This window comes from Streptomyces sp. NPDC101165 (genome assembly GCF_044768135.1).
In the GTDB taxonomy this organism is placed as follows: domain Bacteria; phylum Actinomycetota; class Actinomycetes; order Streptomycetales; family Streptomycetaceae; genus Streptomyces.
Map to the genome: position 1 here is coordinate 1 of NZ_JBIWPG010000010.1, position 57,671 is coordinate 57,671.

At 73.3% G+C, this 57,671-nt stretch carries 36 protein-coding genes and 1 pseudogene (1 of these 37 running past the window's edge); 12 read left to right on the top strand and 25 right to left on the bottom strand.

The features are described 5' to 3' along the window. Nucleotides 1-167: 167 nt before the first annotated feature. The 3 genes from ACIRVH_RS21900 to ACIRVH_RS21910 form a co-directional block, all read right to left on the bottom strand. The gene (locus ACIRVH_RS21900) at nucleotides 168-1,199 is read right to left on the bottom strand and encodes a lactonase family protein (RefSeq protein WP_403955780.1); all 1,032 of its coding nucleotides are present in this window, start codon (nucleotides 1,197-1,199) and stop codon (nucleotides 168-170) included. Nucleotides 1,200-1,532: 333 nt separating this feature from the next. After that, entirely contained in the window at nucleotides 1,533-1,700 is a 168-nt protein-coding gene (locus ACIRVH_RS21905) for a hypothetical protein (protein ID WP_403955782.1), read from the bottom strand. Nucleotides 1,701-2,246: 546 nt separating this feature from the next. Beyond that, on the bottom strand, nucleotides 2,247-3,737 hold the full coding sequence (locus tag ACIRVH_RS21910) for an FUSC family protein (RefSeq protein WP_403955783.1): 1,491 nt from the start codon (nucleotides 3,735-3,737) through the stop codon (nucleotides 2,247-2,249). Nucleotides 3,738-3,986: 249 nt separating this feature from the next. Between ACIRVH_RS21910 and ACIRVH_RS21915 the strand changes: the two genes are divergently transcribed. The 4 genes and pseudogenes from ACIRVH_RS21915 to ACIRVH_RS21930 all read left to right on the top strand — a co-directional run. Further along, entirely contained in the window at nucleotides 3,987-4,463 is a 477-nt protein-coding gene (locus tag ACIRVH_RS21915; protein WP_179851790.1) for an Lrp/AsnC family transcriptional regulator, read from the top strand. 20 nt (nucleotides 4,464-4,483) lie between these two features. Continuing rightward, nucleotides 4,484-5,179: an HAD family hydrolase gene (locus tag ACIRVH_RS21920; protein WP_403955785.1), complete on the top strand. Its 696-nt coding sequence runs from the start codon at nucleotides 4,484-4,486 to the stop codon at nucleotides 5,177-5,179. A 110-nt stretch (nucleotides 5,180-5,289) separates the two neighbouring features. Beyond that, complete coding sequence (locus ACIRVH_RS21925; RefSeq protein ID WP_403955786.1) at nucleotides 5,290-8,109, top strand: beta-L-arabinofuranosidase domain-containing protein; 2,820 nt, start codon at nucleotides 5,290-5,292, stop codon at nucleotides 8,107-8,109. A 93-nt stretch (nucleotides 8,110-8,202) separates the two neighbouring features. Further along, nucleotides 8,203-9,720: pseudogene (locus ACIRVH_RS21930) on the top strand (MFS transporter); the annotation flags it as partial. Nucleotides 9,721-9,737: 17 nt separating this feature from the next. On the opposite strand, the gene ACIRVH_RS21935 reads toward ACIRVH_RS21930, so the two are convergent. Further along, nucleotides 9,738-10,526, bottom strand: coding sequence for a LysR family substrate-binding domain-containing protein (locus tag ACIRVH_RS21935; protein ID WP_403955788.1), 789 nt, complete (start codon nucleotides 10,524-10,526; stop codon nucleotides 9,738-9,740). A gap of 58 nt (nucleotides 10,527-10,584) precedes the next feature. On the opposite strand from ACIRVH_RS21935, the gene ACIRVH_RS21940 reads away from it, so the two are divergent. Beyond that, the gene (locus ACIRVH_RS21940) at nucleotides 10,585-10,986 is read left to right on the top strand and encodes a DUF5997 family protein (RefSeq protein WP_403955790.1); all 402 of its coding nucleotides are present in this window, start codon (nucleotides 10,585-10,587) and stop codon (nucleotides 10,984-10,986) included. Between the two features lie 15 nt (nucleotides 10,987-11,001). On the opposite strand, the gene ACIRVH_RS21945 is transcribed toward ACIRVH_RS21940, so the two are convergent. From ACIRVH_RS21945 to ACIRVH_RS22040, 20 genes are read right to left on the bottom strand one after another with little or no spacing between them, the layout of a single operon-like run. Beyond that, the gene (locus ACIRVH_RS21945; RefSeq protein ID WP_403955791.1) at nucleotides 11,002-11,889 is read right to left on the bottom strand and encodes a peptidoglycan-binding protein; all 888 of its coding nucleotides are present in this window, start codon (nucleotides 11,887-11,889) and stop codon (nucleotides 11,002-11,004) included. Further along, on the bottom strand, nucleotides 11,889-13,448 hold the full coding sequence (locus ACIRVH_RS21950) for a DUF6519 domain-containing protein (protein ID WP_403955792.1): 1,560 nt from the start codon (nucleotides 13,446-13,448) through the stop codon (nucleotides 11,889-11,891). Before ACIRVH_RS21950 ends, ACIRVH_RS21945 begins: the two co-directional genes overlap by 1 nt. A gap of 54 nt (nucleotides 13,449-13,502) precedes the next feature. Beyond that, nucleotides 13,503-15,680: a hypothetical protein gene (locus ACIRVH_RS21955; protein ID WP_403955794.1), complete on the bottom strand. Its 2,178-nt coding sequence runs from the start codon at nucleotides 15,678-15,680 to the stop codon at nucleotides 13,503-13,505. Then, nucleotides 15,680-19,459 (bottom strand): putative baseplate assembly protein, encoded by a 3,780-nt coding sequence (locus tag ACIRVH_RS21960; RefSeq protein ID WP_403955796.1) that lies wholly within the window; start codon nucleotides 19,457-19,459, stop codon nucleotides 15,680-15,682. The genes ACIRVH_RS21955 and ACIRVH_RS21960 overlap by 1 nt, the downstream gene beginning before the upstream one ends. Further along, nucleotides 19,456-22,596 carry a putative baseplate assembly protein gene (locus ACIRVH_RS21965; protein WP_403955798.1) on the bottom strand — a complete coding sequence of 1,047 codons (3,141 nt, stop codon included), beginning with the start codon at nucleotides 22,594-22,596 and terminating at the stop codon, nucleotides 19,456-19,458. The genes ACIRVH_RS21960 and ACIRVH_RS21965 overlap by 4 nt, the downstream gene beginning before the upstream one ends. Further along, on the bottom strand, nucleotides 22,593-22,979 hold the full coding sequence (locus tag ACIRVH_RS21970; RefSeq protein ID WP_403955800.1) for a GPW/gp25 family protein: 387 nt from the start codon (nucleotides 22,977-22,979) through the stop codon (nucleotides 22,593-22,595). Before ACIRVH_RS21970 ends, ACIRVH_RS21965 begins: the two co-directional genes overlap by 4 nt. Beyond that, a complete protein-coding gene (locus ACIRVH_RS21975; protein ID WP_403955802.1) occupies nucleotides 22,976-23,311 on the bottom strand; it encodes a hypothetical protein in 336 nt (111 codons plus the stop codon). Before ACIRVH_RS21975 ends, ACIRVH_RS21970 begins: the two co-directional genes overlap by 4 nt. A 17-nt stretch (nucleotides 23,312-23,328) precedes the next feature. Further along, on the bottom strand, nucleotides 23,329-23,865 hold the full coding sequence (locus tag ACIRVH_RS21980) for a phage baseplate assembly protein V (protein ID WP_403955804.1): 537 nt from the start codon (nucleotides 23,863-23,865) through the stop codon (nucleotides 23,329-23,331). 33 nt (nucleotides 23,866-23,898) lie between these two features. Further along, on the bottom strand, nucleotides 23,899-25,038 hold the full coding sequence (locus tag ACIRVH_RS21985; RefSeq protein WP_403955806.1) for a hypothetical protein: 1,140 nt from the start codon (nucleotides 25,036-25,038) through the stop codon (nucleotides 23,899-23,901). Continuing rightward, nucleotides 25,031-25,393: a hypothetical protein gene (locus ACIRVH_RS21990; RefSeq protein WP_403955808.1), complete on the bottom strand. Its 363-nt coding sequence runs from the start codon at nucleotides 25,391-25,393 to the stop codon at nucleotides 25,031-25,033. The genes ACIRVH_RS21985 and ACIRVH_RS21990 overlap by 8 nt, the downstream gene beginning before the upstream one ends. Before the next feature lie 10 nt (nucleotides 25,394-25,403). Then, the gene (locus ACIRVH_RS21995) at nucleotides 25,404-26,090 is read right to left on the bottom strand and encodes a hypothetical protein (RefSeq protein ID WP_403955810.1); all 687 of its coding nucleotides are present in this window, start codon (nucleotides 26,088-26,090) and stop codon (nucleotides 25,404-25,406) included. Continuing rightward, nucleotides 26,087-26,794, bottom strand: a complete 708-nt coding sequence (locus tag ACIRVH_RS22000; protein ID WP_403955812.1) for a hypothetical protein — start codon at nucleotides 26,792-26,794, stop codon at nucleotides 26,087-26,089. Before ACIRVH_RS22000 ends, ACIRVH_RS21995 begins: the two co-directional genes overlap by 4 nt. Before the next feature lie 41 nt (nucleotides 26,795-26,835). Beyond that, nucleotides 26,836-33,381 (bottom strand): DUF4157 domain-containing protein, encoded by a 6,546-nt coding sequence (locus ACIRVH_RS22005; protein ID WP_403955814.1) that lies wholly within the window; start codon nucleotides 33,379-33,381, stop codon nucleotides 26,836-26,838. Continuing rightward, complete coding sequence (locus tag ACIRVH_RS22010; RefSeq protein ID WP_403955816.1) at nucleotides 33,378-33,662, bottom strand: hypothetical protein; 285 nt, start codon at nucleotides 33,660-33,662, stop codon at nucleotides 33,378-33,380. The genes ACIRVH_RS22005 and ACIRVH_RS22010 overlap by 4 nt, the downstream gene beginning before the upstream one ends. After that, nucleotides 33,653-35,623 carry an ATP-binding protein gene (locus tag ACIRVH_RS22015; RefSeq protein WP_403955818.1) on the bottom strand — a complete coding sequence of 657 codons (1,971 nt, stop codon included), beginning with the start codon at nucleotides 35,621-35,623 and terminating at the stop codon, nucleotides 33,653-33,655. The genes ACIRVH_RS22010 and ACIRVH_RS22015 overlap by 10 nt, the downstream gene beginning before the upstream one ends. A gap of 36 nt (nucleotides 35,624-35,659) precedes the next feature. Beyond that, nucleotides 35,660-36,559 carry a DUF4255 domain-containing protein gene (locus ACIRVH_RS22020; RefSeq protein ID WP_403955819.1) on the bottom strand — a complete coding sequence of 300 codons (900 nt, stop codon included), beginning with the start codon at nucleotides 36,557-36,559 and terminating at the stop codon, nucleotides 35,660-35,662. A 60-nt stretch (nucleotides 36,560-36,619) separates the two neighbouring features. Further along, nucleotides 36,620-37,363 carry a hypothetical protein gene (locus ACIRVH_RS22025; RefSeq protein WP_403955821.1) on the bottom strand — a complete coding sequence of 248 codons (744 nt, stop codon included), beginning with the start codon at nucleotides 37,361-37,363 and terminating at the stop codon, nucleotides 36,620-36,622. Then, nucleotides 37,356-38,084: a hypothetical protein gene (locus ACIRVH_RS22030; RefSeq protein WP_403955823.1), complete on the bottom strand. Its 729-nt coding sequence runs from the start codon at nucleotides 38,082-38,084 to the stop codon at nucleotides 37,356-37,358. The genes ACIRVH_RS22025 and ACIRVH_RS22030 overlap by 8 nt, the downstream gene beginning before the upstream one ends. Before the next feature lie 33 nt (nucleotides 38,085-38,117). Further along, the gene (locus ACIRVH_RS22035) at nucleotides 38,118-38,642 is read right to left on the bottom strand and encodes a phage tail protein (protein WP_004003113.1); all 525 of its coding nucleotides are present in this window, start codon (nucleotides 38,640-38,642) and stop codon (nucleotides 38,118-38,120) included. A gap of 34 nt (nucleotides 38,643-38,676) precedes the next feature. Continuing rightward, nucleotides 38,677-40,536, bottom strand: coding sequence for a phage tail sheath family protein (locus ACIRVH_RS22040; protein WP_403955825.1), 1,860 nt, complete (start codon nucleotides 40,534-40,536; stop codon nucleotides 38,677-38,679). Nucleotides 40,537-41,120: 584 nt separating this feature from the next. Here ACIRVH_RS22040 and ACIRVH_RS22045 point away from each other — a divergent pair. The 7 genes from ACIRVH_RS22045 (at nucleotide 41,121) to ACIRVH_RS22075 (ending at nucleotide 56,448) form a co-directional block, all read left to right on the top strand. Then, the gene (locus tag ACIRVH_RS22045) at nucleotides 41,121-41,975 is read left to right on the top strand and encodes a DUF4132 domain-containing protein (protein WP_403955827.1); all 855 of its coding nucleotides are present in this window, start codon (nucleotides 41,121-41,123) and stop codon (nucleotides 41,973-41,975) included. Continuing rightward, nucleotides 41,972-46,972: a hypothetical protein gene (locus ACIRVH_RS22050; protein ID WP_403955829.1), complete on the top strand. Its 5,001-nt coding sequence runs from the start codon at nucleotides 41,972-41,974 to the stop codon at nucleotides 46,970-46,972. The genes ACIRVH_RS22045 and ACIRVH_RS22050 overlap by 4 nt, the downstream gene beginning before the upstream one ends. A gap of 49 nt (nucleotides 46,973-47,021) precedes the next feature. Further along, the gene (locus tag ACIRVH_RS22055; protein ID WP_403955831.1) at nucleotides 47,022-48,191 is read left to right on the top strand and encodes an AAA family ATPase; all 1,170 of its coding nucleotides are present in this window, start codon (nucleotides 47,022-47,024) and stop codon (nucleotides 48,189-48,191) included. Between the two features lie 5 nt (nucleotides 48,192-48,196). Then, the gene (locus tag ACIRVH_RS22060; RefSeq protein ID WP_403955833.1) at nucleotides 48,197-51,709 is read left to right on the top strand and encodes a DUF5682 family protein; all 3,513 of its coding nucleotides are present in this window, start codon (nucleotides 48,197-48,199) and stop codon (nucleotides 51,707-51,709) included. Beyond that, nucleotides 51,706-53,526 (top strand): hypothetical protein, encoded by a 1,821-nt coding sequence (locus tag ACIRVH_RS22065; protein ID WP_403955835.1) that lies wholly within the window; start codon nucleotides 51,706-51,708, stop codon nucleotides 53,524-53,526. Before ACIRVH_RS22060 ends, ACIRVH_RS22065 begins: the two co-directional genes overlap by 4 nt. Before the next feature lie 205 nt (nucleotides 53,527-53,731). Beyond that, on the top strand, nucleotides 53,732-54,550 hold the full coding sequence (locus ACIRVH_RS22070; RefSeq protein WP_403955837.1) for a LuxR C-terminal-related transcriptional regulator: 819 nt from the start codon (nucleotides 53,732-53,734) through the stop codon (nucleotides 54,548-54,550). A 179-nt stretch (nucleotides 54,551-54,729) separates the two neighbouring features. Further along, nucleotides 54,730-56,448, top strand: a complete 1,719-nt coding sequence (locus ACIRVH_RS22075) for a hypothetical protein (protein ID WP_403955838.1) — start codon at nucleotides 54,730-54,732, stop codon at nucleotides 56,446-56,448. Here the strand turns inward: ACIRVH_RS22075 and ACIRVH_RS22080 are convergent. After that, nucleotides 56,441-57,671, bottom strand: partial view of an NB-ARC domain-containing protein gene (locus ACIRVH_RS22080; protein ID WP_403955840.1) — the 3' portion only. The gene runs 1,187 nt beyond the window's last position; only the last 1,231 of its 2,418 coding nucleotides appear in the window; its start codon lies off the right edge, out of view — the gene reads right to left on this strand; its stop codon occupies nucleotides 56,441-56,443. The two genes, ACIRVH_RS22075 and ACIRVH_RS22080, sit on opposite strands and share 8 nt — an antisense overlap.

Consider the following 57,671-nt stretch of genomic DNA (forward strand, 5'->3'; position numbering starts at 1 on the left):
CTTCCTGGCTCCCTGCGGCTTCCGGTCTCCTCGGACCTCGAAGTCCATCGCACCCCTTGAACTGGGATGTTGCGACGACCGCTAGAACTCAAGGATCACTGGAGCGGGCCCTGTCCGTTGCCGCCGGGCCGCGCAGCTTCCGCTCGGCCGCTCAGCCGCTCAGCCGCTCAGCCGAAGACGATGCAGGAGGCCGCGGCGACCTCGACGGAGCCGTCGTAGCAGGGCAGCCCGGTCCGCTCGTCGACGGCGAACCAGGACACGTCTCCGGATCGTTCGTTGGCCGCGTAGAGGAAGCCGTCGCGCTCGGCCAGCGCGCGCGGCCAGTGTCCGCCGCACGGCACCGTGCCGATCAGGCGGAGTCCGTCTCCCTGGACGGCGAGTACGGACAGGACGTCCTCGCCGCGGGTCGCTGTCCACACGAAGCGGCCGTCGGGCGAGACCACGATGCCCGAGGCGTGGGCGTCGCCGGCCGGGGCGCCCGGCAGGACCGGGACCTCGGTCAGCGGCTTCAGGGAGCCGGCGTCGGCGTCCCAGAGGCAGACCGTGACGGTGGGGGTGAGTTCGTTGACCACGTAGGCGTGCTCGCCGTCCGGGTGGAAGGCCAGGTGGCGGGGGCCCGATCCGGGGCGCAGCGCGATCTCGCGGTGCAGGGCCGGGATGCCGTCGTCCAGAGTGCACACCCGGACCGAGTCCGTGCCGAGGTCGACGCTGACCGCCCACCGGCCGCTGGGGTCCGGCTGCACCTGGTGGGCGTGCGGGCCGCGCTGCCGCCGGTCGTGCGGGCCGGAGCCGGTGTGCTGGAGCACCCCCGAGGGCGCGGGCGCCAGGCTGCCGTCCGAGCGCACCGGTACGGCCGTGACACTGCCGGAGCCGTAGTTGGCGGTCAGGACGTGCCCGGCGTACAGGCTGAGGTGCGTGGGTCCGCTGCCGTCCACCGGCACGGGCGGCCCCGCCGGCTCCGGCTTGTCACGGCCGACACGGAATGCGGCGACGGCGCCGTCGGCGGTCTCGCTGACCGCGTAGAGCATGGTCCCGTCCGGCGACAGGGCCAGGTAGGAGGGGTCGGGTACGGCGCCGAGACGGCCGGTGACGGTCAGCGCCCCGCTGCCCGGGCGTACGTCCGCGGTGACCAGCCCGGGCCCGCCCGCAGCCGTGAACGACCCGATGAACGCCCTGTACCGCCTGCCGCCCTCTGCCACCGCTGTCCCCTCTCGGTCCGAGCCAGTGCCGACGGTAGCAGTCGATCAGCTCAGGTCTAGACCAAATGGGTGACGAGGGAGTGTTCCGCCGATGCCACCCGAGCCCCGACCAGCGCCGATCCCGACGGAGCCCGCAGGGACCGTTCCGGGCCGCACAGGTGGGCCAGGGCCGACTCACCAGGAGTCCCCACGGACCGACCCGTGCCGGAGCAGCCTCGACCGGGCCCTCGGGGCCCCGGTGGACGCCCTCGGAGCCACCGGCGGTGAATTCCCCGACCACGACCTCTGACCAGCCGCAGAGCCGCCCCAGAGGCGCCTCACCGACCCCGCCTCTCAGGGCCCCACCAGCAGCGATCCGGACGGAGCCAGCCGGGGCGCGCCCCAGCCCGAGCAGGTGGGCCAGGGCCGACGCGCCAGGAGCCCCGACGGACCGGCGCGTACCGGAGCGGGCTCGACCGGGACCTCGGAGGCCCGGTGGACGCTCTCGGAGTCACCGGCCATGAACACCTCGACCGCGACCTCGGAGCAGCCGTAGGGCCGCCCGCCTCGCCGACCCCGCCCCTCAGGCCCCCACCAGCAGCGACGCCGACGGAGCCCGCAGCGGCTCGGCAGGGACACGCTCCGTGCTCTATAGGCGGGCCGGGATCGGCTCGACGGCAGCCCCGGCGGGTCGGCGCGCTCCAGAGGGGGCTCGACCGGGGGCCTCGTGGGACCCGTGGACACCTCCGGAGTGGCCCTGAGCGCGTCGACCGCGACCTCGGAGCAGCCGTAAGCGCGCCGCAGACGCGCCTCGCCGGCCCCGCCCCTCAGGCCCCCACCGGCAGCGATACCGACGGAGCCCGCAGCGGCTCGGCGCGGGCGCTCTCCAGGTGGGCCGGGATCTGCTCGACAGCAGCCCCGGCGGGCCGGTTCACCCCAGAGCGGGCTCGACCGGGAGCCTCGTGGGGCCCGTGGACGCCTTCGGAGCCGCCGGCCATGAACCACCCTCGACCGCGACCTGGGGCCAGCCGTAAGCGCGCCGCAGAGGGCGCCGCGCCGACCCCTCCCTCAGGCCCCCACCAGCGGCGATCCCGACGGAGTCCGTAGGGGCTCGGCCAGGTCGGCCAGGGCTCGTTCCAGGCCGTGCAGGTGGGCCAGGGCCGGCTCGGCCGGGGCGTCGGAGGGGCGGTGGACGCGGTCGGAGCCGCCGGTGGTGAGTGCCTCGACCGCGGACTCCACGCGCCAGCAGGCGGTGGCCAGGCGGGCGTCGTGGGAGGCCTCGGGGTCGGCGGCGACGGCGACCAGGCCGCGGATCTCCCGGGCACAGTCGTCCAGGAGGGCGAGGACCCGGCGGGCGCGCCGCTTGCGGCCGAGCATCGGGTTCAGCGGGTGCACCAGCGGCGCGACCGAGAGCCGGACCCGGCCGAGCAGATGCTCCAGCTCGGCCACGCGCGGCGCCGGGTCGGCCGTGGCAGAGCCCGCGAGGCGCGCGGCGGCCTCCGCGGTGCAGGCGTGGACGCAGCGCAGGGCGCGCTGGATCCACGCGTCGGTGGTGGCGTGGGTGGTGACGGGCAGCACGAACAGCACGGCAAGCACCGCGCCGAGGGCGCCGACGCCGGTCTCGGCGAGACGCAGCGCGAGCAGACCGGGGCCGAGGACACCGAGCAGGCCGTAGAGCAGCTCGGCGAGCAGGGTCACCCAGAGCATCATCCAGGTGTACGAGACGGCGGCCGTGTAGAAGATGCCGAAGACGGCGACCGCGACGAGGACGGCCGTCGGGACCGGCGCGCCGGCCACGGGTACGGCGACGAGGAAGCCCAGACCGATGCCGATGACCGTGCCGAGGACCCGCCGGAAGCCGCGTACCAGCGTCTCCCCGCGCGAGGCGGTGTTGACGAAGACCCACCAGGTGGCGCCCACGGCCCAGTACCAGCGCTGCCCGGACACCAGCTGCCCCACGACCAGCGCGAACCCGGCGCCGGCGACCGCCTGGACCGCCTGCCGGGTGGTCACGCGGGCCAGCCCGGACCCGGCGGGCGGCGCGGGTACGACGGCCGGGGGCAGCCGGCGCTCGTAGCACCACAGGCCGAAGCGCACCGCGGCCACGCTGAGCACGGACAGCAGGACGGCCGCGTACAGCTCGGGCAGCCGGCCGGGCGTGGCGTGCAGGAACTGGGCCACGAAGAAGGTCATGAAGGCGAACACGCCGAGGCTGTGACCACGCGGGCCCCAGCGGCGGGCGTACACGCCGGCACCGACGACGGCGAGGAAGGTCAGGTCCCGCGCCACCGGGTGATCGTGCAGCTCGGCCGCGGCGGCGAGCACGGGCACGCCGACGACGGGCAGCAGCGCGGTGGTGACGGCCTGCCCGCGCACGGTGGCGTCGGTGACGGTGAACAGGGCGAGCAGCGCGGCGAGACCGCCGGTGACCGCGCCGACGAGCGAGTGCCCGGCCAGGCCGCACACGACGACGGCCAGCCCGATGCCGAGGACGGCCCGCGCGGCGAAACGCAACCGCGTCCGCCCCGGGTCCGGAGCCACGAACACCCTCTTCAGCACTGACGTCCTCCCCTGGGAAACACCGGGAACACCGGGAACACCGGCATACAAAAGGCGCCGCGGGGATCCGCAGCGCCATCGACGTGTCCATGAGAGCATCACACAGGTCGATGGCTCAAGTGACGCCTGAATCACTGGGCCATTGGTCCAGCACCGCACGCGCACGATCGTCCGGCTGAATACCAACGGACCAGGTCGGGCGGCCTACCGGGGCGCCCGCCCGCTGAGCCATTGGTACAGTCGTAGATCATGACCGTGGACGCACTCGACACCCGCATCCTGCGGCTGCTCCTGGAGCAGCCGCGCACCAGCGTGCGCGAGTACGCCCGCATCCTCGGCGTCGCCCGCGGCACGCTCCAGGCCCGCCTGGACCGCATGGAACGGGACGGCGTGATCACCGGTACGGGCCCCTCGCTCTCCCCCGCCGCCCTCGGCCACCCGGTGCTGGCGTTTGTGCACATCGAGGTCACCCAGGGGCATCTGGACGACGTCGGGGACGCGCTGGCCGCCGTGCCGGAGATCGTCGAGGCGTTCTCGATCACGGGCGGCGGGGATCTGCTGGCCCGGGTGGTGGGGCGGGACAACGCCCATCTGGAGGACGTGATCCAGAAGCTGATCAGCCTGCCGGGCGTGGTGCGCACCCGCACCGAGGTGGCCCTGCGCGAACGCGTGCCGTACCGGCTGCTGCCCCTGGTGGAGTCGGTCGGGCGAGCGGCCCGCGCCTGACGCTTGGCATGCTGGACCGCATGAGCAAGCTCGGCACGCTTTCGGTCATCTTCGATCTCGATGGAACGCTGGTGGACAGCGAGCCGAACTACTACGAGGCGAGCCGGCAGACCCTGGAAGAGCACGGCGTCCCGGGCTTCACCTGGGCGGAGCACGAGAGCTACGTCGGGATCAGCACCCTGGAGACGGTCGCGATCCTGCGGGAGCGCTACAGCCTGGACGCCACGGTGGACGAGCTGTTCCACGCGACGAACCGGCGCTATCTGGAGCTCGCCCGGGCCGGCACGCACGCCTACCCCGAGATGCGGAAGTTCGTGGAGCTGCTGGCGGCCGAGGCCGTTCCGATGGCGGTGGCCTCCGGCTCCTCCCCCGAGGCCATCGAGGCCATCCTCGCGGGGACCGGTCTGGACACCTTCCTGCACATCGTGGTCTCGGCCGACGAGGTGGCCCACGGCAAGCCCGCCCCCGACGTCTTCCTGGAGGCGGCCCGGCGGCTCGGGGCGGACCCGGCCGACTGCGTGGTCCTGGAGGACGCGGCACCGGGTGCGGCCGCCGCGCACGCGGCCGGGATGCGCTGCGTCGCCGTCCCCTACGTGGCCGCCCAGGCCGACGCTCCCGAGTTCGCCACGGCCGCACTGCTGCTGCGGGGCGGCCAGACGGAGTTCACGGCGCAGTCGGCGTACACCTGGCTGACGGATTCGGCCGCCTCCGACTGAACAACTCCCTTACCCGTCAGTACCGTTGACGCTCCTCCACCCCTTCTCTATCTTCTGGGCGACTTGTCGAACGACGTTCGACATTACGGACAATGGGAATCGAGGAGCACATGACCCCGCCCCTCTCGCGACGCACTCTCCTGCAGGCGACCGCACTCACCGCCGCGGCGACCGGTCTGACCGCGGACCCCGCCGGTGCGGCAGCGGCCGCCGCACCGGCGGGGTCCGCTGCCGCCCAGCCCTCCTGGAAGGTAAGACCGTTCGGGCTGGGTGACGTGACGCTCGGCCGCGGTCCGTTCGCCGACAAACGCGCCCTGATGCTCGACCACGCCCGCGGCTACGACGTGAACCGGCTGCTCCAGGTCTTCCGCGCCAACGCGGGCCTGTCGACGGGCGGTGCGATCGCGCCCGGCGGCTGGGAGGGGCTGGACGGCGAGGCCAACGGCAACCTGCGGGGGCACTACACCGGACACTTCCTCACCATGCTGGCGCAGGCGTACGCGAGCACCGGCGAGGAGGTGTTCGCGCAGAAGATCCGCACCATGGTCGGCGCACTCATCGAGGTACGGGACGCGCTGCGCCACGATCCCGCCGTCCTGACCGGTCAGGGCCGCTTCGGCTCGGCCGTCGACCAGGTGCGCGGCTCCTACCGGTACGTCGACCTGCCCTCCGGGGTGCTCGGGAACGGCACCGCGGTCACGCTGTCCGCCTGGGTGAAGCCCACCCACGACGCGAACTGGGCCCGCGTCCTCGACTTCGGCGACAACTCCACCCGGTACCTGTATCTCGTCGTCCGCAACGCCTCCGGCATGCCCCGGTTCGCCGTCACCACCTCGGGCCCCGGCGGCGAGCAGGGCCTGAACGGGACCGCTCCGCTGCCGCTGAACGAGTGGAGCCACCTGGCCGTGACCCTCGGCGCCGGCACCGGCACGCTGTACGTCAACGGCACGGCCGTCGCCCGGAACACCGCCATGACGCTCACCCCGGCGGCCCTGGGCGACCTCGCCGACCACTGGCTGGGCCGCTCGCACTACTCCGCCGACCCGGTGTTCGCGGGCGCCGTCGACGATTTCGCCATCTGGTCGCGCGCGCTGAGCGCCGCCGAGATCGGCGAACTCCAGGGCGCACGCGCGGCCGACACCTCCGCCGGGCCCGGCGACCTGGTGTCGTACCGCTTCGACGAGACCTCCGGCGCGCGCTTCGCGGACTCCTCCGGACGCGGCCTGGACGCCACCCTGCGCCGCACCTGGGGCGGCCCCAGCCATCCCGGCTTCCTCGCGGCCTACCCGGAGACGCAGTTCATCCTGCTGGAGTCGATGACCGGCAGCGACTACACGAAGGTGTGGGCGCCGTACTACACCGCGCACAAGATCCTCCGGGGCCTGCTGGACGCCCACCTGGCCACCGGCGACGAGCGGGCGCTGGACCTCGCCTCGGGGCTGGGCGACTGGATGCACTCCCGGCTGTCCCGGCTGCCCGCGGCCACCCTGCAGCGCATGTGGGGGATCTTCTCCAGCGGCGAGTACGGAGGGATCGTCGAGGCGATCTGCGACCTGCACGAGCGCACCGGCAAGGCCGAACACCTCGCGCTGGCCCGCCTGTTCGACCTGGACCGGCTGATCGACGCGTGCGCGGCGGACACCGACGTCCTCGACGGGCTCCACGCCAACCAGCACATACCGATCTTCACCGGTCTGGTCCGGCTGTACGACGCGACGGGCGAGCAGCGTTATCTCACCGCCGCGAAGAACTTCTGGCGGATGGTCGTACCCCCTCGCATGTACGGCATCGGCGGCACCAGTACCGGCGAGTTCTGGAAGGCGCGGGACGTCGTCGCGGGGACGATCGGCGCGACGACGGCGGAGACGTGCTGTGCGTACAACATGCTGAAACTGAGCCGGTCGCTGTTCTTCCACGAGCAGGATCCGGCCTACATGGACTACTACGAACGGGCGTTGTACAACCAGGTGCTCGGCAGCAAGCAGGACAAGGCCGACGCGGAGAAGCCGCTCGTCACGTACTTCATCGGGCTGACGCCCGGTCATGTCCGGGACTACACACCGAAGCAGGGCACGACCTGCTGCGAGGGCACCGGCATGGAGAGCGCCACCAAGTACCAGGACTCGGTGTACTTCGCGGCGGCCGACGGCAGCGCCCTGTACGTCAACCTGTACAGCCCGTCCACCCTGACCTGGACCGAGAAGGGCGTCACGATCACGCAGACCACCGCCTACCCGCGGGAGCAGGGCAGCACGCTCACCGTCGGCGGCAGCGGCCGTGCCTCGTTCGCGCTGCGGCTGCGGGTGCCCGGGTGGGCGACCGCCGGGTTCCGGGTGACGGTCAACGGGCGTGCGGCGGAGGGCACTCCGACGCCCGGCAGCTACTTCAGCGTCTCGCGGACCTGGCGGCCGGGCGACACGGTACGGGTGAGCATGCCGTTCCGGCTCCGGGTGGAGCAGGCCCTCGACGACCCGTCCCTGCAGGCCCTGTTCTACGGCCCGGTCAACCTGGTGGCCCGCAACTCCGCGACGGAATACCTGAAGTTGGGCCTGTACCGGAACGCGGCGCTCTCCGGCGACCTGCTGCCCTCCCTGACCCCGGTCTCCGGTTCTCCGCTGCACTACACCCAGGACGGCATCGAGTTCGCCCCGTTCCTCGAGGGGACCGAGGACCCGACCCACGCCTACTTCCGGCGATCCGAACCCGAGGTGGTCTTCGGCGGCCTCGACGCCGGCGTGGCGAACCCCGCCGGGTCCGACGGGACCACCCTGCTGGACGAGATCTGGGCGGGAGCGCCCTTCCGGAACAAGGGCGCGCTGGTCACGCGCGTACAGGACGTCGTGACGGAGTGGGTGGCGGCGGGGCTGCTCGGACAGGAGGAGGGGGAGGCGGTCGTGCGTACGGCACGGAAGGCGTCGTACACGCCCTGACGGCTCCGACACGCGTGCGGGGGGGGACGGTGCCGACGCGCGCGGAAGTGCTCCTTCCGTGCGTTGGGCGGGGTGGCTGCTTAGCGTGACCCCATGACCACAGTCCAGGCCCCGCCCGCCCCCGACGACCGGCGGTGGAAGGCGCTCGGGGTCTGTCTGACGGCGGGCTTCATCTCGCTGCTCGACACCTCGATCGTGAACGTGGCGCTGCCCTCGATGGAGCACGGGCTCGGTGCCTCCGAGGCCGCCCAGTCCTGGGTGGTGTCCGGATACGCCCTCACCTTCGGGCTCGCGCTCGTCCCGGCGGGCCGGCTGGGCGACATGCGCGGGCGGCGCCAGGCCTTCCTGTTCGGGCTCGCCGTGTTCACGCTGGCCTCGGCGGCGTGCGGGCTCGCGCCCAGTGCCTCCTGGCTGGTGCTGTTCCGGCTGATCCAGGGCACGGCGGCGGGCATGGTGGCACCGCAGACCTCGGGGCTGATCCAGCAGATGTTCCAGGGCGCCGAGCGGGCCAAGGCCTTCGGTCTGCTCGGCAGTGTCATCGGGGTCTCGACGGCGGTGGGCCCGCTGGCGGGCGGTCTGCTGATCAACGCCGTCGGCACCGACGACGGCTGGCGCTGGGTGTTCTTCGTCAACCTGCCCATCGGGGTCGCCGCGTTCGCCGCGGGACTGCGGCTGCTGCCCCGGTACCCCTCCCTGTCGGACAGGCGGGAGGAGTTCGATCTGTTCGGGGTGCTGCTCCTCGGCTCGGGCGTGCTCGCGCTCATGCTGCCCCTGGTGCAGGAGCAGCAGTGGACCGGGCGGCTGAAGTGGGCGCTGATGCCGGTGGCCGCGCTGCTGCTGGCCGCGTTCTGGGCGTGGGAACGGCGCGAGGGCCGGCGCGGGCGGGCGCCCCTGGTCGATCTGAACCTGTTCTCCCTGCGGTCCTTCACGCTCGGCGCACTGATCAGCCTGATCTACTTCGCGGGCTTCACCACGGTCTTCTTCGTCTACACGCTGTTCCTGCAGAACACGGTCGGATACAGCGCGCTGACGGCGGGACTCACGGTCCTGCCCTTCGCGGCCGCCTCCGCGGTCGGCGCCGCCATCGGCGGCCGGCTGGTGGTGCGCCACGGCCGCAAGCTCGTCATCATCGGTCTGAGCGCGGTGGCCGCGGGACTGCTCGGGGTGGTCGTGGCGGTGCAGCTGGTGCCCGGACAGGCCGTGGGATGGGCCTCGGCGCTGCCGCTGTTCATCGGGGGGATCGGCTCCGGCCTGGCGGTCTCCCCGAACACCACCCTCACCCTGACCCGCGTCCCCGTACACCGTGCCGGTGCGGCCGGCGGGGTGCTGCAGACGGGCCAGCGCGTCGGCTCGGCCGCCGGGATCGCCGTGGTCGGCGCGGTGTACTTCGCGCACCTGGCCAACCAAGGGCGCTCGGTCACGGCGATTCAGCTCGGGCTGCTCACCGCCGTGGGGATCATCATGATCGCGCTGGTACTGGCGGTGGCGGACCTGCGGGAACGGCATGTGCATCCCGAGTCGGAGACCGCCGGCGAGACGGCCCGGCGGGGTTCCGAGGAGGCGGGGCGGAGGCGCCGGTCCGGAGCGGATCCTGAAGGATCACGTCCTCCGGCGCGGGTCCTGAAGGGTCAAGACCTCCGGCGCGGCTTGCCGCGCTTGGCCGGCTTGGCGCCCCCGGAGCCCGTGCGGCCCCGTGCGGTACGGCTCGCGGGCTTGCCGCCCGTCGACTTCGCGGCCGCCGGCTTCTGCCGGGTGCCACCCTGCTCCGGGCGCTTCCGCTTCTGCTCCGCCTCGGCCTGCGGCGCCGTACGGCCGCGCGTGCTGTTGACCGTACGGCCGCGGACGATGCCGATGAAGTCCTCCACCAGGTCGGTGGTGGCCTCCTCCGGCCAGGACAGGGCGACGCTCGACTGGGGTGCGTCGACGACCGGGCGGTAGGTGACGTCCCTGCGGTGGTGGAGCCGGGCGAGGGACTGCGGGACGATCAGGAGGCCCACTCCCGCCGCCACCAGCTCGATGGCGTCCTCCGTCGTCGCGGGGCGCTCGAAGGCGGGTTCGCCGGGCGGGCTGTCCCAGTCGAAGACGTCGTCCAGGGGGTGGAAGAGCACCTCGTCGGCGAGGTCGGCGAGGGTCACCTCGTCCGCCGCCGTGATCAGGTGGTCCTTGGGGACCACGACCACCGTGGCCTCGGTGTAGAGGGGGATCGCGCTGAAGAACGTACGGTCGACCGGCAGCCGTACGAGGCCCGCGTCGGCCTCGCCCGCCCGCAGCACGTCCGCCGCCTCGGTGCTGGGCACCGCGACGAGGGTGAGCGGGATGTCGGGCAGGCGCTCGTTCCAGATCCGCACCCACTTGGCGGGCGTCGCTCCGGGGACGTACGCGAGCCGGAACGACGGTGTTTCCTCCGAGCCTGTCACCAGGCCAGGTTACCGGCCGTGGTCAGCCGTCCGGCACGCGGCCGATACCCTTGGCCTCATGAGTTCGCAGCAGAGCACCCAGACCATGAAGCCCGCGACCGCGGCGAAGAAGCTGGGTGTGTACCTCCCCGCCACCCCCGACGAGTTCCAGGAGGGTGTGGTCTCGCGCGCCGAGCTGAACGAGCTGCAGGCCAATCCGCCGGAGTGGCTGCGCGTACTGCGAGAGAACGGCCCGCACCCGCGCCCGGTGGTCGCCGCGAAGCTCGGCGTGTCCATCGCGGGGCTCGCCCGCGGCGGGATCACCGAGGCGCTGACCACCGAGCAGATCGAGGCGCTCAAGGAAGAGCGGCCCGAGTGGCTGGAGAAGGAACGCGCCACCCAGGCCGAGGTCCGCAAGGAATCCGTGCGGATCAAGAAGCTGCACAAGGAGCAGCAGGAGAAGGGCGCCGAGCAGCGCTGACGCCCTTCCGCCGGCTCAGCCGTCCGACGGCACCTTCAGCCGGTCCCAGCTGGCCTTGCCGGGGATGCCGTCCGCGTCCTTGCCCTTGAAGCCGAGCTTGTGCTGCCAGGCGGCGTAGGACCTGCGGTCGGCCTCGGTCCACTCGGGGCTCGGCCCCTCCTCGTAGTGCCCGCAGCCCTCGGCGACCAGCCGGCGGCCCATGGCCGTGATGACGGGGGACTTCTGCCCGACGTGGAAGAAGCCGCTGCCCGGGAACGGCGCGTACTTCGGCTTGGGCGCGGGCTTGGGGTCCGGGTCCGTGCCGCCGCCCTTTCCGGCCAGCCGGTCGGCGATCCGCTTGCGCATGCCGTCCATGGTGAAGCCGCGCGGGTCCTGCTTGCCCGGCTGCCACTCCTTGTGGCCGATGACGGAGCGCTCGGACCAGCCGTGGTGCCGGCAGATGGCGGCGGAGACCTTCTCGATGGCCTCCTTCTGCGCCTCCGGCCAGGGGTCCCTGCCGTCGCCGAGGTTGATGCACTCGAAGCCGTAGAAGTGCCGGTTGCCGTCGACGTCGGCCTGGTTGTCGTGCGGCAGTCTGGTCTCGTTGATCACCGCGCGCAGCACGTCGCTGTCGCCGAGGCCGGCGTGGTTGGCGCGGCCGTTGCCGACGAGGTGGACATGGCCCTGCTTGTCGATCACGCCGTGGCACAGCGGGCCGGGCAGGCCGGAGTAGCCGTTGTAGCAGATGTTCACGGAGTTCTCGGTGCCCGAGGTGACGGTGTGGTGGATCATCACACCGTTCACCGGGCCCCAGGGGCCCTTGGTGTTGCGGTTGTGGTGGCGCCAGTCGCGCACCTCGTGGACGGTCAGGCCCTCGGCGCGCAGCACCTCCAGCAGCTTCGACCCGGTCATCGGCTCAGCCATCAGTCGTCTCCTTCCACGGCGGCCTCGGCCGCCGCTGTGGTCTGCGAGCGGCCGCCGGAGGGGTCGGCCTCGGCGGCCTGCTCCTCGCGCGCGGCCAGGGCCTCGGCGTCCAGGGCCGTCCGGTCGGCCGCGGGGATGTCCGTGCCGAGCGGGCCGAAGGCGAACCGCAGGTCGACGGTGCTGCCCTCGCCCTGCACCAGGGCCAGCGGCGCGAAGTGCCGGGCGATCCCGGCCGGGGCCTGGAGCAGGGGGCGGCGCGCCGCGTCGGCCGGCCACTCGACGCTGCCGGTGGCGGTGCGGGCGGGGATCAGCCAGTGGTCGCCGGTGCGGTAGCCGCCGCTCTTGGCGAAGTACACCTCGACGCCGTCCTCCAGGGGCAGCCACTCCCCCTCGACGACGGGGACGGCACCGCCCTTCAGCGCCGTCGTGCGGCCCTTCTGCCTCGGACCCTCGTGGTGGTCCCAGCGGCGCAGGAACGGGTGCAGGTGCGGGAGGCGTCCGACGCGCGGGTCCGGCTCGGCGGAGAGGCGGACGCGGCGGCCGGGCAGGTCCAGTTCCTCGACCCGCAGCAGGGGCAGGGGTTCGAGGCGGGAGGCATAGGCCGTGTCGGTGAACTCGACGTGGTCGCCGACGTCCAGGTCGAGCTTGTCGTCGAGGCCGAGGGTCGCCAACTGCACCCAGGTGCCGTCCAGTTCGTCGACCGGGAAGACCACGGAGCCGTTCTCCCGGGACCACTTGAAGGTGGCGTCCTTCGCCTCGCCGCCCGCGTGCACCTCGACCCGGTACAGCTGGTTCTCCGGGCCGCGGTAGCGGGCGTCGGGCCGGACCAGGCAGGGGTCCTCGTCGGCGTGCTCGGGCCGCTCGCTGCGGGCGGCGAGCCGGGCGGAGGGCTCCGCCTGGGCCTTCGCCCACGACTCGAACGCCTCACGCACGGCCTGCGCGGACGGCTCGCTCGCCTCGATGTCGAGCGCGGACAGGGACAGCGGCAGCACCTGCCAGACCACCTTGGCACGGACGGCGGTGTCGGGCAGCGCGGCGCCGAGGGCGACCTCGCGCAGCGCCGGGTCCTCGGCCGCGGAGACGGCCCGCTCCCACACCTTCAGGTAGACGACGAAGGGTGACTGGGCGGGCGAGGGCAGCCGGTCGGCGTGGTTCTCCGGGTCGCGGAAGCCGTCGGGCTGGTTCCAGTAGTCCCAGTGGGCGTCGGTCTCGGGAGCCGGAGGCTCCTTGTCGTGCTCGTCCGGTACGGGGATGCCGGCAGCCGGGCGGTCGGCGTCGCACAGGATGCCGTCGACGTAGTAGCGGCCGCCGTGGATGTACAGGGTGTCGATGTCGAGCTTGCCGCCCACGTACTCGATGCGGAAGCCGGTGACCCGGCCGGGTCCGCCGGGTCCCCCGTGCCGGCCGATCAGGTCGGCGGCGAGCGTGCGGGCCTGGTGGAGCTGGATGGCGGCCTGCTCGTTGAGGTCCGCGTCCAGCTGGACACGGCCCTGCTGGGCGACGACCGCGGAGTAGTGCCGCTCCGGGCGGAAGGTGGAGCGAGAGAGATCAGCGTGCATGAAGGGGGTCCCCCTGGTTCGGAAATCTGCGGGTGGGTCGTACGGCGGCACTGCTCACGTCACGAAGAAGATCCCGGCGTCCGCGCCGGCGGGTGTGTACTCCGCGAGCCGCGCCCTGAGGCCGTCCTCCCGCTGGGGCCGGTACAGGTCGTGGAAGGCACCGAGTTCGGCGCCGTCGTCCGCGCCGCGCCGGATCTCCTCGGCACACCGGTCCGCCAACTGGCCGTACCAGGGCGTCCCGTAGCGTTCGGAGGCGAACAAAGGCCGTACGCGCCCCGCCTGTTCGGGGGCGACGAGGTCGGGTTGGCAGCGATGGCGGCGCGGGGTGCGCGAGCCGGGCGGGACATAGCAGTACCGCAGGCAGCCGATGCCGCGCCGGGCCACGTGGAGCCTGCCGGTGAAGACGGAGTTCTCGGCGATCTCCACCGCGTGCGTGTGCACCTCGCCGATGACGGTCGTGCGGTGCAGGTGCAGGACGGCGTGGGCGTGGCGGCAGTCCGGGGCGGAGAGGGCCGCGCGGTCGGGACCGATGGCGTCCAGGACGCTGTCGCGCAGATGGATGTCGAGGGGGTCCTCCGAGACCTCGTCGCCGATGACCTCGATGGTGCCGAGGATGCTGTGCTCGATCTGGAGGCAGGCGGTGGTGCGGTCCAGGACGATGCTGGGTTCGTCGGGCGAGTGCGGCTCGCACTCGGGCTCCAGCGACCAGCCGGGCACGAGGGTCGAGTGCCGGACGACGACGGCGCCCATCGGGCCGGTGACGTTGATGCCGCGGCCGGCGACGAGGAGCCCGTCGAGGACGACCCGCGGCCGCTCGTGCGGGGCGCAGTCGCCCTGCACCGCACGGATGTTGAGGGCGTCGGGGCGGTTGCTGTACCAGTCCAGCAGCCGGATCACCGGCCGGGTGCCCTCGGCGGCCCGCAGTTCGAGGCGGTCGCCGGGGTCGAGGTCGAAGTCCAGCTGCTCCTGGTAGGCGCCGCTGTGGGTGATCTCGATGACGCCGGTGCGCTCCGGGCTGCCCTCGTCCTGCCAGGCCCGGTAGGCGTCCATGATCCGCTGGTACGGCTGGCCGGGGCCGACCCGGTAGAACTCGGCGTCCGGGAGCGGCTCGCGGTCGGGGCGCTCGTACTCGCCACCGCCCATGTCGGCGCCGGAGGCGTAGTGGTAGTCGACCCACACGCCCTGCCGGGGCGCGGAGCGGGAGCCGAAGGCGATCCGGCCCAGCTCCGGGTCGACGGCGACCTGTCCGCGCCCCGGCCGGTAGCGCCAGTCGGACAGGTCGGCGACGACGATGTCGGCGGGCGGTACGGGCCGGTCCTCGCCGTCGCGCCGGATGACCAGGCTCTTGCCGGGGCCGTAGTAGTCGGCGAGCCGGTCGTGCAGCAGGCGACGGGTGACGAACGCCGGGACGTTGTCGACGGCGGCGATGTGCGCGGGCGAGGGCTCCGGGACCGGCTTGGTGACCAGGGGGGTGTCGTTGCCCAGGATGGAGAAGGTGTAGAGGTTGCGGGCCCGGTCGATGCAGTAGGCCGGGGACGAGGTCAGGGAGTACGGCTTCAGCCGCCAGACGAAGAGACCGACTCCGGCGGGAGTCCGACCTCCCTGCCTCTTGGGAGAGTTGGCGCGCCGCACGTCGACCGTCCGGGCGGTCTGCTCGAAGGGACCGCCGGCCAGCGCGAGCGCGCTGCCGTCCCGCAGGTCGAGCAGGCGTCCGCGGTCCCCGCGCCGGCCGGTGCCGTACAGCTTGACCGGCTGGGTGTGGGCCACCAGCCGGGACAGCTCGACGGCGCGGGCGGGCCAGTCGGCGACCTGCTCGCACAGCTCCTCCAGGAGGTGGAGGGTGCCCTTGCGGCGCCGGTTGGCCACCGTGGCCGCCACGTCGCGGCGCGGGGCGACGGCCTCGGCGAGCGCGTCCCGGCCGCCGGTGTGCAGGCCGGTGGTGAGGACCCGCTCGTAGCCGGGCAGGGTGCGGTAGCCGACCAGGTCGCCGAGGTACGGCAGGACCCAGGGCGCCGCGGTCTCCACGAACAGGTCCTCGTAGCCCTGCTGGACGCCGTCGCGGACCCGGTCGAGCTGTTCGGCGATCACCGCGAGCAGGGCCCGCAGCGGCTCGCCCTCCTCGGCGTCGCGCAGCCGGTGCCAGCGGGGCAGCAGCTCGGCGAGCCCGTCGGGTTCCCGGGGCAGCACCGGGGCCGGCGCCTCCCACTCGACATCCGTCGGCTTCGCGGACATCACTTGACCTCCGTCAGAATCAGGGTGTCCGCGGCCCGTGGCGACAGCATGGTGAGCTGGGCCGGCCGGATGCCGCGGAAGACGAACACGGTCCGGCCCTCGTCCAGGCGCCGGGTGTCGGTGATGTCGGGGTTGAGGCGCAGGAGTTCGGCGAGCGAGATGCCGTGGCAGGCGCAGACGGACGACAGGGTCTCGCCGTGCGTGTGGCGGACCGTGTGGGTCCGTTCCTCGTACGACGCCGGGTGCGCGGGGACGGACGCCCTCGGTGTGCCGGGGCGCGCGAGCAGCGCGGTGAGCTGTTCCGGGGTGGCGGAGGCGGGCACGCCGGTGAAGACGTCCACGTCCACGTAGTCGACGCCGGGGACCGAGTGCGCGGTGGCGAGAACCTCGGAGAGGCGGGCCGGGCGGCCCAACTCCCGTCCCTCGTAGCCGAGTCGGAGCAGCAGCGCCTGGCGCAGCCTGGGCTCGACGTACTCCCAGGCGTGGTCCGGGGCGAGCTTCACCTTGGCGGTGATCAGCAGCAGGACCAGTTCGCGCGCGTCCACCCGGACCGGCAGGTTGGGGTCGCCGTACTCGGTCAGCGCCCCGCGCAGGGGCCGCAGGTTGTCCTCGGTGAGCGGGACGTCGTCGGTTCCGGCGACCGTCACGTGCAGCACGCGCCGCCGTCCGTCGAAGAGTTCGCGGGCCGTCGCCCGGCCGATTCCGGCGCGGGAGCGGGCGAAGTCCTCGTAGTCGGCCTCGGAGACCAGCCGGTCCAGGGCGGAGACCGCGAGCGGGATCGTCCGGCGGGTGAGTCCGGGACCGTCCGCGTCCGCGCCGCCGGTCGCCGGGCGCGGGTTGGTGACCGCGGTGACGCCGAGGGGGCGGGTGAGCGGCTGGGTGATCCGGTCGGCCGGCACGTTGGCGGCCTTGCCGGTGCCGAAGCGGTAGCGCGCGCGGACGTTCTCGTGACCGCTGGGCAGGCGGGCGCCGTGGATGCCGTCGCCGAAGGTCACGGTCGTGCGGCCGTCGGAGGCGGTGCCGGTGATGTAGACCCGCTCGGTCGGACCGCGCCCGGCGAGGCTGTCGACCTCGTGCCAGAGCACGCTGTCCACGCGGATGTCCAGGACGGGTGTGGCGCCGAGGGGGTTGTCGGCGGCGAGCCAGGTCAGCGGGGACTGCCAGAGGGCGAAGGTCTGGTTGACACGGTCGGAGTCCCCGCTGCCGATGGCCTCCTCGCGGCTCTCGCCGTGGGTGGCGTCGACGACGTTGCCGAGGACGCGGACGCTCGCCCGGTGGTAGCGGTGGACCAGGTCGGTGGTGAGCGTGAGCCGGGTGTGGACGTGGTCGCCGGGGAGCTGCGGGTCGACGGCGGGGTCGGCGGCGGCGATCGTGACCACCTCCGTGGCGGTGACGCCGGTGGAGCCCGGGACGTCGGCGCGCTCGCCGCTCACGATGAGCGTGCGGCCGGGGCGCAACCCGTCGTACAGCTCGTCGAGTTCGATCTCGTTGCCGTGCACGTCCTCGCCGAGCGGCTCGTCGGCCGGGCGCAGTGCCTCGCCCGCCGCGTGCACGGTGGTGTCGCGGATGTGGGAGAGCAGGACGTCGGACTCGTCCAGCCAGGGTTCCGCGAGGGTGAGTTCGGTGCCGCGGCCGGTGATCCCGTAGTTGGAGTACGCCGCCGTACGTGCCGCCACCACCTGGGTGGTGACGAAGGCGTACCTGGCGTCGCCGGGTACGGCCGTGCCCTTCGTGGGCCGCTGGATCGCCACCCAGCTGCCGACGGTGATGCCGTCGTACACGCCGTCCAGTTGCAGGACCCGGCGGTTGAGGGGCTCCGGCTTGCCCGCGATGACGATCTCGACGTTGGGCTCGGTGCTGCCCACCGTGTACCTGAGGCTCACCTCGTACGCGCCGTGGGTGATCTGCTTGGTCTCGCCCGGCCGCAGGGAGATCTCCTGGGCCGTGCCGTTGTGGATGCCGACGTGCACCTGGCCGTCGTCGTCCGGCCGGGACACGAACAGGCTGCGTTCGGGCAGGCCGGAGTGGAGGCGGACGGTGACGCCGGGTTCCTCGGCCGTGGCCGGACGGCGGCTGAGCCAGCTAAGCTCGCGGTCCTGCGGAGCGCGGGTCGACAGGTCGACCTGGCCCGGGCCCAGGATGAACGTGACCGGCTGGGCGACGGGCAGGTTCTCGGCGCGCTGGTCGCTGCCGCTGCCCTCGACGTACTGGAACTCCGCCCGGACCGGGACCTTGCCCGCGGGGTCGTACACCACGCGCATGCTCGCCAGCACCGCGCCGGTCAGCGGCCAGTCGGCGGTGCGGATGACCCGGCCGCGCTCGTCCTGGACGGGCTTGAGCGGGGCGGTGGCACCGAACGGGGCCGCGGTGGCACGCATCGCGAGCAGGTCGCGCAGGAGCTGCACGGCGCCGGGGGCGGCGGCGGTGCGCCAGGCCGGGTAGAGGCTGCCGAGGCCGGGGTTGAGCGCGGAGAGGAGGCGGGCGGTGTCGGAGCCGGGGCGGCGGCCGCGGGTCCCCCGCCCGGGGGCGGGGGCGGCGGTGCGCAGGGCCGGGAGGACGGCGCTCAGCGCCTGGAGGGCGGCCTGGCGCGGATCGGGGAGCGTGGCCTTCTCGCCGGAGGTCTCCGTCGGCTGCGCGAGCCGGGCCGGCTGCCCGGGCTGCGCAGGTCGTGCGGGCTGCGCGGGCGCCAACTCCAGTGCGCGCTCGGCCAGTTCCGCCAGCACCGCCTCCAGCTGCTCGAACCACGCCGCCACGTCCTCGTACGGCTCGGCCAGCACCTCGGCCTCGCGCAGGCGGGCGATGGGCTCGCCGAGGCGGGCGGCGAGGCGCTCCGGGGTCTTGACGCCGTCCAGGTCCGTGCGCAGCGGGGCGAGGACCTGGTCGTCGAAGTCCTCGATCAGGCGGCTGACCGGGCGCGGGTTGGGGATGTCGGGGGTCGGCGGCTCGTCGCCGGGTTCACCGGGGGCGGCCGGCTCGGCGGTCCAGCGCCGGACCTCGTCCACCAGCTCCTTGAGCGTGGGCGGGGCCGACTTGGGCAGCGAGATCGCGGTGATCTCGTCGTCGCGGTCGATCCGGACGCCGGCGACGGGCAGCAGCTTCCGCTCACCGCCCGCCTGTTCACCGAAGACGAAGAGCAGCTGGTCGCCGGTCTGGAGGGAGTTCGCGGTGCCCTCCACGAACAGTTCGGAGCGGCGTTCGAGGTCCTCGGGTGTGACGAGGGAGGGGCGGCGGCGCCGTACCTTCAGCTCGTTCCAGTCCCAGCGGGCGGTCAGGTCCCGCGCCGTCTCGAAGGTCAGTGACGGCTCGTCGGCGGACGCGGGCACGCTGTGGCTGCGCGCCCCGCGCGGGACGAGCACGGACAGGGCCTCGGCGCGCGGGTCGCGTTCGAGGGTGTACGCCAGATGTGTGGAGGCCGCCACCCCGGGGCGCGGCCGGTGCCCGACGAGCCGTCCGAGCAGCACCAGGGAGCGGTGCTCGTTGGCGGTGCGGATGTAGGCCTCGTCGGCGATCCGCTCGGAGTGGAAGGTGAGCAGGTCGCCGAGGACGGCGGTGGCGTCGAGCAGGCCGACGGCCGGATCGTCCGGGGTGCGGACGGTCAGCCCGGCCAGGGCCGGGTAGGCCGGCGAGGCCAGCCGGTCGAGAAGGGCGGCGAGGAAGGAGCCGTACTCGCCGACCCGGTAGTCGAGCGCGGTGCGGCCGGGCGGGTTGTGCGGCGGGGCGGGGGCGAGGCGCTCGTCGTGGCCGCCGCACGCGCCGCCGCAGGAGCAGGCCTGGCTCATCGGGAGCCTCCCAGGGATATCGCCAGCCGGCCCTGTTCGGGCCGGTCCGGGTCGTTGTCGCAGGTGGCGATCTCCAGCGGGCCGAGCCGCAGCACGCCGTCCTCCCTCTCTCCTCGGTCAGGTTCGAACAGCCGCCGCAGCCGGGTGACCTCGATGCTCTCCACCCCCGGGACGGCCGCCGCGGCGGCGACCAGGCGGCTGAGCCGGACCGGCTCGCCGAAGGTCAGCGCGTCGGGGTGGAAGAAGCCGAGCCGTCCGCCGGGCAGCCGGCCGTTGCCCAGCACGCGGTACAGCTCGGCCAGGATCTGCCCGTGCTGATGGCCGGGCAGGGCGCACACGGTGAGAGCGATGTCCAGCGGCACCGGCCGTGCGGGGCCGACCACCAGGTCGTGCCCGATGCGCCGGTACGCCTCCAGGGCCTGCGCGGTGGCGGCGAGCAGTTCGTCGGACGGGGCGCCGCTGCCGTACGCGTCGATCGCGACGTGCGCCTCCTGGACGCTGCCGGTCCAGCGGATCTCGGCGGCGGCCCGCTGCACTCCCGGCAGGGCGGAGGCGAGGGCCGCGTAGTCCTCTGCGGTGACCGCGCGCAGCCGGGTACGACGCAGGTCGAGCGGCGCCAACTGACGTACCTGCTCCAGCGGTTCGGGCTCGGTGCCGCCGGTGGCGGGCAGCGGGTTACGGACCGTGGCGGCCGGTGCCGCGCCGCCCGCCTCGACGACGAGGTGGTTGATGGCCTCCGCGCCGACGTTGCCCGCGAAGCCGCCGCCCAGCCGGTAGCGCACGGCCAGGCGCGCTCCGGGCGCCGGCTCGGCGCCGTACCGTCCGTCGCCGAAGCGCAGGGCGAGGCGCCCGTCGTCCTCCGGCTCGCCGACGAAGTGCCGGTCGCGGGCGGCGCTGTCGAGCAGGTCGCGGCGCGGCTCCCAGACCGTGTCGGTGCCGTCGTGGAGTCGCACGGCGGGCAGCGCGCGGCGCGGGTCCTGGGCGAGCGCGACGGTGGCCGAGCCACGCAGGACCGGCTCCTCGGGGTGGAGTCCGGCCGCGTACGCCGGGCCCCAACTGTGGGCGATCTCCCAGGCGATGTGTCCGTCGAGGACCGTGCCGGTGCGGGCCCGCGCGGCGAGGATCTCGACGCGGCGCAGCTTGGTGTCGAGCAACTCATCTGTGCGGTACAGGAGTTCACGGAGTGCGCGGACCGGGTGGCGGCGCAGCTCCAGCCGCTCCAGCACCTTCAGGCCGTAGATCAGGGCGAGTTCGTTGATCTCCTCCTCGCCGAGCCCGTCGCGGTCACGCGCGCTGCGCCACAGATCGACGAGCCGCTGCCGGACCCGGCCGGGGATGGCGGCGATCCGCTCGGCCTGCCCGGCGGCGACCGTGCCCGGGTCGGGGAACGGCACGGCCTGGGTGACCGGCGCCCGGCCGAGGACGGGGCGGAAGCGGGGGCGGATGCCCGGGTAGACGGACTGCCCGAGCAGCGTCCGCAGCGCGGCGGCCTGTGCGTACGACGTGCCGGGCACGACGTGCTCGTGCCGCTGCCCGGCGCGTTCCAGGCCGAGCCCGGCGCGTACGGCGGCCCGCTCCCCCACGACCTCGAACAGCTCGCGGACGTCGTCCGGGGTGAGTTCCCGGCCGCTCTCCGCCTTGTCCGTGAGGGAGCCGAGGAGCCGGGCGGGCGCGTTGCCCTCCGTACGGTCGTAGCAGCCGAATGCGAGCGAAGCGAGATGGGGGTACCCCCGGCCGGAGGCTGGGGGAGGGTCGCAGGGCGCCACGACGGCCGGTACCGGCGGCACGGTGACCGTCTCGGTCGAGCCGGAGCGGCCGTGGTCGACGAGGACGGCGTTGCCGCGGGCGAGGGTGACGTCCTCGACGGGCAGGCAGTCGCGCCCGCCGCGGGTGGTGAGGCACAGCGGGAAGCGCAGGGCGTCCTCGGCGGCCCAGGTGACCTCCAGGACGGGCTGGTCCTCGATACGGTCCAGGCCCGGGGTGACGGAGGTCAGGCGTACGGCCTGGCGGTGGGCGGGGTCGGCGTCGCCGGGGGTGCCGGTGCGCGGGCCCTTGACCTCCTCCAGGACCAGGACGTCGCCCGGTTCCAGGTCCAGCCGGCGCTCCCGGCAGGTCTCCGGGTCCGCCCACTCGTCGCGCAGGGTGGCCGCGGTGGCCCCCTTGGGCAGAGCGCACACCTCGTCGCCCCAGGTCCACAGCCGGATCGCGTTGTGCGCGACACGCAGCCGCAGCGGGTCGGCGGCGACGACCGGTTCGAAGACCTCCACCGAGCCGCGCTCGTCCAGGTCGCCGAGGTCGTTCTCGTCGATGACGGTGCCGGGCTCGGGTCGGTCGTGCGGGTCGAGGGTGCGCACGTCGACGGAGGCGAAACGGAACGTGCCCGGGGCCAGGGTGTGGTCGGCGGCGGTCTCGACGGTCACGTACGCGCGGGCGTTGCAGCCGTCGTGCATCGCGTAGTCGATGAGCCGGACGTGCCGGCGCACCGAGACCCGGCGGCGCGCGGTGTCCAGGTAGGCCTCGGTGGCGACCGCGTCCTGCTGGTAGCTGATTTGGTCGCCGGTGTACGCGAGCAGTTCCACGAGGGTCGTGCCCAGGTCGGCGGGGTTGCGCTCCATCCAGTCGGGGGTGGTCAGCCCGAGCCGGTCGAGCAGCAGTTTGCGGATGGTGTCGTAGTCGCGGGCCGTGTAGTCGATGACCGGGGCGGTCGGGAAGACCGGGGGTTCCTCGGTCCCGTCCGTGCAGTCGAAGGGGGTGGGGCAGTCGGGCCGGAAGGCGAAGGTCGCGCTGTGGTAGCGCTGGTCGAAGCCGCGGTACGGCTCGGTGCCGGGCCGGCCGTAGGGGTCGGCCTCCACCAGCGACAGCCGGTAGCGGGAGGTGTCGCCGGCCCGGTCGAGGGTGACGTAGAGCCGGTCGTCCAGCTCCGGGTCCTCCTCGCGTTCGACGCTGACGTCGACGGCTGTGATGCCGGTGATGCGCCGGCCGCCGTCGATGCGGACGTTCTCGGGGCCGAGGCCGTGCGGGGCCTTGCCGAGGAAGGTGACGGTGAGCAGCAGCCCGTCGTCGCCGACCTCGACGGCGTCGACCCCGCCCAGCTGGGCGGCCCGCACCTTGGCCCGCCGGGCGGTTCCCGCGCTCATGCCGCCCTCCCCTCGAAGACGTCCTCGCGGACCGCCCCGGTGGCGCGTACGAGGTACGACAGATGTACGCGTACGACGTCGTCGCCGCTCTCGATGTCGAGGGCCACGACCTCCACCAGGTCGCCGAGCCAGCGCTGCAGCGCGGCCTGGACGGAGAGTTCGAGGGTGCTGACCAGTTCGGGGCTGCTCGGGGCGAAGACCAGGTCGAGCAGTCCACAGCCGAAGTCGGGCCGCATCACACGCTCGCCGGGGCTGGTGAACAGCAGCTGCTCGATCAGGTCGTGGACGTGCTCGGCGGAGCGGGCGTGCGCGGTGCGTCCCCGGCGGTCGGCGTGGAAGGGGAACGCGATGTCGGTGCGGGTGCGTGGGCTCGTCGGCGTCATCGGACGGTGACCTTTCGCTGCGCGGCCTGGACGACGGGCGGTCCCTGCGGGACTAGGGCCGCGCTGAAGCACTGGGCGGCAGAGGTGTCGAGCAGCACGGGCGCGCCGTCGACGGTGACGCCGGAGGTGACGGCGGTCCAGCGGACCGAGACGCACGGCGAAGGCACCCCGTCGAGCGTGTGCGGGCAGCCGGTGACGACATACGCGTGGGCGGCCGTGGCGACGGCGGCGCCCGCGATCCGTACGCCGCCGGAGGGTGTGGTGGCGGGCGCGGCACGGCCGCCGTGCGGGCAGCCGATCACGGCGCCCGCGTCCAGCAGACTTCCGGACAACTTCTTTCCCCCGTTGTCTATCGCTTGGAGAGGACGGTCAACTGGCCCTCGTTGATGGTCACTTCGCGGCCGCGCAGGACGACCTCGGCGCCCGCGCCGGTGGCGATGACCACGGCTTCCTTGGTGATGCGGATGTAGGCGCCGCCCTGGGCCTGGAGGAGGATCCCCTGCTCGGCGCCGGCGGTGTCGTTCATGACGATCTTGTGGGCCTGCGGGGTCTGCACGACGACCGGCTTGTTCGCCGCGTTCGCCTGCAGCTCGCGGCGCGCGTCGGGCGGCAGCTCGGCAGCGTCGCCGTACCAGCAGCCGGTCCACACGGGGAAACTGGGATCCCCCTGCTCGAACTCCACCCATACACCCGCGCCGGGCGGCGGCACCACGAACTGGCCCGCCTGCGGTCCGGTGAACGGCAGGCAGGGCAGCGCCCAGGTGGACGGCTCGTCGCCGAGAACGTCCGGGACCTCGGCCGTGATCCGGCCGATGTGCAGCGGATCGTTGTTGTCCACGACCCGGCCGCGGAACTTGCCGAGGTAGCGATTGCTGGGTGCCGCCATGCTGAACTGCTCCTGGTTCTTCGGTGGTTCGGGTCAGGGCCAGACGCGGTCGTCGCGCGCCTCGAGCCCCTCCCGGGAGAGGGTGAAGTTCTGCTGGAACGAGCCCGGGCGCAGGTTGTGGGTGACCGACTTGACGAAGTAGTCGCCGTCGTAGGCCCGTCCGGCGCCGCGGACGCCGACGAGCCGGCGCGGCTGCAGGAGGTAGCCGTGCCGGTTGACGTCGAGCGATCCGGAGCCCGAGACGACGTCGGCGGAGACGGCGGCCCGGGCGAGGAGTTCGGCCTCGGCCTGCTCGCGCTGCTGCTTGGCGGTACCGGCGAGGGTCCGGCGCTTGAGGGCCGGGGTGGGCCGCCTGCCGAGCGGCGGGCGCAGGGGGCTGATCGGCGGCTGGGGCAGGAGGGTGGCCTGCCGGGTCCCCGGGTCCTGCCAGCGGGCCTGCGGCTCCTCGCGTGCCGTGCCGTCGTACGCGAACGTCAGCTGGTCGACGGTGGTGTTGGCGTCCATGTTGACGTTGAGGGCGTGCTGCCGCAGGCCGAGCCGGACCTCCGGGCCCCAACGGGCGGACGACTGACCGGGGTTGGGCCCCGGTTCCAGGTAGAAGGTGTAGCCGTTGGCACGGGCCAGCTCGGTGACGTACTGCAGGTCGGTACCCGTCTGGTAGTGCACGCGGAGGTCCTGGTGCGGGGGCTGGGACACCTTCTCCGTGTAGACGTCCGGCCGGATGCCGTAGTCCGAGTACCGGCGCAGGATGGCGAGGACGCGCTCGGACGGGGGCAGGTTGGGATAGCGGGCGGTGCGCTCCTCCAGGTCCATGAGCAGCGTCAGGTCCTCGCCGGTGACGGTGAGGGTGGAGCGGCCGGGGATGTTGCTGGCGCCGACCTCCTGACGCACGATCAGCCCGTCGAACAGCACCTCGGGGGTGCCGCGGACACTGACGGCGAGAATGACGCGCGTCTTGGGATCGAAGAATCCCTCGGGCAGGAGGCGCTGGTTGATCAGCCCGCGCTTGGTGAGGTCGAAGGCGAACTGGAAGCCGCTGCGCTCCCCCGCGGTGGCGGTGATCTGGGCGGACAGCAGCGCCTCGGCGACCTCGGCCGGGACCGGGCGGGCCAGGGTGGGCCCCATGAGGAGCTGGATATGGACGGGGCCCTGCCGCACGGGCTGTTCAGACACGCCGCTCTCCCCGCGGGAAACCGCCGACCGACGGAATGCCGATGACACGCCCTGCCTCGTCCGTCAGCTCCCGCGGATCGAGCACGGGATTGGCGTCGGCTATCCGCCACCACTGTCCGGGGTCGCCGAGGAAGTGCTGCCCGAGCAGATCGGGACGCTCGCCGGCACCGACCGTGTGCGGCTCGGTCTCCTCGTCGAGCGGAGGCAGCAACCGCCGCTTGGTGTACCGGACTTCGGTGCCGTCGGCCATCCGGTGCACGCCGATCTCGGCGTCGTGGTAGCGGCTGGTGCGCGGGTACGGATGCGCCCCCGGTATGGAGTCCAGGGCGCTCTCGTAAGGCTCGGTGCCGGCCATGGCTCTCTCCTCATCCCCTTCCGGTCATGAGTCCGACACCGCCGAGGCCGAGGGCGCCCAGGCTGCCGCCGCGCGCCGCGGCCGCGAGCCGCTCCTTCTGCGCCAGGTGCGCCATGTACAGGTCGGCACCGCGGTGCCCGGCGGGCAGGTCGCTCACGGTCAGGATCTTCATCCCGATGCTCAGCGAGGCCCGGATCGGATTGAGGTTGACGTCGAAGGCGGACTCGTTGACGGAGAGTTCGGTGAGCCGGACGGGCATGACCCGCTTGCTCCCCCAGGTGAACAGCGTCAGCGGCATCTCGATCGGGCTGATCTCGATGCTCCCCTTCTGCGTCAGCTTGCTCGCGGCCCGCAACTGCGCGGTCGTCGGCTGCACCAGCATCTCCAGGGTGGCGAGCTGCGGGTGGATCCCGTCGGGCGCGGCGATCTCCAGTTGGTCGGTCGCGTCGATCTCGGCGGTGAACTTCCAGGTCTCCTGGGCGGGGCCCTTGAGCCGGAGCGCCTCATTGCGATCCCCACTGCCGGTTCCGCCGCCTCCCGCGTCCCCACCGTCACCGGCGGACTGGGGCGCGATGCTGCGCTCCAGGGTGTCCGGGTTGAACTGCAGCACGATGATGCGCTGGGGGGTGCCGGTGTCGGGGTCCACCACGACTATGCCGGAGCGGATGGGTTTGGGAATGTCGGCGTAGCGGGTCACAGGCGTTCCTCAAGTCGGGCCCGCAGCGGCGCATAATCATGCTCGGGGAAAAGTTCGGGAAACACTTCCAGCATGCGCGTCAGATAGGTGCGCGCAAGATGGAACCCCGCGTCACTCAGGCGGACGTCTGTGTACAGGTACTGCCAGCCATAGGTGCCCTTCGTGAGCAGCAAGGCATCAAGATACTGGCAGTACGTGATGTCCATCCTCAGATATCCCGGGGGATAGGGCTCCCCACCAATGTCCGCAACGTCATGGAACCAGATCTCCAGCGGGCTGACATTCGGCTGCATGCGAATGAAGGACATCATCCCCGCGCCAGACCGAGGCGTCATGTCGAAGTGTCGAAGCTCTGCCAAAAATTGACGCTGGAATTCCGTGGCGTCATCCAGCGGCTCCGGCCCTTCGAGCTGGTCGAAAACGTCATAGAAATGCAGGATTCGATATTCTCCGAGAATCTCGGGCAGGCCGCCCGTGGTCGACCACTGGGCGCCGAGATCCATGAACCGGAGTGCGCATGAACCAAGGTCCCCGTCAAGACGGACCTCATCCCAATCCTCGTTGTGCTCGTAGAGGGGGAGCAATTCTTCAAGAGGCTCCCCAAGTTCGTCGCAGCTTCCACAGGTGGCATCGAGGAACGGGCTCCTCTGGATAGCCGCAAGCACCGCCGCGTGCCGTTTCTCGTTGACCGTCAGGTCTGCCATGCCTTCCGACCTCTCCTCGGGGATCCAGGTTGATTCCGTGATCAGAAAGTGATGAGCCCGTCAGTGTAACAATCCTTTACCTTGTCCATTTTCTTGTCGAGGTTGGCTATGGGCCTACCCTGCTTCGACCTGTACGTCGCCAGCTTCGCCTTCATGTCGGGAATATCGAGGAAAGTCTTGACCCCAGGAGGAGTTTTGCCACGCTGCTCCATGATGGCATCCATGAACATCCTTGCCGGATGCCGCAGGGCGCGTTTGATGTCCATTCGGGAGTCCCTGTTGATATTCATGGGGTTGTCGTCCTTGGTGGGGGACGTGGGTGGTGGATTGAAGTGCTTGTCGGCGCTCTGACCCGACTTGGCCGCTGAAAGCTTCATCCAGTCCGACCGCTTCTCTCCCGATCCGCTCCCTATCTTCTTGTACAAACCCCATTCAACATGGAGAAGGCTCGGGAACCCCTTGGGGAAATTCCCGTTGTACTGCGCTGGATACGGCAGGCTCGTCGGCCCCTTGTAACGCTCCAAGCGGGCGGTGTACCACCCGGGAATCGGAGGCTGTCTCGTGCTCAGCAAACCGAAGGCTTTGGCCGCATTTTTCTCGATAGTGTAGTAAAAATTGGAATTATCTGAGTTTCTGCCAGGAACGAAGTTGGACGTCTTTGCGGGGCCCCCAACCTCGCGAGGGATGAGGTGCATTCGGTCCCACTGGGGCCTGGGGCCAGACCCGTAGAGAACATCCAGGTAATCGAAACCAACGGTGAATTCCTGGTTGGGCTTCCTCCCGAAGGCGCGGGCGAACTCGGGATTGACGTACTTCGCAGTTGTCTCCGCTGCCGGCGGCACGTTGTTTACGGGGGCAGGCGTGATATCGGGTTCCGGAAGTTTCTGCTTCACCAAGTAATCGACGAGATCCTGTGAGAAACCGTAGGTGACCCGCATGCTCGGGTTGAGGGTTGCTTGAATATCGAACTCCCCCGCACCGCCCTCCTTTTCCAGACGCGTCAAGCGATACCAATCACGCAGCCCGGAAAGAAGCGTCAAGAGATCTCCATCCGGAATTCCTGACCCGAGGCGTTTCCTGATCATCGGGCGAATGCGGGCCACGATCTTGCGAAGCCGCTCCTCCTTCGAGTCCTTCGAGTCCTCGTCGTTCTTCCGCCTATTCTTGTCCGTCTTGCTCTTAGGTCTGCCTGGCCCTGTCTTGTCCGGCCGCTTCCCCGGTCGACGCGGACCGTGCTCGCCGGGCTCCGGCTTGCGTGGCTTGTGCGGCTTGCCGTCATTGTCGTCGTGCTTCGGCCTCGTCGGATCGTCTTCTTTGCCGCCCTTCGGCTTCTTCGGCCGATCGGCGTCCTTGTCCGACCCAGGCTTGGCCGCGCGTTCGTCGCTCTTGGGCCTATTCGGTGTGTCCTCGGCCTCCTTCGGCCTCTTGGGAGCATCCTCGGGCTTAGCCCGGTCCGGCTTTTTGTCGGCGGGAGTCTTACCATCGCCCCGAGGCTTGGCCGGTTCGTTCGGATCCTTCGGCTTGCCCGGGGTTTCGTCCTTGTCCAGCTTCGGCTTCGGCCGAGGTTCCGGCTTCGGCTTCGCCTTCGCCGGCGGAGTGGGACGCGAGTCCGGCTTGCCGGCGGGCTTGTCGGTCGGACGGGCGGTGCTCGGCTCGCCCGCCTTCGGCCGGGTGGGCGTGTCCGTCTCGCCGGTCGTGGGCTTCCTGCCGGCGCCTTCGGCGTCCTTCGGCCTGCCCGGGGCCGCGGCCGTGTCCTTGGGACGTGTGGACGCCGCGGGCGTGTTCGTCGGGCGCCCGGCCGGAGCGTTCTCGGCCGGCCGGTCCCGGCGCGGCGCGCCCGACTCGTCGGCTCCGCCGACCGAGGGCCTGCCCTCGCCCCGTCCTTCCCTGCCACCCCGCCCGAGCTTCGCCGCCACACCCTTCAGACGCTTGCCCACCTTCGCGACGTACTTGCCGATGCCGTCCAGCAGTGCCTGGTAGGCCAGCTCCAGGAGGGCGACGATGCCTGCAGCGACCGCCTTGGCGAACAGGAGGCCCGCGCCTCCCTGGCGGACCGCACGCAGCCAGGCCAGGACCGCGCCCATGGCGCGCAGGATCTCGCCCAGGGCGCCGATCGCCGTCCGGATCGCGTCGATGACGGCCATCACCCAGCCCGCGCCGGGGATCAGCTTCGCGATGACCTTGGTGATCACGATCTCGCCGATGATGAACGGGAGCTGGGGCACCACGGCGTCCCAGGTCTCCTTCACGATCCGTTCGAGCGAGAAGCCACCCTTGACCAGCTTGTCGATGATGGCCCTGGGTACGCCGATGATCTCCTCGATCTTCGACTGGAACCACTGCTTGACGGCGGACTGGACCTCGCGGAACAGGTGGTTCTTCGCGCCGTCCACCGCGGAGTTCTTCGCGCCGCTCAGCCAGCCGCCGGGGTCGTCCAGGAAGTCGATCGCGATCATCATGAACTCGCCGAGCGCACCCAGGAGTTTGGAGGCGTAGTCGAGGATCGTCCTGACCGCGTCGATCACGGACTTGATGACGTCCATGAGCATCTTCTTGAGGATGTTCAGGATGTCGCTGAGCATCTTGGCCAGGGCGTCGAGCAGATCCGAGACGATCCGCTTCAGCTGTGCCGCGAGCCTGGTGACGAACGCGATCGCCGCCGCGATGAGGTCGGTGATGAACTTCCTGATGCGGGCGGCCAGTTCGATGACGGCCCGGACCATCGCCTTGGCGAACTCGATCAGGTCGTTGATCAGGTTCTTGACGGTGTCGACGATGAACTTCCGGGCCTCGTTGATCCAGCGCTCGACGGTCTCCTTGAAGTTCTTGATGAAGCCGACGACCGCGTCACGCGCCTCCCGGATGATCCGGACGATCGCGTTCTTGATCTCGATGACCTTCTCTTTGATCCAGTCGAAGGCCTTCGTGAGCCAGTTGCCCGAGTCCTTGGCCGCACCGTCCGTCTTGTTCTTGGCGTCCGTCTCGGCCTGGTCGCCCTTGTCCTTGATCTGCTTGTCGCTGTCGGTCTTCTGCTTCGAGACGTCGTCGTCGGTCTTCTTCTCGCGGTCCGCGACGTCCTTGCGGAGCTTCTCCGACCGATCGGTCTTCTTGCTGCCGAGCTTCTGAAGCTCCTGGTCCTGTTCCTTGCGCCAGTCGGTGCGCTGTGACGTGACCTCGTCGAGGGCCTTCGTCCGCTGCCCCGTCTGTTCCCGCGTGTTCTTGCCGATCTCGCCGTCGACCTGCTGCTTGTGCTTCTGCTGCGAGTCGCGGAAGTCCTTGTCCTTGGTCTGGCGGCTGTCGGACATGCCCTTCTGGCCCTGGCTGAACGCCGCCTGGAACTCGGGCCCGCGGTCGTGCTCCGCCACCGCGGACGCCGCGTCCGGGGGCACGGCGCCGGTGGACGCCTTGCCGGGCGCGGCGGCCTTGGCGCCGTCCGCGCCGGGCACCTTGCCCTTCAGCTGCTCCTGGGGGGCGTCGGGGTAGACCTGGTCCTCGCCCATCCCACGGCCGGAGTCGTCCCGAGCGGTGTCGACGGTCTCCTGGCCCTTCGCGTCGACGGCGGAACCCTGTTCGCCGGTCGTCTGCTCCGCGGCACCCTGCATCTGCACGCCGGGCGCGTTGCCCGCCTGGGCCTGCTTGAGGGCCTCGTCCTTCGTCGGCAGCCCCGCGAACTTGGCCGCCAGCTCCTGCTTGTCGACCTTGAAGCCGAGCTTCTCGGCGAGCCAGCCGATGCCGAAGCCGAGCGCCATCTTGAAGGTCTGCCAGCCGCTCGGCTCCTCGGCCTTCTCCGCCTCGATCTGGCCTTCGGGCTGCTTCGCCCCAGTGACCTCGGCGTTCTCCTGCTCGGGTGCCTCCGACTTCTGCGCCGGGTCCTGCGAGTACTGGGCGGGTGAGTCGGTCCTCGGCTTGCCCTCCAGGGTCTGCGGCGCGCCCGCGGGACGCTGCATCGAGGGCGGCGCGGCAGCGAGCTGTTTGTGCTCGTCGCCGACGCTGCGGTCGACCGAGCCGCCGACCCCGCCCATCGCCTCCAGCGCCTGGTGGGGCTTCAACCGGGCGGCCGTGCTCAGCCCGGCCTCGGGCGAGACCTGGGAGAGGTTCGGGGCCGGCCCCGAGTCCTTCTTCCCCTTCCCCTTGCCGGCCGGCTTGCTGGCGACACCGCCCCCCGTGGCGCCGGAGGTGGCGGGTGCCGACTTCGGGACCATGGTCCTGGGTGCCCGTTCCTCCGTCGGCGCGGGCTCGGCGTCGGCTGCCTTGGGCGCGGGCGGCTCGGATGCCGGGGCGGGGGCGGTCGCCCGTGTGGGAGCGGGCTGCGGTGCCGCGCTCTGCTCGCTCGGCGTACGGTCGGCCTCGGGCGCGGCCCCGCTCTGCGACCCACTGGTGGAGCTGCCGGGGCGGTCCGCGTTGGATCCGCCGGTGATGTGGGAGTCGCGGGCTGCCGAGGGCGACTTGGCATCGTCCGTGCGCTCGGTTCCGGCGGCCGCGGCAGCGGGGGCCTGCTGCTGCTCGTTCTTCGGCGCGGGCGCAGCGGCCGTACCGCCCACCGCCTGCGGGGAGCTCTTCTCCTGACCGGCTGCCGCCCCGTCTCCCGCGGCCGGAGTGCCCTTCTCCTGCTTGGCCGCGGTCTCCTTCGCGGCCCCGCTCTCCTCCGACCTCCCGCCGTCCTGCGCGCCGGGCGCCTGCTGCACCGTGGTCTGTGCCGTGACCGGTCCGGCCTTCGGATCGTCTCCGCGCTTCGGGTCCTTGGAGACGGTACTGGTGTCCGCGGGAGTGGTGACCGCCAGGTCCGCACCGAGATCGGCGAGCAGGGTGTCACCCGGTCCGCCCTCCGTCTCGCGGGACGCGGAGGACTCGACAGCCGCTTCCTCGACCGTGTCGTCCTCGGACTCCCCCTCCGCTTCGGCCGCCGCGTCCTCCGCGTCCTCGGCGTCGCGCTCGGCCTGCACCCGGTCGGCCTTGGTCAACGGGGGTGCGGGGAAGTCGGGGAGCGACGCGCTGCCGGGCGTGGCGTCCTGCCTCGTGTCCGCCGTCGGAACCCCGGACAGCTCGGGGTCCTGCTCCGGCAGGAAGTCCTCCGGCTGGAGCTTGGTGTCCCAGGCGCTCGCCTCGCCCCCTCCGACCTCCACCTCGGAGGTGCTGTCGGACTCGGCCGCGTCCTCGTCCGCCGACTCCTCGGGGCCGTCGAGATCCTGGTTGCGTACGCCGTCCAGCCTGCTCGACGGAGCGGGCAGCTCGGTGTCGCGGCCCACCGTGGGCGAAGCGGTCGGCTGCTCCGCGCCGCGCTTGTCCTCCGTGACTGCCTGCTTGCCGGTGACGAACTGCTCGGCGGCGCCGGGGCGGTTCCGGGCGGCGGACTCCTCCGCGGCGGCCGTGGGGGCGCCCTGCTGGTCGCCCGTCTCCTTGGCGCCCTCTTCCTTCTTCTGCCCCTGGTCGGCTCCCTGGGCCTGTGTCTTCTCCTCGGCCTGCGCGCCCTGACCGCCCTGCGCGGTGGCTGCCCCTCCCGCCGGTGCGGCGGCCGTCGCCTCCCGCTGCCCGGATCCCGCGGACGACCGGGCGCCGCCGCCCGCCCCGGAGCCCGACTGCTGCCGCTGCTCCTCGCGGGTGCCGCCGTTCCCCGGAGTGCTTCCGGGTGCGCCCTCATGGTCGGTCCGGTCCTTCTCCGGACCGGGCGCGGTCTGCGGCCTGTCCTTCCGGGCCTGCTCCTCCGTGTCCCCGCGCCGGGCGGTCTCCCGCTCGGCCCGGATCTCCTCGGCCGTGTCGGGCTCGATCTCGGGAGCGTCGTGGGCGTCGCGCTCCACCCGGTCGTCGGCGAAGTCGTCGTAGGCGTCGATCTCGTCGACGAGGTCCAGCACGCGGTCCTGTTCGGAGCCGAGCAGCCGGTTCTCCAGCCGGTCGAGGACCTGGTCGAGCAACTCCTCGGGCAGCCCGGCCAGTTGCTTGCGGGTGCGCTTGGACAGGTCCTCGGGGTCGCCGCGCAGCGAACGTACGACCGAGTTGGCGAGCCGGTCGACGAGGGTCGCCGGATCGATCGCCTCCGTGCGCCTGCGGTCCGCGTCCAGGGTGGCGTACCGCAGCCAGCCCGGAGTGGCCTGCCCCTCCTCCACCTCGGGGGCGGACTCGGCCCGCTCGGGCCGTACGAGGTCCTGTGCGGCCGCCTCCGCCTCCCGCTCGATCGCCTGCTGCGGCAGACTCACCGCCCCCGGCTCACGCCCCGCCCGCAGCGCCCCCAGACCGTGCGGGTTCTGCACGGTGTGCAGCAGCTCATGGGCGAGCAGCCGCCGGCCCTCGTCGGTGCCCGGCTTGAAGGCGCCCTCACGGAAGAGGATGTCCTGGCCGACGGCCACGGCGTCCGCGCCGAGCAGCTGGGTGAGCTGTGCGGCGTCCCGGTCGGTGTGCAGGCGCACCCGGCTCAGGTCGTGGCCGAGCTGCTCCTCCAGCTCGCGTCGCACGCCCGGGTCGAGGGGCTGTCCGGCGCCGCTGACGATGTTCTTCGGTTCGGCGGCGCGGGACTTGGCGGCCCGCTCCTTGCGCTTGCGCCGGCGCTGTTCGGCGCTCTGCTCCGCGTTCTCCTGCTGTGCCTGGGAGCTCACGGCGTCACCTCCCCGTGGCCGCTGAGTCCCTCGTGCACCGCGCGGGCCAGTTCCTGGCCGAGCCGGCGTGCGGACAGCCCGGCGGGCAGCGGCGCGAGGCCGGTCAGCGCGTCGACCGTCAGGGCGCCGTGCGCGGCCAGAGGTACGCCGTGCAGCCTTACCAGCCGGGTCAGCTCGCGTTCGAACGAGGCCGAGACGTGGGCCGGGTCCGCGCGGAAGCCGTCGAGTACGAGTTCGCCGATCTCCACGCGGATCGCCGAAGGCCTTCTGCTCACACCCATCCGCGGACCTCCGTCGGGGTCAGCGAGCGCTCCAGCTTGAGGTACTCGGTACGGGCGGCCGCGAGCATGTGCCGCATCTGCAGCCGGTCGCCCTCCTCCGCGGCGAGGAACGCCCCGGACAGGGCGATGTTGCGGATGGAGCCGCCGGCGACGGTGAGCCGGGCGAGGAGTGCCGGGTCGATGTCCTTGACGGGGGCCTGCGGTGGCAGCACCCGGCGCCAGATCTCGGCGCGTTCGTTCTCGGCCGGGAAGGGGAAGTCGACCACGAAGCGGATGCGCCGCAGGAAGGCCGTGTCGAGGGCCTGCTTCATGTTGGTGGTGAGGATGGCGAGGCCCCGGTAGGCCTCCATCCGCATGAGCAGATAGCTGACCTCCAGGTTGGCGTACCGGTCGTGGCTGTCCTTGACCTCGCTGCGCTTGCCGAAGAGGGCGTCGGCCTCGTCGAACAGCAGGAGCGCGCCACCGCGTTCGGCGGCGTCGAAGACCCGCCGGAGGTTCTTCTCGGTCTCGCCGATGTACTTGCTGACCACCTGGGAGAGGTCCACGACGAACAGGTCGAGGCCCAGCTCCTTGGCCATGACCTCGGCCGCAAGGGTCTTGCCGGTGCCGGAGCCGCCGGCGAACAGGGCGGTGACGCCGAGGCCGCGGCGCAGGGTCGCGGCGAAGCCCCACTCCTGGTGGACGGTGGACCGCTGCCGTACGTGCGCGATGATCTCCCGCAGTACGGCCGTCTGCCGCTCGTGGAGCACGAGGTCGTCCCAGCCCGCCCTGGGCTCGATCCGGCGGCCGAGTTCGTCCATGCCGATGCGCGCCTCGTCCAGACCGGCCAGCCAGGCGAGTTCGGCGGCGTCCAGCTCGTCCTCGTGGGGCAGCCGGCGGCGTACCGCTGCCGCGGCGGACCGTACGACGTGCGGGGGCAGCTGGAACTGTGCGACCAGTGACCGGAGTTCGCTCTCCTCCAGGTCGGCGACGTCCTGGAACGCGTCGGACCAGAGCGCGAGTTGCTCGTCGTCGTCCAGGCGGGGCACGGGCACCCGCAGGCCGTGCGGGCGCTCGGTGCGCAGCGGGTCCTCGCTGGAGACGACGACGGGTACGGCGGCCCCGGCCAGGAACGCCTCGGTCGCCGCGCGCTGGTCGCGGTCCAGTTCGCCGGCCTCCACCAACAGCGCGGCCGGCAGCAGGATCGCCTCCCGCTGCCACAGCCGGGCCAGCCGGTCGCGTTCGACGGGGTCGGCCGGCACATCCTCGGCACTCATGGCGTACACCCCGAGCCCGCAGCGGGCCGCCGCGGCGGCGGCGACGTCGGCCCGGCTGCGCAGGTCGCCGCCGGTCACCTCGACCAGCAGCGGTGCGTCGGGGCTGCGGCCGTCCTCCGTCCAGCCCTCGGCGAGCCGGTTCGCGGCCAGGTCGTACGACGGCGGGAGCGCCTCCGGTGCCGTGGTGCGGCGCAGCCTGCCGTGCAGCCGGGCGTCCAGGTAGGGCGAGCCCAGCAGGAAGTGCAGGATGCGCTCGTCGAGGCGGAGCCTGGAGACGGTCAGCCGGGTCTCGTCCTCCAGTTCGACGATCCGCCAGCGCCTGAGCGGTGCCACGGGGGTGAGCGCGCTCCAGTGCGGCTCGGCCAGGGCGGCCAGCGCGAGCGAGAAGGTGGGGTACGCCCGCTGCGGGTCTCCGGCGGCCGCCGCACACCGGGCGGCGGTCGTGGGGTCGAGTTCGTCGGCGGCGGTGAGCAGGACGAGGTCGCGTTCGAAAGGGGTGAGACCGAAGCAGGCGACCAGGGCGTCGAGGGGTGCGGTGGTCTCGGGTACGGGTACGACGGCGGTGTCGGCGCCGGTGTCGCCGGACCGCTGCCCGGTGACGCGTGCCGCGTGGGCGTCGACGCGGGCCAGGACGCGCCGGATCCCGGCGGTCAGCGCCGTGCCGTCGCCGCTCGCGTCCGTCGCACCCGGCTCGTTCGTGCCCATGTGTTCACCTGCCCCCGTCGTGTCGCCCATGCCGTCTCAGTTCTCCGTGTCCTCGTCGCCGCCCGCCCGCGTTCCGGAGCCGGAGTCCGTCTCCTCGGCGGGCCGTGCGCTCTTCGGCGTCCGCTTCGCGGTCCGCGCCGGCTGCGCCGCCTTCCGTGTCCGGGCGGGTGCCTTGGCCGCGGTCCCGGCGACGGCCTTGGCAGGCGCCGTCTTCGCGGCCTTCCCGGAAGCGGGCTCTTCGGCGGGGGTCTCGACTTCCTTGCCGGGCCCGTCCGCTGACGGTTCCTCAGACCGTGGCTCAGTTCCCGGAGGGACCGGCGCTCCCGGTGCCCCGAACGGCAGCACCCGCACCTCGGGCCGTTCGACGGGCTTCGCCGGTGCCGGGGTCTCGCGGCCGTCGATGAAGACGAGGGAGGCCTGGTAGACCACCGACAGCGCGTACGGGGTCTGGTAGAGCATCCCCCACAGCTTCGACGTCTCGTCGATGTCCATGACCGACTGTGTGAACCGCACCCGCTGGGCCGCCTCGGCGAGGTTGCTGCCCGCCAGGTAGGGCTTCTCACCGGCGAGTTCGATGACGTCCTCGGGCAGGACGGGTATCTCGTGCAGGGTGCGCACCACCGAGCCGATGAGCCGCTGCCCGACCAGCTCGGTCTCGTCGCCGTACGCGGTGATCAGGTACTGCAGGTCGAGTGCGGCGGCGGCCCGGCGCACCAGCCTGCCGTCGGGCGCGCGGGTCGGCAGGTCGTTGTTGCGCTGCGAGGTGTTGGGGGTGACCTGGTAGAGGAAGACGGAGATGGTGGGGTCCGTCGGCGGCTCGGTGGGCGGCTTGCGCGGCTCCACCTTGACGGCCATGTCGATGTCCGGCTGCAGATGGGACTCGATCAGCAGGGCCAGGGCCTGGCTGACATGGGCGAGGGCGAGTGCGTTGCTCATGACGTCAGTTCCCCGGTTCCTCTCGTGTTGCCTCTCCCGTCACGCTCACTGCCGTGCGGCTCACTCGCGCCCCCGTGACAGGTAGTCCGCCAGGCTGAGGGCCGCTCCGGGCCGCTCCGCCGACCGCGGCGGCTGCCGTGGCCCGTTCCTCGACGGCGACTGCGCGGCGGTCACCTCCAGGCGGCCGATCTGTACCTGCACCACCTGTTCGGGCGCCTTCCCCGGCCGGCGTGCGGCGGCCTGCCGTACGGCCTCGCGGGCCGCCGTCGTGTCCGCGGCGCTCGGCCTCGGTGCCGCGGAAACGACGGTGGGGGGTGCGACGCCCGCACCCGGGGGGCTGGGTGCGGGCGCCGCGACCCGGTCCGCGCCCGGCTCCGGGCCTCCCCGCCCGGAGGTGCGCGGACCGGTCCTGGGCACCGGCAGCGGCCCGGGCGCCAGGGGCGCGGCGGGGCGCAGCAGTGGTGCTTCGGGCAGGGCTGTCGGTGCGGGGCGTGGGGCCTGCTCCGCGGGGGCCCGTTCGGTGCCTACGACGGTCCGCTCCCGTTCCGTGTGGAGGCGGAGCTCCGCGGCGGGCCGTGGCACGTCCCGGTCCGGGACGGGTGCGGGCGTGGCGGAGGGCCACGGCACGGAGTCCGTGGCGTCCGGGTCCGGGGTGCGGGCCCGTACCGCCTCGACACGTTCGAACGGACCGGCCAGTCGCGGCCGTACCCGGACGGCGTCCGGCCCGGGGGCGGTGTGCCGGGCGATCAGCCGGTCGAGGAAGTCGGGCTCCGCCTCGGGCGCCCGGGAGGAGGCGTCAGACATCCGCACACAGCTCCAGGTAGTAGCGGCGCCGCAGCGGGCTGAGCGCCAGGATCTCCGGCTCGCTCCAGCCGTAGGCGGTGGCGAGCAGATGGACGTCGAGGAGCAGGTCCCTGGCCCAGCCGTCCAGTTCGGTCCACAGGTAGGAGGCGATGTCCAGGTCGGCCCGGCCGGCCGCACCGCACTCGGGGCAGCCGACGCTGAGCGTGACGTCGGCGCCCGGGTCGGCGGCCTCGACGGCCTCGGCGATCCGCCGCTGCACCGGCGTGGGAAGGGCGTCGGCGGTCCTGGGCTTCCCGTCGTGCTCCGCCGAGACCAGGCAGCGTGCGAGCAGCGCGGCGCGCGGGTCGGCGGCTCGGGCCGCGGTCGTCAGGTCGGCGGCGGAGGGCAGCCGGAACATGATGTCCCAGCCGCCCTCCGACAGCCGCACGACCGTGTCCTCGGGTGCGCCGAGGGAACGGGCGAACTCCCCGGCGTCCAGCTCGAACTCCATGTCCGCGCCGCACGCCCGGCACTCCAGCCGCACCTGCATCCGCTCCCCGAACAGGGCGCGGCGCAGGGCGAACAGGTCGGACTCGCGTTCGCCGACCGGCACCGCGGGCAGCGCCGCGGCGTCGAGGTCCGGGCGCGCCGTGCCGTGCAGCAGCAGGGCGCGTCCGGTGGCCGTCTCGGCGAGCCCCGCCTCCCAGGTGGCCAGCAGCCCGGCCGCCCCGGTGATCGCCATGTGTTCCCCCCGGCTTCCTCACCTCGCTTCTGATCAGGCCGGGTTGAGGAAGGAGGGCTCTTCGGGCTCGGGCACCTCGTAGTCGCGCTCCCAGCCCTCGCACTCGAGCTTCAGCGACTGGATGGCCACCGCGTTGGCGTTGGCGTCCAGTTCGCCGAGGACCTGGTACTCGCTGGGCCAGGTCCGGTAGAGCTTGTGCGAGACGGCGACCTGGCCGGCCTCGTTGAGGACCTGTATGACGATGTCCTTGCGGAAGTCGGCGAGGGACACCTCGGAGCCGAGGCCCGCGCCGACCTGCCAGACCTTGTTGGCCCAGCGGTCGAACTCGGGGTCGTGGGTGACGCCGCGCTCCAGCGTGATGCCCTCGAACTCGGAGCGGCCGGGCGACTTGCGCGGGGAGGACGGGTCGCCGCCGTGGCGGTGCTTGACGACCTCGGTGGTGCGCTTCAGCGGACTGATCTTGCTGATGCCGGCGACCGTACGACCGTCCCACAGGACCAGGAACTTGAAGTTCTTGTAGGGGTCGAAACGATGGGCGTTGACGGTGAACTCTGCCATCGGATTCCTTCAGCTCTCCAAGATTCCCGTGGGCCTACAGCTCGAACTGCCCGGACGTCTGCTGGATTTTGACGATCACGAACTCCGCCGGTCGGACCGGTGCGATGCCGACCAGGACGTTCACAATGCCGTTCGCGATGTCCTCGTCGGTGGTGGTGTCGCTGTCGCACTTGACGAAGTAGGCCTCGCGCGGGGTGCCGCCCTTGAAGGCGCCCTGCCGGAAGAGCGTGTGCAGGTACGAGGAGGCGGCGAGGCGGATCTGCTGCCACAGGTTCTCGTCGTTGGGTTCGAACACCACCCACTGCAGGCCGCGCTGGAGGCTCTCCTCGACGTGCAGGGCGAGCCGCCGTACGGGCACGTACTTCCACTCGCTGTCGAGGGCGTCGGCGCCCTCCAGGGTGCGCGCACCCCAGACCGTCGGGCCGGTCAGCGGGAAGCTGCGCAGGCAGTTCACGCCGAGCGGGTTGAGCAGTCCGGTCTCGCGGTCGGTCAGGTTGACCGTGAGCGAGTGGACGCCCGCGAGCCGGGCCTCGGTGCCGGCCGGTGCCTTCCAGACGCCGCGCTCGGAGTCGGTGCGCGCGATGACGCCCGCGATCGCTCCGGAGGGCGGGAAGGAGCGCAGCCGCCCGGTGAGCGGGTCGGTGAGCTGCAGGTGCGGGAAGTACAGGGCCGCGTGGTTGCCGCGTACGGCGTCGAAGGCGGCGACGCCGGCCCGTGCGGAGTCCACGCTGACCCAGGTGCCGGGCGCGTCGACGAGCAGGAAGATCCGCCGCTCCTGGCACAGGCGCTGGGCGGCCGACACGACCGTGATCGCGTCCTCGGTCTTCTCGTACGCGGCCAGCTCGGGCAGGACGAGCAGGTTGACGTCGGCCACGCCGCGCAGTGCCTGGATGCCGGTCTTGTCGGCCTCGGAGCCGATGAGGTCGCGCGGTCCGGGCGCCTCGCCGTCCTCGCCGCCCGCCAGCGGGAAGACGGGCGGGTTGACGGAGGCCTCCAGGCCGAGGTCGTTGGCGCACTCGCCGAGGAAACGGACGACGTCCTCGGGATCGGTGGAGCCCGCGACCACCTGGATGCGGCGGCCGAAGGCGGTCACCTCGGCGCCCGCGAAGGCGTGCTTGCCCGGGGCGTCGGGCAGCGCGCGCAGCTTGCGCTCGAGCAGCAGGGCCAGTTCGGCCACGTTGCACGGGGCCTCGCCGTCGCAGTCGGGGTCGTAGAGCGTGAACTCGCGCTCCACGTCACCGATCTTGACGGTGAGGTCGACGGTCAGGTCGGGCAGCTCGTGCCCGAAGGGCTTGGAGACCGTCCCGGACGGGTCGGGGCGGCCCTCACCGAGCACCTCGACGCGGATCAGCCGGGAGCCGGCGTTGATCACGGTCTGTGCGTAGCGGCCGCCGGCCGGGTCCATGGACAGGCCGGTGAAGCTCTCGCGGGCCTCGCCCCTGGCGTCGTAGACACGCAGGTTGAAGGTTTCGTCGGGGCAGGGCGTGTCCTGGTCGACGGCCACGCGCAGGCCGTTGCCCCACACGCCGGGCTCCTTGGCGTGCACCTCCAGGACCGGGCTGTCGCTGTGGCCCTCGGTGGACTTGAGGGTGACACAGGCGGCCTTGCCGCTGCCGGCCTTGGTGACGCGGACGACGACGGCGACGGTGCCGCCGTTGCCGAAGAACTGGTGGACCGCGTAGCCGACGGCGCTGCGTGCGCTCAGGCCGCCGAAGCGGCGCTCGAACTCCGCGAAGCTGGTGACGCGTACCGGCTCGTTCAGCGGACCCCGCCGGGTGTGACCCACGAAAGCGGTCACCGACGTGGTCAGGGTCGAGATGGTGCGGGTGCTGCTGGGAAGCTCTTCGACGTAGACGCCGGGATACGTCGGCCTGGCGGCGCTCACCGCGCTCATCGGCTTTCCCCCTCCTGTCCCTGTCTCTCGGGCACCGGACGAAGGCACCAAGAGAGTGACAGCGGAGGGACATGTTCCGGATCGGTGCGGCAAACGGCCCCGCGCGACTGGACGACGGCGGCCGAGCGCACACCGCATCAGCCCCCCGTCGACGCCCGGACGGTCGGTGTCCGGGTCAAGCAGTGTGCTTGCGACTCCTGATGCTCAAGTGCTCAACCCACCTTGTTGTGCCGCGAGTTGAGCCAACAAGGCCTCTTCCGGCCAGGCAAGGAGAAGGTTCCGTGAAGGTCAACTCCCCGCCTTCGCACATCCTGCCCGCGCGCCCCCGACAGGTGGTGCACAGCTTCCCCACAGAGGGTGACGGGCCGTCGGAGGGCCGGGCCCTGACGACCGTGGCCACCTGGGAGGCAGCGCTCCGCCCGCCCGGCACGCGGATCCGGGGTCCCCGGGTCCTCCTCGACTCGTACACAATCCACGGTGGCCGGTTCCGCCAGGGTGCGTGTCTCCCGAGCGGCCGACGGCGTTGTCAGTGGCCTCCCCTAGAGTTCCCGTCACTTGATCACTGCACGTGCGGGGAGGCATGTATGGGGTGGGTTGCGGCGGGCGACTACGAGGTCGCCCTCGACGGCGGGAAGGTGGTGTGCCGCAATGCGGCCGGGCGCCGGCTGAAGTCCGTGCCCGCCAAGCTCGGTGACGATCCGGCGGTCGTGGGGCTGAGGCAGCTCGCCGAGTGGCTGGAGCGGCACGAGCGGCAATGTCTGGCCGATGTGGAGCGGTGGATGGTCCGCTCGCTTCCGGTGCCGTTCACGGTCGTCGCCCGGGTGTGGCCGGACCCCGCCTGGCAGGCCGCGCTGCGCGACGTCGTCGTGACCGGCGACGACGGACAGGTCGCCGGCTTCCTGCGGGACGCCGACCCCGAGCGCGGCCTGGGTCTCGTCGACCTCGACGGCGACACCGTCCGTATCTCCCCCGATCTCGTCCGCATCCCGCACCCGGTCCTCCTGGACGACCTGGAGGAACTGCGCGAGTTCGCCGTCGAACTGGGCGTCGAGCAGCGGGCCCAGCAGCTCTTCCGCGAGGTCTGGCACCGTCCGGCCGGCGTCGACGCCGAGGGCACCCAGGTGGAGGAGTACGCGGGCGGCTCGTACAAGGAACTGCGCTTCCTGCACGGCAGGGCCACCCAGCTCGGCTACCGGGTGCGCGGCGGACACGCCGTGTGCTCGGTCCTGGAGGACGGCCGCGGCATCGAGGCCCGCGTCTGGGTCGGCGACTACGACGGCTACGAGGAGACCGAGACCGGCGCGCTGGTCTGGTCCGACCCCGCCGGACGCGTGCTGAAGCTCGGTCAGGTCGGGGCGGTCGCCTGGTCGGAGGGCATGCGCATGGCGGCGGCGCTGTACGCCGGGCGGGACATCCAGGACGAGGAGCAGGCGGCATGACGGTCATCACCGGTTACGACGAGACCACCGCGGCCACGCTGCTGGACGCCGGCGCCGTACTGCCCCCGGGCAGCACCGCGCGCGAGGACGCCGACAGCCTCACCGTCCGCACCTACACGCACCCCGCCCTGGACGGCCGCCAGGTGGTCCGCCTGGTGCCGGGCACTCTCGGCGAGGCCGAGGACCTGGCGCTGGAGTTCCTGGGCCTCGCCCGCGAGCCGGAGGTGCCCGAGGTCGGGCAGGTGCGCAAGGAGACGCTGGGCTTCCCGGCCTGGGCGCTGGTGAACGACCCGGCGAACGGGCACCACGCGCTCGCCCTGGTCAAGGACGTCGAGCGGCTCGCCCGGCAGGCCAAGTCCCGCCCCGGCACGGCCAAGGAGGGCTTCGAGGCGCTCGGCGAACGGCTCGGCCGGGCCGTGCCGCACTTCCTGCCGACCTTCTACGAGCAGGCCGCGCGGGTCTTCCTGCAGCACGAGAACACCACGTACGCGGCCGCCTTCTTCGGCAAGGCCCGCGAGGCCGAGCGGGTGCACGCGCTCGCCGTGGACGAGGAGCGGCAGCGGGCGGTCTTCCTGGAGTTCGCCTTCGCCGGAGCGCTGACCGTCAAGGCCCTCAAGGAACACGTGAAGGACCTCGCCCGGCGGCTCGACCCGGCCGCCGCGTGGGCGCAGTTCCGGCAGCTGACGGTCGAGCGCTGCGCGGCCGGCATGCCGCCGTACGCCTCGCTGCCGCAGGACGCGCGCGGGCTGATCAAGGCGGCGGGCCTGGACCGGGACACCGAGGAGTGCGCCCTGGTCGCCGACCTGCTCGCCTCACCCGCCGCCGTCCGGGCGCCCGCGTCCTTCTGGAACTCCTTCCGCGCGGTCCTGCCGGTCCTCGCGGAGCGGCAGCCGGCCGTGCGGACGCGTCTGCTGGAGATCATGCCGGCCGGGCTGGGCCGGGAGGTCCAGGACGACGAGTTCTGGCTGGCGCTGCTCGCCGAGTGCGGGGCCGAGCGGCTGCTCACCGAGCAGGCGGCGGCCGAGGAGTACGAGGCCGATCCCGCGGACTGGCTGAGCCGCTGGGCCCTCTTCCGCAAGCACGGCGGGTCCTGGTCGCGCCGCTCGCCGGGCACGCTGGCGCTCGTCGAGCGGATGGCGCCGGGGCTGCGCGCCGCCGGGCGGGCGGTCGACCTGTTCACCGGCCGCTGGCACGCGGGCGCCGACCTCGACCTGCTGGACCTGTGCGTGGCCGAGGGCGTCCCGCTCACCGCGCCCGGCCCCGACGTGAACGTGTACCTGCCGCTCACCGACTGGCTGAAGGACACCCGGGCCGGCCGCCGGGACCTGGTGGCCGTCGCGGCCGACCCGCGCTTGCGGCGCCTGCTGCACCAGGCCGTCGAGCCGGTGGGCAAGGACTCCCGCAGTTCCGCCCTGCTGACGACGGTCGCCGCCCATCCCGTGCTGTCCGTGGTGCTGCGCGAGTGGCTGGACGAGGGCGCCGGGGAGTTCACGCGCGCGGTGGGTCTGCCCCGCGCCCGTGCCGCGCTCGACCGGCTGCGCCCCTTCCGCACGGTCGCCTCCGGGGCCGGTCCCGGCGCCGTCGCCCGCGTCGCCGGACACGAGGTGGCACCGCTGCTCGGCCGCACCCTGCGCGCCGGGATCCTGGACGAACTGGGCTGGGCCGCCCTGGACGAGGCGCTGGAGCTGCTCGACGCCGAGACCAGAAAGGGCGAGGACAACACGCTGACGCTGCACGAGGCATGGCCCGCGCTCATCCTGGTGCGCGGGCGCAGGGCGATCGTGGTCGGCCCGGACGGGATCCTCCTCGAACACGACCTGCGGCTGCCCCAGGAGCTGGACCGGTGGCAGCGCCCCCGGTTCCGGTACGTGGACGGGGAGCTGCTGGTGATGTGGCGGCAGGGCAGCAAGCAGCACGGCTACTGGTCGGCCCGCCCCACCGAGGTGGTGGAGCTCGGCGGTGAGCAGCTCTCGTCCTGGTGGTCCGGCAACGAGACGGACTCCGCCTCCGTCCCGCTGCCGGACGGCGGCCGCGCGACCGGCGGCCGCACCCTGCACGCGGGCGACACGGTCCTGCCCCCGAACCGCGCCGTCATCGGCGACGGCACCACGTACTGGCGGCAGGGCAGGCAGGGCCTGGAGACGGTCTGGCTCGAGTACGACCCGGCCACCGGCACGCACGGCCGTGCCTCCCTGCCCGCACTCCTGCAGGCGGGGATCCGGGACGAGACGTCCCTACTGCCCGGTTTCTGCGAGGTGCTGCCACTTCAGCCAGGGCTGGAGAACAGCCCGTTCGGCACCGACGGGACGGTGCTCGGCCGGTGGGTGCGTGTGGAGGGCAAGGGCGCCGAGGCCCGCAGGGCTGCCGGTACGCCCGACGGGCGCACGGTCTCCATGCCCGCGTCCTACGGCGGTCGGGCCGGCTCGGCGCCACTCGGTGCCCTGCGGCTGCCCGGCGGGGCCGAGCCCGTGGCCGCGCAGATGATCCGCCAGGTCGGCCTGTTCGCCTCCGACGACACCTCCGCGGACGGCGAGCTGGGCCGGGTGACGCCGAACGAGCGCGGCAGCGAGTTCGCCGCCGGAACCCGGCTGGTGCCGCCCCTGCCCTTCTGGCATGCGCTGCGCCCCCGCGACGAGCAGGGCTCGGCCGTGCTGCGTGCCCTGACCGACGAGCAGGCGGCCGAGCTGCTGCGGGTCACGGCGCTGGCGCTGGAGGGGCGGCGGCAGGCGCTGGAGCGGGCCGGTTCGGACGAGGCCGCGAAGGCCGCCGTGCCGTCCGCGGACCACGTCGCCCTCGGAGCCGTCGCCCTCGCCCTGCCCGGCTGCACCGACGGCCGGCTGCTCACGGGTGTCACCTCCCTGGTCCGGGTGACGCTGCGCCTCACCGAGTCGGCCACGGCGTTCGCGAATCCGCCCCAGGAGCGGCCGAAGAAGGCCGCCGAGGACGAGGAGATGTTCGCCGACTACCGGCCCCGGCACGGCGACGACCGCACCCTGAACGACGCGCTGTCGGGGGTGGTCGGCCTGTACGGCGGGTGGTACGGAGAGCGGTGGAGCGTGCTGCGCCAGATCCGGGCGGTGAACCACGTCCTGTCCGGCGGGGCCGCCGAGGGCAGGCGACTGCCCGACCGGGAGCAGCTCGCCGCGCCGGGCGACGGCTGGCTCAGCGACGAGCGCACCGTCCCCGGGATCGGCACGGTGTGGCCGCCCGTGCTGGGCGTCCTGCGGGCGCTCGCCCACCGGGCCACCTCGTCCGCCCTGTCCGACGCCCGACGGGAGCCGCTGCTCCTGCTGCTGGAGGCGGTCGCCGAAGGACCGCTGGCGACGGCCGGCGGCAACCTGCGCGAGATCGTGCTGAACGAGCCGCACGACAAGCAGCAGCGGGCCGGCCAGGTGCTGCGCCGCGACGGCCGTACCGTCGTGATCCTCGGCTGCCAGAGCATCGACAGCGAGCGGGACCGCGTGCGCTGGCTGGCCCTGGACCACGACCCGTCCGGTGCGTTCGGCGCGATCGCCCACTTCGTGCTGGAGAGCGAGGTCCGGCACGACACGGCGATCTCCGCCGAGGACCTCACCACCGTCACCCGGCTGGTCCGGGACAAGGGAGCCGCTCCCTGGCGGCCGGAGGCGCCCGAGGCGCTGGTGGCGGCGACGGACGGCGGGCTCGGCCCGCTGCAGGCGGCCGTGCTGCTGGCCGGCCTGCCGCAGTCGCCCGGCGCGGAAGCACTGGCCGTGCTCGGACTCAAGCCGCGGCAGTGCGAGTTCGCCGTCTCCCGGGTCAACGCCCTGGCGCCGGCGGAGCGCAACGCCCTCCTCGGCGCCCTGCTGCCCTCGGACCCCGCCGACCTGTGGACCACCGGACCGGACACGGCGGCCGCCGGCCGGGTCTGGGCCGAGCGTCTCGGCTCGCTCGTCCGCGTACCGGAGGAGCTCGCCGCCGACCTGGCCGGTACGGGCGCCGGATACGCCGAGGAGGTGCTCAACCCGTCCCGCACCGCCTGGCTCTCCCGCACCACGGTCCTGCGGCCGGACAAGGACGGCAACCTCGCCTGGGCGGACCCCGGCGCGATTCCCGGCCGGCACGAGCTGGCGGCCGCCGTGAACGCCCTGGCCGCGCTGGCCTACGTACTGCCGTACGGTCACCCGCTGCGCGCGGCCCTGCCCGAGGGGCTCGCGGCTCTGCGTCACCGGATGACCGATCCGGAGCTGCTGCTCGACCTGGACGTCGAGTGGACGGAGAAGGGCGGCTCGACCGCCGTCGAACTGCGCAAGGCGTACGGTCTCCCGGCGACCGGGGGCGCCGACGCGCACGGCCTCACCCGGGTCGGCGAGGCGATCGTCCTGCGCCCCTGGTACCGCGACACGGAGACGGTCCTGGTCCGCCCGGCCGCGCTCACCGGCCCCGACGACACCGTGTTCGGTCTGCTGGAAGGCCTGGTCGGCGGTGCGCGCGGGCACGGGCTGCGCATGCTGCGCACGCTCCTGGGCGACGACCTGGCCCGGGCGGTCCAGGCCGGCGCGGGCACCGAGGGTCCCTCGGGGTACGCGCAGGACCCGACCGTCACCGCGCCCGCGCTCGTCGCCGAGACCGCCGCGGCACACGGCCTGGGCGAGGACGCGGCCGCGCTCTACCTCATGCTGCTGGCCCTGCCCGACCCGACGGACCGCAACTGCGCACGCTGGACCGGCTGGAAGCCCGCCCGTATGAAGAAGGCCCGTGCGGAGCTGGCCGCGACGGACCTGGTCGTGGAGGCCAAGCGGCCGCGCGCCGGGCGGAGCCTGTTCCTGCCCTGCGGCTGGCGCGAGCTGAAGTCGCCCGCGCTGCCGGTGGAGATCTGGAAGGAGGGCCTGTATCCGGTCCTCGACCACCGGCGCGCCCTGCCCCTGCTGCCGGTGCCCGAGCTGTTCGCCCGCGCCCGGGACCGCGTCCGCGCCGGGGACGCCCCGGCCTACGAGGAGCTGACCACGCGGGCGACGCGCAGGGGGCGGCGCCGATGATCCTCTCCTCACCGACCACCACTCGCACCCCCCTGAAGGGCACCTGCCGATGACCACCGTCCTCGTCCCCGACGCGACCCGTCAGATCGTCCCGCCCGAGGACCGGTACGCCACCGAACTGGCCTTCCTCGCCGCCCACGACGCCGGTCCGCGCCCGCCCGCGTGGCGGCTCACGCCCCGGGCCGTCGTCACCTTCGTGATGGGCAGCGGCGGGCAGGCGCTGCGCCTGCCCGAGGACGCCGAGGTACCGGACGGGGTGCCGCGGCGCCTGGTGGTGGAGGGCAAGTTCGTCGGCGACCGGGCGCTGGTGGAGCGGTGTGTCGTCACGCTCGCCGGTGAGCGGGGCCTGCTGCTCGTCGGCGAGCCCGGCACCGCCAAGTCCATGCTGTCCGAGCTGCTCTCTGCGGCCGTCTGCGGAACCAGCGGCCTGGTGGTGCAGGGTACGGCGGGGACGACCGAGGACCAGCTCAAGTACGGCTGGAACTACGCCCTGTTGCTCGCGCAGGGCCCCAGCCGGCAGGCGCTGGTGCCGTCGCCGGTGCTGACCGCGATGTCCCGGGGTGCGATCGCCCGGGTCGAGGAGGTCACCCGCTGTCTGCCCGAGGTGCAGGACTCCCTGGTGTCACTGCTGTCGGAGCGGCGGATCGCCGTACCCGAACTGGCGGGCAGCGAGGAGGCTCTGGCGCACGCGGCGCCCGGGTTCAGCCTCATCGCCACCGCCAACCTGCGGGACAAGGGCGTCTCGGAGATGTCCGCCGCGCTCAAGCGCCGCTTCAACTTCGAGACCGTGGGCCCCATTCCGGACCTCGACGCCGAGACGGCGCTGGTGCGCAGCCAGGCCAGGGCGTCGGTGGAGCGGGCCGGGGCGCCCTTCCAGGTCGACGACGCCGTGCTGGAGGCTCTGGTCACCGCGTTCCGGGACCTGCGGGAGGGACGGTCGGCTGAGGGCTGGGAGGTGGAGCGGCCCTCCACCGTGATGAGCACCGCGGAGGCCGTGTCCGTCGCCGGCGCGCTGGGGCTGGCCGCGGCGTACTTCCCCGGTGACCGCGACGTCCTCGACCTGCTCCCGGGCCATCTCCTCGGAGTCGTGCGCAAGGACGACCCGGCCGACGCGGCCCGGCTGCGCGGCTACTGGGACGGTCCCGTCCGGCGCCGCGCCGAGCAGGGCTCCGCCACCTGGCGGACCCTGTGGGACCTGCGCACGGTCCTGGAGGGCTGACGGCCGTGCTCCACCCTTCTCCCGAGGACGCCGTCCTGGCCCTCACCGACCCGGCGGCGCCGTACCTCATCGGCGTACGGCACCACGCGCCGTCCCTGGCCGCTGCCGTACCGGCGCTGCTGGACGCGGCGAAGCCGGACGTCCTGCTCGTCGAACTCCCCGCCGAACTGCAGGACTGGCTGCCGTGGCTCGCCCACGAGGAGACGCGGGCCCCGGTCGCCCTCGCCGCCGCACCCCGCGACGGAGGCGGGGGCCCGGCGTTCTATCCCTTCGCCGACTTCTCACCGGAACTGGTGGCGGTGCGGTGGGCGGCACGGCACGGCGTACCGGTCGTCGCCTGCGACCTGCCGCTCGCGGACCGGGCGTGGGGCGGAGCGGGGCGCGAGGAGCCCGCCGGCCGCGGGAACCCGGCGGTGGAGGGATCCCTCGCCGGGCTCGGTACCGCCCTGCGCTCCCGGCTCACCGGGCGCCCCGGTGACGACCTCTGGGACCGGCTGGTCGAGGCCACCGCCCCGGGTTCGTCGCCGGAGGCCCTGCGGCGGGCCGCGCTGCTCACGGGGTGGGCGCTGCGCGAGGACGCGGCGGGCTCGGGCGGGGTGCCGGAGCTGGACCTGCGGCGGGAGCGGTGGATGCGGTCGTGTCTCGCCGGGGCCACCGCGAACGGGGAGCGTGCCGCCGTGGTGGTGGGCGCCTTCCACGCGCCGGCGCTGCTGGCACCGGCCGACAGCGACGCGTCCGACCGGCCCGCCACGGACTCGCCCTGGACGACCTCCCTCATCCCGTACACCTACGCCCTCCTCGACGAGCGCTCCGGCTATCCCGCCGGTATCCGCGACCCCGAGTGGCAGCACCGGGTGCTCGGCGCCGCCGGCGATCCGGCCGCGCTGGAGGACGTGCTGACCGGTGCGGCCGTGCGGGTGTGCGCCGAGCTGCGGGCGCTCGGGCATCCCTCCGGGCCGGCCGACGCGCGCGAGATCGTGCGGCTCGCCGGTGATCTGACCCGGCTGCGGGGGCTGCCCGCGGCGGGCCGGGGTGAGCTGGTGGAGGCCGTGCAGACGGTGCTCGCGCAGGGCGAGCCGTACGGGCGGGGGCGGGCCGTCGCCCGGGCGATGGAGACGGTGCTCGTCGGCACGCGCGCGGGCCGGCCGGCACCGGACGCGCCGCGCAGCGGGCTCGCTCCGGCGGTCGAGGCGGAGCTGGCCGCGCTGGGCCTGCCCGGTCCGGCGGACTCCGGCCCCGGCACCGCCCGCGATCTGCGCCTCGACCCGCTCCGCTCCGAGCTGGACCGCGGCCGCGAACTCCTGCTGCGCCGCCTGACAGTGTGCGCCGTGCCGTACGCGGAGCCCAAGGAGGTCGCAGGCGCGGGCGGCGCCGAGGCGCTGACGTCCCGCTGGGAGGTGCGCTGGACGCCCGCGACGGCGGCCGTGCTGACCGCGGCGGGCGTCCGTGGCGTCACCCCGGCCCAGGCCGCCGAAGGTCTGCTGCGGGAACGGCGGCGCACGGAGCAGGACGAGGGCGGGCCCACCGCGGCGCAGGTCCTGCGCGGCCTGGAGCAGGCGGCGGAGTGCGGACTGCCGGGCCTGACGGACGAACGGCTCGACGACACGGCCGAGGTGCTGCCGAACTCCGGCACGCTGCCCGAACTCCTCGCCGGACTGGCCCTGTCGGACCGGTTGCGGTCCGGTCACATCGCGGGACTGCCGGCCGACGAGGACCGTACGGCACGGGCGGCGGCCGTGGCCGAGCTGCTCACCGCCGCCGCCGTGCGCCAAGTGGACGGCCTCACCGGTTCCGAGGACCCCGCCGACGCACACGCCCTGCTGGAACTCGCCCACCGGGCAGACCTGTTGGGCGGGATCCGGCTCACCGACGCGCTTTCCCGGCTGGCGGCCGACGGTTCCCCGCTGATGCGCGGCGCAGCGGGTGCCGTACGCGTGCTGCTCGGTCACGAGGATCCGCGGGGCTTCGGCGACCGGGTGGCGTCCTGGGTGGACGGCGCCTGCGATCCCGGGTCACGGTCCGCGCTGACCGCGCGGCTCGCGGGACTGCTGACCGCGGCGGGCCAGTTGCTCGAGTCGGCGGCGCCCGCACTGGAGCCGTTGCTGGGGCGGGTGTCGGAGCTGTCCGACCGGGACTTCCTGGACCGGTTGCCCGCGCTGCGGGGCGGCTTCGACACGCTCAGTCCGGCCGCCCGCGACCGGCTCCTGTCCGCCGTCGAGGAGCGCCTGGACGAGCGCCATCTGGCCGACACCGGCGCCGTCGACCCCGGCGCGCTGGCCGCCTGGACCCGCGCCGACCTCGCGGCCCGCGAGGCCCTCGGCGCCTGGGGCCTCCTGCCGCCACCCCGGCGGCCCGAGGCCGCTCCGGCCCCGGCCGCCGGACCGGCCGACGCAGCCTCCGGCGCGGACCACCGGCTCGCGCCGGCCGACCGCTGGCGCCTCCTGCTGGGCCGTCGTACCGACCAACTGCACGGATCCGCCCGCCCGTTGGCGACGGCGCTCGACGAGCTGTACGGCAGCGGACGCGGGGAGGGCAGCCGGGGCGACCTCGCCGGTGCGGGGCACGGCGGCGGTCGGGAGGCGTCCTACCCCGGGGTGCGGGAGTGGTCCGAGGAGCTGGCGGCGCTCTTCGGCCCGGGCATCCGGGAGGAGGTGCTGGCGGCCGCCGCCGCGACGGGCCGGCCGGACGTGTTCGCGGAGCTCGACCCCGACGCCGCACGGCCCTCGGTCGACCTGCTCCGCTCGGTGCTCCGGCACGCGGGCGGGCTGCCGGAGGCCCGGCTGGCGACGCTGCGTCCGCTCGTCCGCCGTCTGGTCGACGCGCTGACCCGCCAACTGGCCACGCGGCTGCGCCCGGCGCTGCACGGCACCGCCCTGCCGCGCCCCAGCCGCCGCCCGGGCGGCGGACTCGACCTGCCCCGCACCCTGCGGGCCAACCTGGCGACCGCGCGCCGCACTCCGGACGGCACGGTCCAGGTCATCCCGGAGCATCCCGTCTTCCGCACCCGGGCGCGAAAGGCCGCCGACTGGCGCCTGGTCCTCGTCACCGACGTGTCGGGGTCCATGGAGGCATCCACGATCTGGGCGGCGCTCACGGCCTCCGTGCTGGCCGGGGTGCCCACCCTGTCCACGCACTTCCTGGCCTTCTCCACCGAGGTCATCGACCTGACCGACCATGTCGAGGACCCGCTGTCGCTGCTGCTGGAGGTCAGCGTCGGCGGCGGCACCCACATCGCGGCCGGGCTGCGGCACGCCCGCGAACTGGTCACCGTGCCCTCGCGGACACTCGTCGTGGTCGTCAGCGACTTCGAGGAGGGCTACCCCCTCGGCGGGCTGCTCGCCGAGGTCCGCGCCCTGGTCGGCGCCGGCTGTCACGTCCTCGGGTGCGCGAGCCTGGACGACGCCGGCCGCCCTCGGTACTCCACCGGGGTCGCGAGCCAGTTGGTCGCCGCGGGGATGCCGGTGGCCGCCCTCAGTCCGCTCGAACTCGCCCGCTGGGTAGGGGAGAAGATCGCATGAACCAGGATCTCGCGAGCGAGCAGCGGGTGAGCACGGCTCTGCCTCCGGTCGCCCCGTCCGTCACCGCCGAACTCGTCGCGGCGCTCTCGCCCCGGCTGCGCAAGCGGCTCGACGCGGGCATCGCCAAGCTCGCGGAGCGCCCGGTCGTCCGGGACGGCGACACCGTGCGGATCGCCGTCGACGACAGCACCGACGTCGAACTCCACGCCCCCGGCGGCGCGGTGACCAGCGCGGAGGCCGTCCGCTGCGGCTGCCTGCTGGCCCCGGACTGTCTGCACCGCGCCGCGGCGGCGTCGGCGGCACCGATCGCGGAACCGGAAGCCGAACCGGTCGCGGCCCCGCCGGCCGAACCGGAACCGGCGACAACTCCGAACGGGGCATCGGCGGCAGAACCGGGCGCGGCCGTCGGCTCCGGTGCGGCGCAGACCGGTTCGGAGGGACCGGTGGACGGAACGGAACCTGAGCGCGCCACGCCCGAACAGTGCGCCGCCGCCCGTGCCGTCCATGCCGCCGCGACCGCCGTACTCGAAGCCGGTACGGACGGTTCCGGAGCAGTCCTCCAGGCGGAGCTGCTCCGCGCCGCGCACACGGCACGCCTCGCGGGTCTCCCGAGGGCCGCCGCCACGGTGGTCTCCGTGGTCACCGCGCTGCGCGCCGCCCGCTCCGCCGACCCGGCCTACCGCCTCGCCGACCTCGTCACCGCGCTCCGCGACGCCCTGTCGGCGGCCCACCGCATCCCGCACGCCGTCGGCCCGGAACTGACCGAGCTGCGCGGCACGGTACGGCAGCCGTACCGGCCGGACGGCTCGCTGCGGCTGTACGGCCTCTTCTCCGAGCCGGTGCTCACGGCAAGTGGGTACGCGGGCGCCGTCACGTGGACCGCCGACGCCGAGGGCCGCCTGTACCAGGTGTCGGACGTGGCACCGGGCGGCGCCGGTCGGGCGGTTGGCGCGGCCGACCGGGCCGTACGCGTCGGTGACACGGCTCTGACCCACCGGGAACTGTCCCGGGCCGGGCTCGCGGTGTCGGGGGCGACGGTCTCCCCGACGGGCCGGCTCGGCGCGGGCGCGGGAGTACGGGCGGTCCGTGCGTCCGGTGCCGACTGGCGCGCGGAGCCCCTGGACCGGCTGTGGGCGGCGCCTGTCGCCGACCAGGTGTCCCGTGCCCTGAGCGGTGGCCCCGACCTGCTCTTCCTGGACGTCACCCTCACGGGCACGGTCCGGGAGGCGGCGGGCGACAGTCTGCTCGCCGAGTGCGGGGGCGTCCCGCTGCGGTTGACCGCCGCGCACGACCACCCGGCGCTCCCCCACCGCGACAACCTCCGCCTGCTCGCCGCCGCCCGCGGCAGCCGGCTCCGGGTCGTGGCCCGGCTCGTACCGGCCCCGCACCCCAGGGCCCAGCTGCTGGCGACCGAGCACCCCACCATGCCCGGCATCCGGGTCGACGCCGGCCTGGACCGGCTGCTCCGAGCCGACCTGCCCGCCTCCCCGGCGCCGGTGGCCGCGGCGCCCACGCCCGACGAGGCTCCCGTGCACCTGCTGCGCCGGCGCGTGCACCAGGCGGCCTCGGGCGGCCGGCTCGTGCTGTCCTTCCCCGGGACCACGGCGGCCGACGTCCGGCGGCTGAGCCGGCACGGTCTGGCGACGGCGGGGGACCTCGTGGACGAACTCCACGCGGCCGCGGCGGTGCGGTCCCGCGATGTCTTCGGCCGGCTGCTCCCGGCGGACACCGACCGCTTCGCCCGGGCCTGGCTGGCCGCGGCCCGCTACACCGACGAGGTCGACCGCGCGCTGTGCGCGGCGGCCTGGGGTGCCTGAGGCGGGCGGACGGTGCGGGGCGGCGGCCACGCCGGACGGGCCGCCGCTCCCCCGCGCCTGCGGCCCACCCGGCGTGCGTCCGAGAAGGTCGCCGCCGCCGGGTTGAAGTCTGCGACAGCTGGGGACGGCAGGGGTATGCGTACAAGTACGTACGCGGCGCCGGGCGGGAGGACGGCGAACGGGAGACTCACGCGGAGAGAAGCACGTGGTACAGGGGCTGGACAAGGCCTACGAACGCCTGGTGGCGGTCGCCGTGACGGCGCTCCACGAACGGGAGCCCGGGCGTCTGTGGCCACTGCTCGGCACCGCGCTCACGGACCTGTGCGGCGGCGAGGCGGTCGTCCAGAAGCTGGACGACTGGAGCGAGAGCGAGGGCACCGTCGGAGTGGCCCCCGACGCCGCCGCCACCGAACTGGGCCGGCTCCGGGACCCGGACCTGGCTCTGCTGCGCACGGGCTACCCTCTCGCCGACCACTACACGGCCCGGCCCGACCGGACCCCGGTGACCGCGTACCGGGCGGCGGGCCACGCCTGGCCGGGCAGTCCGACGGCCCGTCTGCTCGGTGACGTCCTCGACGTCGACCACGTGCTCGGCGTACCGCTCCCCGGGAGCGGCGCCCCGATCACCGGTTGCCTCGTCTACCGCTCCGGTACGGACTTCACCGACGACCACCTGAGGATGGCCGAGCGCGCGCAGCCGTTGCTGGCCGGCGTGGAGCGGCAGCGGCAGCTCCTGGAGGAGTGGCGGCGGTCGCTGGCCCCGGCCGGAGCGCCGGACGAGCTGGCGGCGGACTGTGCGCTCACGCCCCGCGAGACGGCCGTGCTGCTCCTGCTCGCCGACGCGCTGACCGCGGACGCCATCGGCCGCCGACTCGGCATCTCGGCCCGCACGGTGCACAAGCACGTGGAGAACATCTATCGCAAGCTGGGCACCCGCGACCGGGTCGGCACGGTTCTGCGCGCTCAGCGGCTCGGTCTGGTCCCGTCCCCCGGCGCCCAGGGGCCCTGTGCCGGCCCTTCCTGATTGGTTACCGTGGAGCGGTCCGCCGGGAGCGAGCAGATCTGAAGGGTTGTCAGCCAACTTGTCATTTGATAGGCCGACTGTGCCGCCGAGCCGCGAGCCGCGAGCCGCGAGCCGCGAGCCGCGAGCCGCGAGCCGCTGGTCCGGTGCGGTGCGGTGCGGGAGCCGGGGGTGCGGACGTGGTGTCCGGTAACCCCTTCCTGCGGGTTCCGGTAGGCCCCGACGCCCATCGCTGGCGCACCTTCCCCACCGAGCGGACCCTGGTCGTCGCCGCGCGCACCGTCACGTCCACGGTCCGCGTCCTGGAGGCGCTCCCCGCCCTGCTGCGCGACGACCCCCGGGTGAGCGTCGTCTTCGCCCACGACCCCACCTCCGCGTTCGGCTCAGGGGTGCTCGACCTGCTGCGCACGTCCGGCTGCCGGGTGATGCCCTGGGAGCAGCTGGCCCACATCAGGGCCGACCTCGTGCTCACCGCGAGCGAGAACGTGGACGTACCGGAGGGCGACTGCCCGGTCCTGGTGCTGCCGCACGGCGTGGGCTTCCAGAAACGGGTCCCGGACGCGCGCGGGCCGCACGACCGGCTGTCCGGCCTCGTACCGGACGCGCTCCTGGAGTCCGGCAGGGCCTGGCTCGCCGTCTCGCACCCCGACCAGGAGCGGCAACTCCTCGCCGCCCACCCGAAGACCGCCGGCCGCACGCTCATGCTGGGCGATCCCTGCTTCGACGAGCTGCTGGCCGGCCGGCGGCGCAGGCACGCGTACCGGGAGGCCCTGGGTGTCGCGGAGGACCAGCGGCTCGTCGTCGTCAGCTCCACCTGGGGGACCACTTCTCTCCTGGGCCGGCACCCCGACCTGCCCGTCCGCCTCCTCGGCGCGCTCCCGCACGACGAGTACCGGGTCGCCGCCGTCGTCCATCCCAACGTCTGGTCGGCCCACGGCGCCTGGCAGATCAGGTCCCTGCAGTCCGCGGCACTGGACGCGGGGCTGATCCTGCTGCCTCCCGTCCACGCCTGGCGCTCCGCCCTGGTCGGGGCGGACGTCGTCATCGGCGACCACGGCTCGGTGACGCTGTACGGTGCCGCGCTCGGAACTCCGGTCCTGCTCGGGGCGTTCGGCGCCGACGCGGTGCCGGGGACCGCTGTCCACGACCTGGCCGCGGCCGCCCCGCGCCTCGACCCGGGCGCGGAGCTGAGGTCCCAGGTCGAGAGCGTCGTACGGGACCACACCCCTGAGCGCTACGCCGAAGTGGCGCGCCGGGCCTCCGCCGATCCGGGAAACGCCCTCGCACGGCTGCGCGCGGCCGTCTACGAGCTGCTGAAGCTGCCGGAGCCCGCGTCCGGGCCCCCGCCGGACCTGCTGTTGCCCGACCCGGAGCAGGCCGCCCGGCCGGTCACCTCGTCGCTGGTCGTCACCGAGGTGAGCGAGGAGGGGGGCGGTCCGGTCGTCACGGTACGGCGTTTCCCGGCAGCGGCCCGTGCGCACGTCCAAGGCGACCTGGAGAGCACACAGCCTCACTCCTTCACGCACCTCGCCTGCTCGGACGGCGAACGGGACCGCCGGCTGCTGGAGAGCGCGTCCGTCGTCGAGCGGACGGACCGTGCCGACAGCGCGGCCGAGGCCCTGCGGTGGATCCGTGCCACTGAGGCGGAGCTGCCCGGCAGTCTGCTGGCCGCCTGTGCGGTGCGGGGCGGCGGCCATCTGGTCGGGCTGCGCGACGGGCGCGTGGTGGAGGTGGCCGTCACCGGTCCGCCGATCGGGCCCGGGCTCGCCGCGGCCGTCGTCTACGCGTGCCTGCGCCAGGGCCGTTCGCCGGCCGACGCCTTGCTGACGCTGCGGATCGGTGCGGTGCGGGACGAGGACGTGGTGCTGCGGCTGCGGCCCGTACCTCCCGTCGTCAGCTGAGGTCCCGCAGCCGTCGGCGCACCTCCTCCGCGCCCGGGTTGCCGCTCGCCTCGTAGATCTCGAGCGCCCGGGTCAGCCAGGCCCGCACGGCCTCCTGGTGGCGGCCGGTCCGCTCGGCGATGCCGAGGAGTGCGAGCAGGGCTTCGGCTTCGTAGTGGGTCGCGTTCTGGTCCCGCAGGGTGCCGGCGGCGGTGCGCAACGCGTGGACGGCTTCCTCGGTGTGGCCGAGGTGGTTCTGGGCGAGGCCGATGGCCAGGTGGACGCGGGCCGCCATGCGGTGGTCGGGCTCGGGGAGGTCCAGCAGGTCCTGCCGGGCCTCGGTGAGCGTGGCCAGGGCCGTCGCGCGGTCCCCGCGGGCGTCCAGTGCGCAGCCGAGGAAGAAGGCGGCCAGGGCTTCGCCACGCCGGTCCCCGGCACGCCGGTTGAGGTCGAGGGAGTACCGGTACGTCTCGACCGCGCGGGGCGGGTCGAAGCGGTCCAGGTAGCGGCCGAGGAACTCCTGGACGGAGGCGCGCAGCAGGAGCCGGTCGGTCGACTCGGCGAGGGTGACCGAGCGTTCCAACTCGGTGCGGGCGCGGTCGTACTCGCCGAGGTCCGTCAACGGGCGGGAGAGCAGGCTGCGGAGGCGGGCCTCGCCCGCCACGGCCTCGGCCGCGGTCTCGCCCGGGGTGTCCGGGTCCGCGGCGAGTGCGCCGGCGGCTTCGGCGCCCAGTTCCAGGGACTCCTTCCAGGCACCCAGGTAGCGGTGGTGGAGGAAGAGGGCCGTGAACGCCTCGGCCAGCGGCCAGGCGACGGTGTGCAGACCGTGGCGTACGGCGGCCCGCAGGACGGCCAGGATCGCGGCGCACTCGGCGTCGAGCCAGATCAGCGGGGAGGGGCCGGCGTCAGCGGAGAAGGGGTCGCAGGCGCCCGCCAGGTGCGCGGACAGATCGGCGATCCGCAGCCGGTCCCTGCGCAGGGCGCGGTCGGCGAGCGCGCCGAGCACGAGGTAGTGGGTGGCCACCCGTTCGAGCAGCGCGGTCTCCTCGGTGGCCGGCTCCTCCTCGACCGCGCGCTCACGGGCGTACAGGCGGACGAGGTCGTGCATGCGGTGACGCCCGTCGCGTTCGGTCTCCAGCAGGCTCGCGGCGGCGAGTTCGCGCAGCAGCCGCCTGGCCGTGCGGGTGTCGACACCGGCCGCCGCTGCGGCGACCCCGGCGTCGAAGAGCCCGGCCGGCACCCAG

What these genes read in the sequence shown, in the direction of transcription:
- ACIRVH_RS21905 (WP_403955782.1), bottom strand. Translation starts at nt 1,700, where the DNA reads ATGGCCGGTGACTCCGAGAGCGTCCACCGGGCCTCCGAGGTCCCGGTC.
- ACIRVH_RS21915 (WP_179851790.1), top strand. Translation starts at nt 3,987, where the DNA reads ATGACCGTGGACGCACTCGACACCCGCATCCTGCGGCTGCTCCTGGAG.
- ACIRVH_RS21920 (WP_403955785.1), top strand. Translation starts at nt 4,484, where the DNA reads ATGAGCAAGCTCGGCACGCTTTCGGTCATCTTCGATCTCGATGGAACG.
- ACIRVH_RS21925 (WP_403955786.1), top strand. Translation starts at nt 5,290, where the DNA reads ATGACCCCGCCCCTCTCGCGACGCACTCTCCTGCAGGCGACCGCACTC.
- ACIRVH_RS21940 (WP_403955790.1), top strand. Translation starts at nt 10,585, where the DNA reads ATGAGTTCGCAGCAGAGCACCCAGACCATGAAGCCCGCGACCGCGGCG.
- ACIRVH_RS21945 (WP_403955791.1), bottom strand. Translation starts at nt 11,889, where the DNA reads ATGGCTGAGCCGATGACCGGGTCGAAGCTGCTGGAGGTGCTGCGCGCC.
- ACIRVH_RS21950 (WP_403955792.1), bottom strand. Translation starts at nt 13,448, where the DNA reads ATGCACGCTGATCTCTCTCGCTCCACCTTCCGCCCGGAGCGGCACTAC.
- ACIRVH_RS21955 (WP_403955794.1), bottom strand. Translation starts at nt 15,680, where the DNA reads ATGTCCGCGAAGCCGACGGATGTCGAGTGGGAGGCGCCGGCCCCGGTG.
- ACIRVH_RS21960 (WP_403955796.1), bottom strand. Translation starts at nt 19,459, where the DNA reads ATGAGCCAGGCCTGCTCCTGCGGCGGCGCGTGCGGCGGCCACGACGAG.
- ACIRVH_RS21965 (WP_403955798.1), bottom strand. Translation starts at nt 22,596, where the DNA reads ATGAGCGCGGGAACCGCCCGGCGGGCCAAGGTGCGGGCCGCCCAGCTG.
- ACIRVH_RS21970 (WP_403955800.1), bottom strand. Translation starts at nt 22,979, where the DNA reads ATGACGCCGACGAGCCCACGCACCCGCACCGACATCGCGTTCCCCTTC.
- ACIRVH_RS21980 (WP_403955804.1), bottom strand. Translation starts at nt 23,865, where the DNA reads ATGGCGGCACCCAGCAATCGCTACCTCGGCAAGTTCCGCGGCCGGGTC.
- ACIRVH_RS21990 (WP_403955808.1), bottom strand. Translation starts at nt 25,393, where the DNA reads ATGGCCGGCACCGAGCCTTACGAGAGCGCCCTGGACTCCATACCGGGG.
- ACIRVH_RS22000 (WP_403955812.1), bottom strand. Translation starts at nt 26,794, where the DNA reads ATGGCAGACCTGACGGTCAACGAGAAACGGCACGCGGCGGTGCTTGCG.
- ACIRVH_RS22010 (WP_403955816.1), bottom strand. Translation starts at nt 33,662, where the DNA reads ATGGGTGTGAGCAGAAGGCCTTCGGCGATCCGCGTGGAGATCGGCGAA.
- ACIRVH_RS22015 (WP_403955818.1), bottom strand. Translation starts at nt 35,623, where the DNA reads ATGGGCACGAACGAGCCGGGTGCGACGGACGCGAGCGGCGACGGCACG.
- ACIRVH_RS22020 (WP_403955819.1), bottom strand. Translation starts at nt 36,559, where the DNA reads ATGAGCAACGCACTCGCCCTCGCCCATGTCAGCCAGGCCCTGGCCCTG.
- ACIRVH_RS22025 (WP_403955821.1), bottom strand. Translation starts at nt 37,363, where the DNA reads ATGTCTGACGCCTCCTCCCGGGCGCCCGAGGCGGAGCCCGACTTCCTC.
- ACIRVH_RS22030 (WP_403955823.1), bottom strand. Translation starts at nt 38,084, where the DNA reads ATGGCGATCACCGGGGCGGCCGGGCTGCTGGCCACCTGGGAGGCGGGG.
- ACIRVH_RS22035 (WP_004003113.1), bottom strand. Translation starts at nt 38,642, where the DNA reads ATGGCAGAGTTCACCGTCAACGCCCATCGTTTCGACCCCTACAAGAAC.
- ACIRVH_RS22040 (WP_403955825.1), bottom strand. Translation starts at nt 40,536, where the DNA reads ATGAGCGCGGTGAGCGCCGCCAGGCCGACGTATCCCGGCGTCTACGTC.
- ACIRVH_RS22045 (WP_403955827.1), top strand. Translation starts at nt 41,121, where the DNA reads ATGGGGTGGGTTGCGGCGGGCGACTACGAGGTCGCCCTCGACGGCGGG.
- ACIRVH_RS22050 (WP_403955829.1), top strand. Translation starts at nt 41,972, where the DNA reads ATGACGGTCATCACCGGTTACGACGAGACCACCGCGGCCACGCTGCTG.
- ACIRVH_RS22055 (WP_403955831.1), top strand. Translation starts at nt 47,022, where the DNA reads ATGACCACCGTCCTCGTCCCCGACGCGACCCGTCAGATCGTCCCGCCC.
- ACIRVH_RS22065 (WP_403955835.1), top strand. Translation starts at nt 51,706, where the DNA reads ATGAACCAGGATCTCGCGAGCGAGCAGCGGGTGAGCACGGCTCTGCCT.